This is a genomic window from Thiohalobacter thiocyanaticus (assembly GCF_003932505.1).
Lineage (GTDB): Bacteria > Pseudomonadota > Gammaproteobacteria > Thiohalobacterales > Thiohalobacteraceae > Thiohalobacter > Thiohalobacter thiocyanaticus.
The window spans coordinates 2,421,706-2,478,327 of the sequence record NZ_QZMU01000001.1 but is presented as its reverse complement, the minus strand read 5'-3'; the positions used below and the strand labels follow the sequence as shown (position 1 = coordinate 2,478,327).

The 56,622-nt window shown below is 63.5% G+C and carries 56 protein-coding genes and 3 pseudogenes (2 of these 59 cut by a window edge); 16 read left to right on the top strand and 43 right to left on the bottom strand.

Annotation, left to right across the window (positions count from 1 at the left end; genetic code table 11):
- The 7 genes and pseudogenes from D6C00_RS11700 to D6C00_RS11670 all read left to right on the top strand — a co-directional run.
- Window positions 1-55, top strand: partial view of a sensor histidine kinase gene (locus D6C00_RS11700; RefSeq protein WP_125181875.1) — the 3' end only. Its footprint begins 1,568 nt before the window's first position; only the last 55 of its 1,623 coding nucleotides appear in the window; its start codon lies off the left edge, out of view; the stop codon is at window positions 53-55.
- A 165-nt stretch (window positions 56-220) separates the two neighbouring features.
- Window positions 221-1,571 (top strand): annotated as a pseudogene (locus D6C00_RS11695) (sigma-54-dependent transcriptional regulator).
- A gap of 388 nt (window positions 1,572-1,959) precedes the next feature.
- A complete protein-coding gene (locus D6C00_RS11690) occupies window positions 1,960-2,367 on the top strand; it encodes a pilin (RefSeq protein ID WP_125181874.1) in 408 nt (135 codons plus the stop codon).
- Window positions 2,368-2,439: 72 nt separating this feature from the next.
- Entirely contained in the window at window positions 2,440-4,467 is a 2,028-nt protein-coding gene (locus D6C00_RS11685) for a hypothetical protein (protein WP_125181873.1), read from the top strand.
- A 32-nt stretch (window positions 4,468-4,499) separates the two neighbouring features.
- A complete protein-coding gene (locus D6C00_RS11680; RefSeq protein ID WP_125181872.1) occupies window positions 4,500-5,366 on the top strand; it encodes a glycosyltransferase family 2 protein in 867 nt (288 codons plus the stop codon).
- A 5-nt stretch (window positions 5,367-5,371) separates the two neighbouring features.
- Entirely contained in the window at window positions 5,372-6,529 is a 1,158-nt protein-coding gene (locus D6C00_RS11675; protein ID WP_125181871.1) for a glycosyltransferase family 4 protein, read from the top strand.
- Between the two features lie 41 nt (window positions 6,530-6,570).
- Complete coding sequence (locus tag D6C00_RS11670; RefSeq protein ID WP_125181870.1) at window positions 6,571-7,548, top strand: lysylphosphatidylglycerol synthase domain-containing protein; 978 nt, start codon at window positions 6,571-6,573, stop codon at window positions 7,546-7,548.
- 72 nt (window positions 7,549-7,620) lie between these two features.
- Here D6C00_RS11670 and D6C00_RS11665 read toward each other — a convergent pair whose 3' ends face one another.
- A complete protein-coding gene (locus D6C00_RS11665; RefSeq protein ID WP_125181869.1) occupies window positions 7,621-8,433 on the bottom strand; it encodes a hypothetical protein in 813 nt (270 codons plus the stop codon).
- A 247-nt stretch (window positions 8,434-8,680) separates the two neighbouring features.
- Here D6C00_RS11665 and pilB point away from each other — a divergent pair, with 247 nt between their 5' ends.
- From pilB to yacG, 6 genes are all read left to right on the top strand, one after another.
- On the top strand, window positions 8,681-10,402 hold the full coding sequence (pilB, locus tag D6C00_RS11660) for a type IV-A pilus assembly ATPase PilB (protein WP_125181868.1): 1,722 nt from the start codon (window positions 8,681-8,683) through the stop codon (window positions 10,400-10,402).
- 28 nt (window positions 10,403-10,430) lie between these two features.
- The gene (locus tag D6C00_RS11655; protein ID WP_125181867.1) at window positions 10,431-11,651 is read left to right on the top strand and encodes a type II secretion system F family protein; all 1,221 of its coding nucleotides are present in this window, start codon (window positions 10,431-10,433) and stop codon (window positions 11,649-11,651) included.
- 10 nt (window positions 11,652-11,661) lie between these two features.
- Window positions 11,662-12,537 (top strand): prepilin peptidase, encoded by an 876-nt coding sequence (locus tag D6C00_RS11650; protein WP_125181866.1) that lies wholly within the window; start codon window positions 11,662-11,664, stop codon window positions 12,535-12,537.
- A 213-nt stretch (window positions 12,538-12,750) separates the two neighbouring features.
- Window positions 12,751-13,359, top strand: coding sequence for a dephospho-CoA kinase (gene coaE / locus D6C00_RS11645; RefSeq protein WP_125181865.1), 609 nt, complete (start codon window positions 12,751-12,753; stop codon window positions 13,357-13,359).
- 197 nt (window positions 13,360-13,556) lie between these two features.
- Entirely contained in the window at window positions 13,557-14,327 is a 771-nt protein-coding gene (gene zapD, locus D6C00_RS11640; RefSeq protein ID WP_125181864.1) for a cell division protein ZapD, read from the top strand.
- 67 nt (window positions 14,328-14,394) lie between these two features.
- A complete protein-coding gene (yacG, locus tag D6C00_RS11635) occupies window positions 14,395-14,595 on the top strand; it encodes a DNA gyrase inhibitor YacG (RefSeq protein ID WP_125181863.1) in 201 nt (66 codons plus the stop codon).
- A 124-nt stretch (window positions 14,596-14,719) separates the two neighbouring features.
- Here yacG and D6C00_RS11630 read toward each other — a convergent pair whose 3' ends face one another.
- The 5 genes from D6C00_RS11630 to D6C00_RS11610 form a co-directional block, all read right to left on the bottom strand.
- Window positions 14,720-15,211 carry a hypothetical protein gene (locus tag D6C00_RS11630; RefSeq protein WP_125181862.1) on the bottom strand — a complete coding sequence of 164 codons (492 nt, stop codon included), beginning with the start codon at window positions 15,209-15,211 and terminating at the stop codon, window positions 14,720-14,722.
- Entirely contained in the window at window positions 15,208-16,146 is a 939-nt protein-coding gene (locus D6C00_RS11625) for a Nudix family hydrolase (protein ID WP_241546858.1), read from the bottom strand. The genes D6C00_RS11630 and D6C00_RS11625 overlap by 4 nt, the downstream gene beginning before the upstream one ends.
- A 10-nt stretch (window positions 16,147-16,156) precedes the next feature.
- On the bottom strand, window positions 16,157-17,371 hold the full coding sequence (gene argJ, locus D6C00_RS11620; protein ID WP_125181860.1) for a bifunctional glutamate N-acetyltransferase/amino-acid acetyltransferase ArgJ: 1,215 nt from the start codon (window positions 17,369-17,371) through the stop codon (window positions 16,157-16,159).
- Between the two features lie 271 nt (window positions 17,372-17,642).
- Window positions 17,643-20,369: a preprotein translocase subunit SecA gene (secA, locus tag D6C00_RS11615; RefSeq protein WP_125181859.1), complete on the bottom strand. Its 2,727-nt coding sequence runs from the start codon at window positions 20,367-20,369 to the stop codon at window positions 17,643-17,645.
- Between the two features lie 160 nt (window positions 20,370-20,529).
- The gene (locus tag D6C00_RS11610; RefSeq protein WP_125181858.1) at window positions 20,530-21,456 is read right to left on the bottom strand and encodes a M23 family metallopeptidase; all 927 of its coding nucleotides are present in this window, start codon (window positions 21,454-21,456) and stop codon (window positions 20,530-20,532) included.
- Between the two features lie 59 nt (window positions 21,457-21,515).
- Here D6C00_RS11610 and D6C00_RS11605 point away from each other — a divergent pair, with 59 nt between their 5' ends.
- Window positions 21,516-21,983, top strand: a complete 468-nt coding sequence (locus tag D6C00_RS11605; protein ID WP_125181857.1) for a DUF721 domain-containing protein — start codon at window positions 21,516-21,518, stop codon at window positions 21,981-21,983.
- A gap of 56 nt (window positions 21,984-22,039) precedes the next feature.
- Here the strand turns inward: D6C00_RS11605 and lpxC are convergent, their stop codons facing one another.
- The 17 genes from lpxC to mraZ all read right to left on the bottom strand — a co-directional run bounded on the left by lpxC (window position 22,040) and on the right by mraZ (window position 41,430).
- Window positions 22,040-22,954 (bottom strand): UDP-3-O-acyl-N-acetylglucosamine deacetylase, encoded by a 915-nt coding sequence (lpxC, locus tag D6C00_RS11600; RefSeq protein WP_241546857.1) that lies wholly within the window; start codon window positions 22,952-22,954, stop codon window positions 22,040-22,042.
- A gap of 349 nt (window positions 22,955-23,303) precedes the next feature.
- On the bottom strand, window positions 23,304-24,467 hold the full coding sequence (gene ftsZ / locus D6C00_RS11595; RefSeq protein ID WP_125181855.1) for a cell division protein FtsZ: 1,164 nt from the start codon (window positions 24,465-24,467) through the stop codon (window positions 23,304-23,306).
- 77 nt (window positions 24,468-24,544) lie between these two features.
- A complete protein-coding gene (gene ftsA / locus D6C00_RS11590; protein WP_125181854.1) occupies window positions 24,545-25,777 on the bottom strand; it encodes a cell division protein FtsA in 1,233 nt (410 codons plus the stop codon).
- Window position 25,778: 1 nt separating this feature from the next.
- The gene (locus D6C00_RS11585; RefSeq protein ID WP_125181853.1) at window positions 25,779-26,564 is read right to left on the bottom strand and encodes a cell division protein FtsQ/DivIB; all 786 of its coding nucleotides are present in this window, start codon (window positions 26,562-26,564) and stop codon (window positions 25,779-25,781) included.
- Window positions 26,561-27,514 carry a D-alanine--D-alanine ligase gene (locus D6C00_RS11580; RefSeq protein WP_241546856.1) on the bottom strand — a complete coding sequence of 318 codons (954 nt, stop codon included), beginning with the start codon at window positions 27,512-27,514 and terminating at the stop codon, window positions 26,561-26,563. The genes D6C00_RS11585 and D6C00_RS11580 overlap by 4 nt, the downstream gene beginning before the upstream one ends.
- Window positions 27,511-28,425 (bottom strand): UDP-N-acetylmuramate dehydrogenase, encoded by a 915-nt coding sequence (gene murB / locus D6C00_RS11575; RefSeq protein WP_125181852.1) that lies wholly within the window; start codon window positions 28,423-28,425, stop codon window positions 27,511-27,513. The genes D6C00_RS11580 and murB overlap by 4 nt, the downstream gene beginning before the upstream one ends.
- Window positions 28,426-28,608: 183 nt before the next feature.
- Window positions 28,609-30,063: a UDP-N-acetylmuramate--L-alanine ligase gene (murC, locus tag D6C00_RS11570; protein WP_241546855.1), complete on the bottom strand. Its 1,455-nt coding sequence runs from the start codon at window positions 30,061-30,063 to the stop codon at window positions 28,609-28,611.
- Window positions 30,060-31,166: an undecaprenyldiphospho-muramoylpentapeptide beta-N-acetylglucosaminyltransferase gene (murG, locus tag D6C00_RS11565; protein WP_125181851.1), complete on the bottom strand. Its 1,107-nt coding sequence runs from the start codon at window positions 31,164-31,166 to the stop codon at window positions 30,060-30,062. The genes murC and murG overlap by 4 nt, the downstream gene beginning before the upstream one ends.
- Window positions 31,163-32,377 (bottom strand): putative lipid II flippase FtsW, encoded by a 1,215-nt coding sequence (gene ftsW, locus D6C00_RS11560; protein ID WP_125181850.1) that lies wholly within the window; start codon window positions 32,375-32,377, stop codon window positions 31,163-31,165. Before ftsW ends, murG begins: the two co-directional genes overlap by 4 nt.
- Entirely contained in the window at window positions 32,374-33,717 is a 1,344-nt protein-coding gene (murD, locus tag D6C00_RS11555) for a UDP-N-acetylmuramoyl-L-alanine--D-glutamate ligase (protein WP_125181849.1), read from the bottom strand. The genes ftsW and murD overlap by 4 nt, the downstream gene beginning before the upstream one ends.
- Before the next feature lie 118 nt (window positions 33,718-33,835).
- Window positions 33,836-34,918 (bottom strand): phospho-N-acetylmuramoyl-pentapeptide-transferase, encoded by a 1,083-nt coding sequence (mraY, locus tag D6C00_RS11550; protein WP_125181848.1) that lies wholly within the window; start codon window positions 34,916-34,918, stop codon window positions 33,836-33,838.
- Complete coding sequence (locus D6C00_RS11545) at window positions 34,918-36,321, bottom strand: UDP-N-acetylmuramoyl-tripeptide--D-alanyl-D-alanine ligase (RefSeq protein ID WP_241546854.1); 1,404 nt, start codon at window positions 36,319-36,321, stop codon at window positions 34,918-34,920. The genes mraY and D6C00_RS11545 overlap by 1 nt, the downstream gene beginning before the upstream one ends.
- Entirely contained in the window at window positions 36,294-37,829 is a 1,536-nt protein-coding gene (locus D6C00_RS11540; protein ID WP_125181847.1) for a UDP-N-acetylmuramoyl-L-alanyl-D-glutamate--2,6-diaminopimelate ligase, read from the bottom strand. Before D6C00_RS11540 ends, D6C00_RS11545 begins: the two co-directional genes overlap by 28 nt.
- The gene (locus tag D6C00_RS11535) at window positions 37,826-39,559 is read right to left on the bottom strand and encodes a peptidoglycan D,D-transpeptidase FtsI family protein (protein ID WP_125181846.1); all 1,734 of its coding nucleotides are present in this window, start codon (window positions 39,557-39,559) and stop codon (window positions 37,826-37,828) included. Before D6C00_RS11535 ends, D6C00_RS11540 begins: the two co-directional genes overlap by 4 nt.
- Window positions 39,556-39,807: a cell division protein FtsL gene (gene ftsL, locus D6C00_RS11530; RefSeq protein WP_399361257.1), complete on the bottom strand. Its 252-nt coding sequence runs from the start codon at window positions 39,805-39,807 to the stop codon at window positions 39,556-39,558. Before ftsL ends, D6C00_RS11535 begins: the two co-directional genes overlap by 4 nt.
- A gap of 5 nt (window positions 39,808-39,812) precedes the next feature.
- Entirely contained in the window at window positions 39,813-40,739 is a 927-nt protein-coding gene (gene rsmH, locus D6C00_RS11525; protein ID WP_125181845.1) for a 16S rRNA (cytosine(1402)-N(4))-methyltransferase RsmH, read from the bottom strand.
- Between the two features lie 286 nt (window positions 40,740-41,025).
- Window positions 41,026-41,430 (bottom strand): division/cell wall cluster transcriptional repressor MraZ, encoded by a 405-nt coding sequence (mraZ, locus tag D6C00_RS11520; RefSeq protein ID WP_170165462.1) that lies wholly within the window; start codon window positions 41,428-41,430, stop codon window positions 41,026-41,028.
- Between the two features lie 424 nt (window positions 41,431-41,854).
- Here mraZ and D6C00_RS11515 point away from each other — a divergent pair, with 424 nt between their 5' ends.
- Complete coding sequence (locus tag D6C00_RS11515; protein WP_125181843.1) at window positions 41,855-42,055, top strand: hypothetical protein; 201 nt, start codon at window positions 41,855-41,857, stop codon at window positions 42,053-42,055.
- 101 nt (window positions 42,056-42,156) lie between these two features.
- Here the strand turns inward: D6C00_RS11515 and ssb are convergent, their stop codons facing one another.
- Window positions 42,157-42,615, bottom strand: a complete 459-nt coding sequence (gene ssb, locus D6C00_RS11510) for a single-stranded DNA-binding protein (protein WP_125181842.1) — start codon at window positions 42,613-42,615, stop codon at window positions 42,157-42,159.
- Between the two features lie 175 nt (window positions 42,616-42,790).
- Window positions 42,791-44,165, bottom strand: a pseudogene (locus tag D6C00_RS11505) (MFS transporter).
- A 104-nt stretch (window positions 44,166-44,269) separates the two neighbouring features.
- Between D6C00_RS11505 and uvrA the strand changes: the two are divergent.
- Window positions 44,270-47,113 (top strand): excinuclease ABC subunit UvrA, encoded by a 2,844-nt coding sequence (uvrA, locus tag D6C00_RS11500; RefSeq protein WP_125181841.1) that lies wholly within the window; start codon window positions 44,270-44,272, stop codon window positions 47,111-47,113.
- Window positions 47,114-47,309: 196 nt separating this feature from the next.
- Here uvrA and D6C00_RS11495 read toward each other — a convergent pair whose 3' ends face one another.
- The 18 genes and pseudogenes from D6C00_RS11495 to rplN all read right to left on the bottom strand — a co-directional run.
- The gene (locus tag D6C00_RS11495; protein WP_125181840.1) at window positions 47,310-48,044 is read right to left on the bottom strand and encodes an SAM hydrolase/SAM-dependent halogenase family protein; all 735 of its coding nucleotides are present in this window, start codon (window positions 48,042-48,044) and stop codon (window positions 47,310-47,312) included.
- Window positions 48,045-48,258: 214 nt separating this feature from the next.
- Complete coding sequence (rplQ, locus tag D6C00_RS11490; protein WP_125181839.1) at window positions 48,259-48,654, bottom strand: 50S ribosomal protein L17; 396 nt, start codon at window positions 48,652-48,654, stop codon at window positions 48,259-48,261.
- Window positions 48,655-48,723: 69 nt separating this feature from the next.
- Entirely contained in the window at window positions 48,724-49,722 is a 999-nt protein-coding gene (locus D6C00_RS11485; protein ID WP_125181838.1) for a DNA-directed RNA polymerase subunit alpha, read from the bottom strand.
- Window positions 49,723-49,744: 22 nt separating this feature from the next.
- Window positions 49,745-50,371 (bottom strand): 30S ribosomal protein S4, encoded by a 627-nt coding sequence (rpsD, locus tag D6C00_RS11480; RefSeq protein WP_125181837.1) that lies wholly within the window; start codon window positions 50,369-50,371, stop codon window positions 49,745-49,747.
- 12 nt (window positions 50,372-50,383) lie between these two features.
- Entirely contained in the window at window positions 50,384-50,773 is a 390-nt protein-coding gene (gene rpsK, locus D6C00_RS11475; RefSeq protein ID WP_096367079.1) for a 30S ribosomal protein S11, read from the bottom strand.
- 38 nt (window positions 50,774-50,811) lie between these two features.
- Complete coding sequence (gene rpsM, locus D6C00_RS11470) at window positions 50,812-51,168, bottom strand: 30S ribosomal protein S13 (RefSeq protein WP_125181836.1); 357 nt, start codon at window positions 51,166-51,168, stop codon at window positions 50,812-50,814.
- A 125-nt stretch (window positions 51,169-51,293) separates the two neighbouring features.
- On the bottom strand, window positions 51,294-51,407 hold the full coding sequence (gene rpmJ / locus D6C00_RS11465) for a 50S ribosomal protein L36 (protein WP_096367081.1): 114 nt from the start codon (window positions 51,405-51,407) through the stop codon (window positions 51,294-51,296).
- A gap of 50 nt (window positions 51,408-51,457) precedes the next feature.
- Window positions 51,458-52,804, bottom strand: a complete 1,347-nt coding sequence (gene secY, locus D6C00_RS11460) for a preprotein translocase subunit SecY (RefSeq protein ID WP_125181835.1) — start codon at window positions 52,802-52,804, stop codon at window positions 51,458-51,460.
- Window positions 52,805-53,239 carry a 50S ribosomal protein L15 gene (rplO, locus tag D6C00_RS11455; RefSeq protein WP_125181834.1) on the bottom strand — a complete coding sequence of 145 codons (435 nt, stop codon included), beginning with the start codon at window positions 53,237-53,239 and terminating at the stop codon, window positions 52,805-52,807.
- 1 nt (window position 53,240) lies between these two features.
- Window positions 53,241-53,426, bottom strand: a complete 186-nt coding sequence (gene rpmD / locus D6C00_RS11450; protein WP_125181833.1) for a 50S ribosomal protein L30 — start codon at window positions 53,424-53,426, stop codon at window positions 53,241-53,243.
- Window positions 53,427-53,429: 3 nt separating this feature from the next.
- Window positions 53,430-53,936 carry a 30S ribosomal protein S5 gene (gene rpsE, locus D6C00_RS11445; protein ID WP_125181832.1) on the bottom strand — a complete coding sequence of 169 codons (507 nt, stop codon included), beginning with the start codon at window positions 53,934-53,936 and terminating at the stop codon, window positions 53,430-53,432.
- A gap of 9 nt (window positions 53,937-53,945) precedes the next feature.
- Window positions 53,946-54,299: a 50S ribosomal protein L18 gene (gene rplR / locus D6C00_RS11440; protein WP_177433226.1), complete on the bottom strand. Its 354-nt coding sequence runs from the start codon at window positions 54,297-54,299 to the stop codon at window positions 53,946-53,948.
- Between the two features lie 70 nt (window positions 54,300-54,369).
- Entirely contained in the window at window positions 54,370-54,903 is a 534-nt protein-coding gene (gene rplF / locus D6C00_RS11435) for a 50S ribosomal protein L6 (protein ID WP_125181830.1), read from the bottom strand.
- A 14-nt stretch (window positions 54,904-54,917) separates the two neighbouring features.
- Window positions 54,918-55,310, bottom strand: a complete 393-nt coding sequence (rpsH, locus tag D6C00_RS11430; RefSeq protein ID WP_125181829.1) for a 30S ribosomal protein S8 — start codon at window positions 55,308-55,310, stop codon at window positions 54,918-54,920.
- 26 nt (window positions 55,311-55,336) lie between these two features.
- The gene (gene rpsN, locus D6C00_RS11425) at window positions 55,337-55,642 is read right to left on the bottom strand and encodes a 30S ribosomal protein S14 (protein ID WP_125181828.1); all 306 of its coding nucleotides are present in this window, start codon (window positions 55,640-55,642) and stop codon (window positions 55,337-55,339) included.
- 11 nt (window positions 55,643-55,653) lie between these two features.
- Window positions 55,654-56,193, bottom strand: coding sequence for a 50S ribosomal protein L5 (rplE, locus tag D6C00_RS11420; RefSeq protein ID WP_125181827.1), 540 nt, complete (start codon window positions 56,191-56,193; stop codon window positions 55,654-55,656).
- A gap of 23 nt (window positions 56,194-56,216) precedes the next feature.
- Window positions 56,217-56,533: pseudogene (gene rplX, locus D6C00_RS11415) on the bottom strand (50S ribosomal protein L24).
- Window positions 56,534-56,551: 18 nt separating this feature from the next.
- Window positions 56,552-56,622, bottom strand: partial view of a 50S ribosomal protein L14 gene (rplN, locus tag D6C00_RS11410; RefSeq protein ID WP_125181826.1) — the 3' end only. It continues 298 nt past the right edge of the window; the window shows 71 of its 369 coding nt (coding positions 299-369); its start codon lies off the right edge, out of view; its stop codon occupies window positions 56,552-56,554.

Sequence of the window (56,622 nt, the reverse complement as noted above, 5' to 3'; positions counted from 1 at the left end):
CGAACGCGAGGGGGGCGGCAGCTGTTTCCGCATCACCTTCGCCCGGGTGGATTAGGTTTCATAAAGAGCGCCACGGAATACACGGAAAACACGGACAAATCCATTATCAACGCCGGCGCTGCGCGCCCGGCGGGATGGCCTTCATGCTTCCGTGTTTTCCGTGTATTCCGTGGCGCTCCTTGATATGATTTTGCAGCGCATTGATTACACAGGAAACCGCATGGCCAGTTACCGCGCACTCGTTGTCGATGACGAGCCCGACATCCTCGAGCTGATCGAGATCACGCTCGGTCGCATGGGCATCGACACCACCGCCGCCGCCGATCTGGCCGCGGCGCGCGCGCAGCTCGGCAACGGTGAACGCTTCGACCTGTGTCTGACCGACATGCGCCTGCCCGACGGTTCCGGCCTGGACCTGGTCGCCGAGATCCAGGCCAGCCGGCCCGACCTGCCGGTCGCCGTGATCACCGCCTACGGCAGCATGGACACCGCCGTGCAGGCGCTCAAGGCCGGCGCCTTCGACTTCGTGTCCAAGCCGGTGGACCTGCAGGTGCTGCGCAATCTGGTGGGCACCGCGCTGAAACTCTCCGATACCCGCAGCTTTCCCGCCCGCGACCGGCGCTCGCGCGACGAGCTGATCGGAGATTCCGAACCGATGCAGCGCATCCGCGCCCTGATCGCCAAACTGGCCCGCAGCCAGGCGCCGGTCTACATCAGCGGCGAGTCCGGCACCGGCAAGGAGCTGGTCGCCCGGCTGATCCATGACAAGGGTCCGCGCGCCGAGCAGCCCTTCATCGCCGTGAACTGCGGCGCCATCCCGGCCGAGCTGATGGAGAGCGAGTTCTTCGGCCACAGGAAGGGCAGCTTCACCGGCGCGGCCGGCGACAAGGAGGGCCTGTTCCAGGCCGCCAGCGGCGGCACCCTGTTCCTGGACGAGATCGCCGAGCTGCCCCTGCACATGCAGGTCAAGCTGCTGCGCGCCATCCAGGAGAAGGCTGTGCGCCCGGTGGGCGAACAACGCGAGGCGTCGGTGGACGTGCGGGTGCTGACCGCCACCCACAAGAACCTGGAGCAGCTGGTCCGCGACGGCCACTTCCGCCAGGACCTGTATTTCCGCATCAATGTGATCGAGCTGAAGGTCCCGCCCCTGCGCGAGCGATGCGAGGACATCCCGCGCCTGGTCGAGCACCTGCTGGACAAGCTCGGCCACGGCACCCGGCACCGCCTGAGCGGGAGCGCCCTGCAGGCCCTACAGAGCTACGACTTCGCCGGCAATGTGCGCGAGCTGGAAAACATCCTGGAACGCGCCGTCACCATGGCCGAGGACGAAATCATCGAAGCCGATGACCTGCATCTGCAGCCGAATACGGCAAGTGGTGAGCCGACCACGACCGGCAATCCTCCGCCCCCCGGGCAACGTCCCGCTGGAGGACTACCTGGGCGAGATCGAGAAACAGGCGATACTGGACGCCCTGGAGCAGACCAATCAAAACAAGACCGCCGCCGCCGAACTGCTGGGCCTGAGCTTCCGCGCCCTGCGCTACCGATTGAAGAAGCTGGGGCTGGACTGAACTTCCTACCCGTCATCCCGGCCTACCCGTCATCCCGGCGAAGGCCGGGATCCAGCCCCGTAGGTCGGGTTAGCGCAGCTAACCCGACGATTACCGCTGTAGCGGATTACGCCCGTTCGGACTCCCGTTCAACGACACACTACGTCACCCAGGTGACAAAATTTGTCACCCGAAACGCCGAAATTTTGCGATCTCGGTCACATCCGTAATCTAAGAGAGTGGCAATGAATCGCTCTGAATATTTATTATCTATCTGTTTTTATTAAACATTATTACCCATCTAGTAGAAACACCAGCCGCATGGCACAGCTCCTGCTTTCACCAGACCACGACCGGCGCCCAGCCTGGTTCCGCCGTCGCCACCAACACAATATTTGGGAGATTCACCATGAAGAAGACACAACAGGGTTTTACCCTTATCGAACTCATGATCGTGGTCGCGATCATCGGCATCCTGGCCGCCATCGCGATCCCGGCCTATCAGGATTACACCAAGCGCGCCAAGGCCTCTGAGCTACTGAGTATTGCCTCGGGAGCAAAAGCATCTGTTGCTGATTACATCGTCACGACAGGTAACTTGCCGACTAATGCAACCCAGGCCGGCTTCCAGGATCAAACTACTGCCATTGTTTCCGGCATGGCTTGGGCAAACAACCGTATCGAAATCACCGGCACGGCTGAGGTAGATAACCTTGTATTGCGGCTTACACCGAGTACCACTACCGCTGGCGCAGTAACTTGGACGTGCACAGCCAGTGGCGCACCGAAACTTGCTCCGGCAAGCTGCCGTCAATAATTCGACCGTATTCTCAAGGATGGGACATCTCAACCGGGCCGCCATTATGGCGGCCCTTCTTGTTCAGCCACAATGACGATTCGGGATCACCTATTTCTTGGAGTACTCCTGGCGACGAGTATAATCGCGTGTGTCGCCGCATACTGGATCGGCATAGACGGGCCGTTCCTGCTGGATGATTCTTCGAACATCAACCAGGCTGTCATTACCGAATCGAGCTACAAATCATGGATGCAGGCAGCATTCAGCAATGACTCAGGACGGCTTGGCCGCCCGGTCGCCGCTGCCAGCTTCGCCTTTACCAGTCTTTTCCATGGACTGGACCCCGCTGCATTTAAATATCATAACCTGATGATTCATTTGCTGGTCGGGATACTGCTCTGGCCGCTAGGCGCCATCCTGCTGCGTCATATGCCCTCACCGCAGCCCGAAGCGCGAGCGTGGTATATCTCAGGCGCTGCGGCAACTCTGTGGTTGCTCCATCCGTTGCTGGTCAGCACCACGCTCTATGCCGTACAGAGAATGACGCAGCTGGCAATTTTGTTCCTGATTATCGCGCTTCTTGCGTATGTTTTTTTCCGTATTCGCCTCCACCAGCGGCCATTAAAATATGGGACAGGAATGGCCGGCACGGTTGCAATAGCTGGACTGATTGGAATTTTCAGTAAGGAAAATGCGGCGCTATTACCCTGCTATCTACTGATGATCGAGATTATCGTCTTCCGCTGGCGGCCTACCGGAACAGGCAACGCCCACATCAGCCCCGCAAATTCAACAGCCAGCCCAAACTGGCGAGTCGGCCGTCGAGTGCTTTTAACGTTTCACGTCCTGTTTGTACTACTACCATTAAACGTCGCCGTAGCTTACGTCATATTGAAATGGCCCGATTTTATGCATGGCTACAATAATCGCAACTTTACTCTAGAAGAACGCTTGCTCACAGAATCACATGTACTGTGGTTTTACATAAAAGGTATTTTACTTCCGCGCGCTGCTGAGTTGAGCCTTCTGCATGATGCATATCCTGTGCAGCCAACTATTGACATCAGGACCGCGGCGGCACTCGTCGGCCATACCGCACTAATAGGAGCGGCCACCGCCTTGATTCGCCGGGCACCGGTTCTATCACTGGGTGTCGCAATCTTCTACATATCACACCTGCTCGAATCGAGCTTTATACCTCTAGAACTGGTATTCGAGCATCGCAATTACTTTGCAGCCTGGGGCCTACTATTCGCACTGACCTATTATCTGTACCTTGGCATCGATTCGTTTAATCGTGCACAATGGGCCAAACTCCTGGCACTTACTGGCTTAGCAGCAACATTTGCAGTCACTACACATACCCGCGCCTTGACATGGCAAAGCGCTGAGCATATCAATTTGTCAGCACTGGAACTGTATCCTGACTCAGTACGCTCACTTTCGAATCTGGCAAATATAAGCCTTCGATACAGAGAAATTGATCGCGCACGCGCTTACCTAATGCGCGCGATCGAGAATTCGCCAAACGAAGCCGGCCCGGCCATACATCTTCTGTTTACATACTGCAAATCAGAAACCTATCCAGATGAGCTATACGAGTCAATCCGGCTAAGACTTCGTACAGGATACGTCACTGCCTATACAGAAAGCAGCGTATACAGCCTCGGGGCATTAGCAAGGCAAGGGGAATGCCCTGCACTGAGCACCAAGGAGGCAACCACTCTCCTGACCGCCTTCCTCGAAAATCCGCGCATAAAGGAAAAATCGCGCTATTATACAATGATAGAGATTGGCCGCGCCCATCTTGCAGACGGTCGAACTGAAATAGCACGATCGACATTCATGGATGCTGACAGGTTACGTAATAATGTGCAGCACTTACATCGTCTGTTTGCGCTGGAGGGAATAGTATTCAGCAGCCTAGCAGGAGATGATATTGAATCAGCACAAAATGCGGTCGAGAAAATCAACGCACTGCTGAAAGATCCCCGATTCAAATCCGTATTTGATACAAAATCGATGTTGGATTCCATAAACGAAGTCGAGCCTAAAATGCTAAATATGGGTGACAGGCGCAACGAAATACTTGTTGACGACAATCCCCTGACGCATTGACTACTAAACTACATAACCGTCTACAAGGTACAATGGAAAACAAAAATACATTTCACACTGTCACCGTGGTCATCCCGGCAAAGAACGAAGCAGATACCGTAGGTCATCTGATTCACCGACTTCTTGAGCATTACGGCGACGCGGAAATTGTTCTGGTGGACGATGGCTCAAGCGACAACACTTCAAATGTGGCAGCGGAAGCAGGCGCCAAGGTTATTCGGCACAGCTACAGCATGGGCAATGGCGCCGCGATAAAAAGTGGGGCCCGCGCCGCTCAGGGTGAGATAATTGTTTTCATGGATGGCGACGGCCAGCACAATCCCGCCGACATCACCCGCCTGATTCACGAAGTGGAATCCGGAATGGATATGGTCATTGGTGCACGCGGCGACGTCTCTCAGGCCAGCATCGGCCGCGGTATTGCCAATACCTTCTATAATTGGCTTGCGAGTTACATGACCGGTCACCGCATCGAGGACCTCACGTCCGGGTTCCGCGCCGTTCGCGCAGATAAATTCCGTGAATTTATGCACTTACTACCAAATGGTTTCTCCTATCCAACCACAATAACCATGGCTTTCTTCCGCGCCGGATACTCCGTTGGCTATATCCCTATTACTGTGGCCAAACGTAGCGGCAAGAGTCATATCCGCCCTATACGTGATGGACTACGGTTCCTGATCATCATCTTCAAGGTCGCCACGCTGTATTCACCATTAAAGATATTCGTACCCGCGAGCGCCTGCATGTTCTGTCTGGGTCTCGGCTATTATGCATACACTTTTATTGCCTACAGCCGCTTCACCAACATGTCGGCGTTGCTGATCACAACCGCAATACTGATTTTTCTAATCGGGTTGATATCGGAGCAGATCACCCAGCTGATGTACAAGGATTGAGCTTCATGGCTACACAGAAAGCCAAGCCACGCCTGCTTCTCTTGACTCGCAATCTGCCGCCTCTGATCGGCGGCATGGAACGTCTTATCTGGCATATAGCAGATGAATTGAAAATATCATTCGATCTGCACGTCGTTGGACCCACAGGCGCTGCCGAGCTCGCGCCTGCTGGTGTGGGCGTGACCGAAATACCCTTTCGATCGCTTTGGTTATTTTTGCTGCGCATGAAAATGGCTGTATTTCTACAGACATTGAAGCTTCGACCACAAATCGTTTTCGCGGGCAGCGGCTTGACCGCCCCTTTCGCCTGGCTCGGCGCCCGTATTGTCGGGGCTCGGGCGATAGTCTATTTGCACGGCCTTGATATAGATACGCAGCACAGGATTTATCGTCTTCTCTGGCTGCCATTTATCCGCCGCTGCGATCACGTGCTGGCCAACAGCCACCACACCAGACAACTTGCCATAAATGCCGGTGTAGCTGAAAATCGGCTGACAACACTTCATCCCGGCGTTGACCTGCCCGATCTTTCAGACTCTGAAGCTTCTCGCTACCGGTTCCGCGAACGATACAATCTAGGGAACGCTCCTGTCATGCTCTATGTAGGCCGCATCACTGCGCGCAAAGGCCTCCTGCCTTTTGTTGAGGAAATCCTTCCAAAGGTATGCAGGGAAATCCCAGATGCCCGCTTAGTTGTCATTGGTGATGAACCCAATCTCGCCTTACTTAAGGGAGAATCGCTGTTGAATCGCATACACCACGCCCTGCATTCAAACCGCCTTACCGAAAACGTTATTTTTCTTGGTAGCAGGGCTCACGACGACCCCGAAATAAATGAGGCATACTTCGCTGCTGATACGCATGTGTTTCCGGTACAGGAGCGCCCTGGAGACAATGAGGGATTTGGCATGGTGGCAATCGAAGCGGCGGCGCATGGACTACCAACCGTCGCGTTCTCAGCAGGCGGTGTAGCCGACTCAGTCTGCAATGCTTTATCAGGCCAAGTGGTTGCTGCTGGTGACAATGATAGTTTCACCAATTCTCTGATAGAGTTTCTGACACAGTCGAGACAAAAGCCAAACTCTTCTTGCGTTGAATTTGCGCAACAATTTTCCTGGCCGGAATTCGGACGTCACCTGCTCGAGATCTGCGCACGTGCTTAATCCCTCCCACAAGGTAATTCTTTAAAAATAGCTGCAACAGCATGCCTGGGCGAATTCACAAAAAAAGATTATTATCGGTTTCTGTACTAACCCTGTTTCTTGCTTTTGCCGCAACCCACCTTACATATCACCTACCGGAACTGAACAAGGTTACACATATAGCGGCGCCTTTTTTTGCAGCCATGGCCTTCATTTCCCTGGTAACGTTTTTCTTGCTCGGGCAAGCTCAGCGAATCATTTTTGGAATATTCAATACGAAAGTTGGACGAGTGGAATCCTTCAGCCTAGCTATCAGCAACAATTTCCTGAATTATCTGCCGGCGAAGGCCGGCCTTGTGGCACGCGGCGCCTATTTCCGAGCACTTCACGCGATGCCAGTGCAACGTTACGTGGCTGCGACCGCATATGGACAATTGCTTTACGTTACCCTGGCAGGTTTTCTAGGGGGAGGATTAGGCATTCTGATTTACCTTCAGGATGCATACCCTAATTCGCTATGGGTAATAACTGTAGCTCTTATCATCACTGGGCTCAGCGCTTCTGTCATTCTAGGGTTCGCTCCCAGAGCGAGTACATGGATACGGAAAACAGCAATTCGCAATCGCCTGCAATATTTTTCAACTTCACTTGCGCCATGGAGAAACTTCAAGCCTATGGCAGTTTATATGGCGCTGATATTTGTCATTCTTAACCTGATGGCGACACGCCTGTGGCTCAGCTTTTATCTTACAGATGTGAGAATATCGGCTCAGGAAGTACTGTTTCTTCAGACAGCCGCGGCAGCGAGTGTTGCTTTCTCTTTCCTGCCAGGAAATCTGGGACTACGTGAAGGTGTAATCGTAGGGATTGGTCATGTACTGGGTCTTCCCCTTGACCTCACAGTGACCGCAGCAGTGCTTGACCGATTATCCGCGCTGGTGGTCACATTCTCGCTTGGCCCTTGGCTCGCCCATCAATTATCACGAAAAATGGTCAGGCAGCAAAGCACCAGCCCACGTGGTTATGACCCCAAGGGGTAACCCCAGCGTCTGCGCAGCGGATCACACCAACGCTCAGCGGCACGAGCCACATCTTCATTGCTCGCACCTGTCTCACGGGGGGGGGGCAGCATTTTCGATCTGATCAAGTAGATTTGCCTGTAGCTGCGGGTGAAATTTCATCTCCAGGAAATCACCCAGGAATCGGGCCATATCGAGGAACGAGGATTCTCGCTCTTCACCGTAAAACAGATCCTCAAATCGAAATACCCGAATATTCGGATCAGTATCCGATGCATCAGCGATCCGCTGGTAAACCAGTCTCCAGAACCAAGCCAACCTCTCTTCTGTCTTCATTCCCTGCCACTCTGCATCTATATCCTTATCACCAACCGATTTTGGACTAATTCTAAGCCCAAGCTTGTCCAGATAATCCTTACTGCCGTAACGATCGTCTTTATTCAGGTAAGAACGTATCCAGGTTTCAGGGTCTCGTACAATAGCAACAACCTTGTAGTTTTCAAATACACGTGGAAGTACCGGCAACAAAGCATAAAATGCATAATTGGACTCGATAACCAGTTTTGCTGTCTGCCGCGCATAAAAGCGCGACCTGTGGGCAACTATCTCTCTAGCTGCCTCTTCATCGTTGAGCTTACCGGCAATGTAACTTTCTCCAATTGTGCGCAGCCCCGTTCGACCCAGCAGCTTCCCCAACCCGCCTCGATAGAAACCAAATCTGGGAACAACCTGCTTGATGTCACTGATAATGCGTCCATGATGTACAGCATCAGGCTCATGAAATGCTGCGGCATCTGCAAACACCTGGCTCAAATTCTTACCCAGGAACGCTGTGGCAGTTCTTCCGCCCGAAACCACAATACCAATCGGGCGTTCGATTTTTTTAATCTCGAGCTCGAAAGACAATGCATTACTCCAGTTGATTCCAACTTATCGACCAACACAATCAGGAAAAGTCTTGGTATTATGCCTACATACATTTTGTCTGCATCTATAGTTATTAATATTATCTATTCATCATAAATTATATTTATCATAAAGGAACTCCTACCAGCTGCCGACAAACTAATGGTATTTTGGCCAGTATCGGCTGAGCCGCTTTTCCAAAAAGTTTCATTGAGTTGCACAGTTTCAGGGAGTGTAGACGGAACTCATGGTATCACCGAATCCCAAAATCCAGCTAAGCGGCCTCGCGCGCCGCCTGGTGCTGGACGAAATCATCTCCGAATCCGACATGCTCCAGGCGCTGGAGACGGCCAACCGGGACAAGCAGCCGCTGGTCAAGTATCTGGTCGGCAACAAGATCTGCACCAGCAGGCAGGTCGCGAACGCCGCCTGCACAGAGTTCGGAGTGCCGCTGTTCGACCTGTCGGTCATGGACATGGAATCGGCACCGCTCAAGCTGGTCGATGAAAAGCTGATCCGGCAGCACAACGCCCTGCCTCTGTTCAAGCGCGGCAACCGGCTGTTCGTGGCCGTCTCCGATCCCACCAACCTAGCTGCGCTGGACGAGATCAAGTTCCACACCGGCATCACCACCGAGCCCATCCTGGTCGAGGAGGACAAGCTCACCAAGGTGTTGGACTCGGCCATGGATGCCATGGACAGCACCATGTCCGATCTCATGGACGACGATCTGGACAACCTGGACATCCAGTCCGGCGACGAGGATGACGCCGGACAGGACGTCGATTCCTCCGAGGTCGACGATACCCCGGTAGTGCGCTTCGTCAACAAGATCCTGCTGGACGCCATCAATAAGGGGGCTTCGGATATCCATATCGAGCCCTATGAAAAGACCTTGCGGGTGCGCACCCGGCAGGATGGCGTACTGCACGAGGTCGCCAACCCACCGGTGAACCTGGCCAACAAGATCGCCGCCCGCGTCAAGGTCATGAGCCGCATGGACATTGCCGAGCGGCGCGTGCCCCAGGACGGACGCATCAAGATGCAGCTGTCCAGGAACCGGGCCATCGACTTTCGTGTCAACACCTGCCCGACCCTGTTCGGCGAGAAGATCGTGCTGCGTATCCTGGATCCGACCAGCGCCAAGCTGGGCATCGACGCCCTGGGCTATGAGGAACACCAGAAGCAGCTCTACATGGAGAACCTCAACAAGCCCTACGGCATGATTCTGGTTACCGGCCCGACCGGTTCAGGTAAAACGGTCTCGCTCTACACCGGTCTGAATATCCTCAACACACCTGATCGCAACATCTCCACCTGCGAGGACCCGGTGGAAATCAATCTGCCCGGCATCAACCAGTGCAACATGAACTCCAGAACCGGATTCACCTTCGCCGAGGCCCTGCGCGCCTTTCTGCGCCAGGACCCGGACATCATCATGGTGGGTGAGATCCGCGATCTGGAAACCGCCGAGATCGCCATCAAGGCAGCCCAGACCGGTCACATGGTCATGTCCACCCTGCACACCAACGATGCGCCCCAGACCCTGGCCCGTCTGATGAACATGGGGGTACCCCCCTACAACATCGCCTCGGCCGTCAACCTGATCATCGCCCAGCGCCTGGCCCGGCGGCTGTGCACCAACTGCAAGCAGGTCGATGACGTCCCCGAAAGCGTCCTGCGGGATGAGGGCTTCAAGGAGGAGGACATCTCCGGCCTCAAACTCTACAAGGCCAATCCTGAAGGTTGTGACCAGTGCACGGGCGGTTACAAGGGCCGTGTTGGTATATATCAGGTTATGGAAGTCTCCGAGGAGATGTCCCGGATCATCATGGACGGAGGCAACGCCATCCAGCTTGCCGACCAGGCCAAAAAGGAAGGTATCATGGACCTGCGCGAGTGCGGGCTGGCCAAGATCAAGCAGGGCATCACCAGCCTGGAAGAGATCAACCGTGTCACCAAAGACTAGGACTGGAACCCAATAAAGGACTACCCGCATGGCAGAAAAAGCGCTCAAACAGGATATGTTCGTCTGGGAAGGGACAGACAAACGAGGCAATAAGGTCAAGGGCCAGACCCGCGGCAACAACCAGAACCTGATCAAGGCGGATCTGCGCCGTCAGGGCATCACGCCCCTCAAGGTGAAGAAAAAATCCGCCCTGGCCTCGGGCCGCAGGAAGAAAAAGATCGAGGCCAAGGATATCGCCATCTTCACCCGCCAGCTGGCCACCATGATGTCGGCGGGCGTTCCCCTGGTGCAGGCCTTCGACATCATCGGGCGCGGTCATGAGAACCCCTCCATGCAGGAGCTGGTCATGACCATCAAGACCGATGTCGAGGGCGGCAGCAACCTGCGCGACGCCCTGGCCAAGCACCCGCTGTATTTCGACGAACTGGTGTGCAACCTGGTCGAGGCGGGCGAGGCCGCGGGCGTGCTCGACACCCTGCTGGACAAGATCGCCACCTACAAGGAAAAGACCGAGGCGCTCAAGAGCAAGATCAAGAAGGCCCTGTTCTACCCCACCGCCGTGGTGGTGGTGGCCTTCATCGTTACCGCCATCCTGCTGATCTTCGTGGTGCCCCAGTTCGAGGAGCTGTTCTCCGGTTTCGGCGCCGATCTGCCGGCCTTCACGCGTATGGTGATCGACCTGTCCGAGTTCATGCAATCCTATTGGTGGGCGGTATTCGGCATAATCGGTGGTGTGATCTACGGCTTCATGCAGGCCAAGAAACGCTCGCCGGCCTTCAATCACACCCTGGACAGATATGTCCTCAAGCTGCCCATCGTCGGCGACATCCTGACCAAGGCCGCCATCGCCCGCTACGCCCGTACCCTGTCGACCATGTTCGCCGCCGGCGTGCCGCTGGTCGAAGCGCTGGATTCCGTCTCCGGTGCCACCGGCAACAGCGTCTATGCCAACGCCGTGCTGCGCATGCGCGACCAGGTCTCGACCGGCCTGCAGCTGCAGCTGGCCATGAACCAGACCGGCCTGTTCCCCAACATGGTGGTACAGATGGTGGCAATCGGCGAGGAGGCCGGCTCCCTCGACGCCATGCTCAGCAAGGTCGCCGATTTCTACGAGCAGGAGGTCGACGACGCCGTGGACGGCCTGAGCAGCCTGCTGGAGCCGCTGATCATGGCCGTCCTGGGTGTGCTGGTCGGCGGACTGGTCATCGCCATGTATCTGCCGATCTTCAAGATGGGTCAGGTCGTATAAACCTGCACCCATGGAGCTGCTGGAACTCATCCGGACCAGCCCCGGCTGGCTGATCGGCGTCTGCCTGCTGCTGGGCCTGGTGGTCGGCAGCTTCCTCAATGTGGTCGCCCACCGTCTGCCGCTGATGATGCAGCGCGAGTGGGAGTCACAGTGCCGGGAACTGCTTGAAGCACCGGCCGCGGACGATACAACTCCGGAACGGTTCAATCTGCTCACCCCGGCTTCGCGCTGCCCGCACTGCGGCCACCGCATCCGTGCCATCGAGAACATCCCGGTCCTGAGCTGGCTGCTCCTGCGCGGCCGCTGCCGCGAATGCCGGACAGCCATCTCGGTCAAATACCCTCTGGTCGAGGCCTTCACCGGCCTGACCGCCGGCATCCTGGCCTGGCACTTCGGCTTCGGCTGGCCGCTGGCCGCGGCCCTGGTGTTCACCTGGACACTGATCGCGCTGAGCGTGATCGACATCGAGCACCAGCTGCTGCCCGACTCGCTCACCCTGGCCCTGCTCTGGCTGGGCCTGCTGCTGAGCCTGGGCCATGTGTTCGTCAGCCCCGAACAGGCCATTATCGGCGCCGCCGCCGGCTATCTCTCCCTGTGGATCGTCTACCAGCTGTTCCGCCTGCTCACAGGCAAGGAGGGCATGGGCTTCGGCGACTTCAAGCTGCTCGCCGCCTGCGGCGCCTGGATGGGCTGGAAGCTGCTGCCGCTGATCATCCTGCTCTCATCGCTCGTCGGCGCCGTGGTCGGTGTAGCGATGATCCTGATCCTCGGCCGCGACCGCCAGTTGCCCATCCCGTTCGGCCCCTACATCGCCGCCGCCGGCTGGATCGCGCTGCTGTGGGGCGCGGATCTCATCCAGGGTTATCTCCGTTTTGCCGGGTTATAATCGATCAATCGATAGCCACGGAAAACACGGAAAGCACGGACATGAGATGTAGGTCGGGTTAGCCCGACGGGCGTAACCCGATATGGCCCCTGGATGCTGTCGGGTTACGCTGCGCTAACCCGACCTACGCACTTTGCTCAATCCAACCGACCAGATAATCGTCCGTGCTTTCCGTGTTTTCCGTGGCGCTCTTGATCTTTTGGTGGTATCTCCATGTTAAAAATCGGACTCACAGGCGGCATTGCCTGCGGCAAGTCGACAGTGGCGGCGGTCTTTGCCGGGCTCGGCGTGCCGGTCATCGATGCCGATGCACTTGCCCGCGAGCTGGTCGAACCGGGCCAGCCCGCGCTGGAAGCGATCGCCCGGGAGCTGGGCGGGGAATTCATCGCCGCCGACGGCCGGCTGGATCGCGCCCGGTTGCGGACTTATATATTCCAGCACCCGGAGGCCCGCCGGCGGCTGGAGGCCATCCTGCACCCGCGCATCGCCGCCGGGATGCAGGCGCGCGCGGCACGCCTGGACAGTCCCTACTGCCTGCTCGTGATTCCCCTGCTGATCGAGGCCGGCCAGCAGTCGCTGGTCGATCGCATCCTGGTGGTCGACTGTCCGGAAGCGGTACAGCGGGCGCGCCTGGCCGAACGCGACGACGCCGACCCCGAACAGATCTCCGCCATTCTCGCCAGTCAGCTCGACCGCGAATCGCGGCTGGCCGCGGCCGATGACATCCTCTGCAATGACGGCACGCCGGAACAGCTGCGGGAACGCATCGCCGGGCTGCATGCCCGGTATCTGGCACTGGCGGAACAAGCAGGAAACCAATAGGCCGGAATAAGGGCCGTAAGGCCAGTTTCCGGTGGCATGTCACGAGGCACACAACCGTCCGCATCCGCAAATACCGGGAACGCTGCGCTTATCCGGGGCTGACCCCTGACCCCTCAGGCAGACATTTGCGGCAACCGGGTCAGTGAGTGACAATAGGGCGATTGTAATCACCGACAGCCGGACGCAAGTCTTCCCCAGTGGACCATAAAATCATTTACGAACAACCGCTTAATGAGCGAACCCGCTCTTTTCTGCGGCTCGAGTTCCTGTTCCAGCAGATGCGTCATCAGCTGGGGGGGACCTCACCCTGGGACAGCCGCGCGGCCGTCAACACCCTGCTCGAAATCCTGAGCATCTTCGGCCGCAGCGACCTCAAGACCGAGGTGATGAAGGAGCTGGAGCGGCACACGGCCAACCTGGCGCGGCTGGAGCAGAGCCCGGACGTGGACCGCGGCCAGCTGGCCGGCCTGCTGGACGAGATCGACACCCTGATCGACGAGCTGCACGCCATCAAGGGCCAGGTCGGGGCGCACCTCAAGGGCAACGAGCTGATCGCCAGCATCCAGCAGCGCAGCGCCATCCCCGGCGGTACCTGCGACTTCGACCTGCCGGCCTACCATTTCTGGCTGCAGCTGCCGGCCGAGAACCGTCTGCACGATCTGGCCGGCTGGCTGGATGCCTTCGACGTCATCGGCCGGGCCATCCGCCTGATCCTGCGCCTGATCCGCAGCAGTCAGCTGTTCCAGCCCGCTACCGCCGATGCCGGTTTCTACCAGAAATCGCTGGATCCGCATCATCCCTGTCAGCTGGTGCGGGTGGCGGTGCCGGCCGGTTCAATCTTCTATGCCGAGATCAGCGGCGGCAAGCACCGCTTCACCGTGCGCTTCATGGAACAGCCCTCGATCAACGACAAGGCGGTGCAGACCGGCCGGGATATCGAGTTCGAACTCGCCTGCTGTACCATCTGAGCTGACAGACCGGCCCGATGGGTTGCGCTGCGCTCCATCCATCCTACGCCAATGCAATTGATTGTTTATGTCGGAAGCAAAGAAACACACCACCGTGCCCTGCCCCACCTGCGGCAAACCCAGCCGCTGGGCAAAGGACAACCCATGGCGGCCCTTCTGCTGCGAACGCTGCAAGCTGATCGACCTGGGGGAATGGGTAGCGGAGGAAAAACGCATCCCCGGTCCGCCGCTGGAGGATATCCCCAGCAATGATGACGGACAGGATTGAAAGAGCGCCACGGAATACACGGAAAGCACGGACATGTCTATTGCTACTACCGTGGCGCTGCGCGCCCGGCAGTAGCACATAACATTTATATTTGCATTTCCGTGTATTCCGTGGCGCTCTTGTATCACTCAGTCTCGAACGAAAACACCGCCCGGTAACGCCGGCCGCTGTCGGCCTCGATGTCCACCACCGCCTGCCAGTCGCTGCGCCCGCTCGTGCACACGGGCAGCGTGGCCACTCCCTGCCAGACGTGATCCGCATCCTGCGCCAGCCGGTAGCGGTTGCGGCCCATGTCCATGCCGATCATCTCGAAGTCCACCTCGACCTGCTCCGGCTGCTCGCCCGCGGGCAGGCTGGCCGTGACGCGGATGGCGAAGGGACGCATGACCGGCACACCCGGCCCCAGTTCCAGGCTGATGCGGGCGCCGTCGGCACCGGCGGTGCAGACGCCGCGATCCACCCGACAGTCAGTCTCCAGCAGCTGAAGGTCAACCGGCTGCAGTTGCAGTGCGGGCGGCTGCGGGCGGCCAAGATAATGATAGGCCAGCAGGGCACCGACCAGCAGCACCAGCAGCCAGCCGGCCCAGGCCAGGGCTTTCAGGCGCGCGGATTTCATTGCAGTTCCTCGTCCACCGGCTCCGGCCACAGGCCGCGGATGGCGGCTACCCCCTGGCCACCGTGGCTGCGCGCGGTCCCGACATCAGCCGGCGTCATGCCGCCCAGGGCATAGACCGGGAGAACGGCCGACTCACAGGCTGCGGCAAAACCGTCCCAGCCCAGGGGGGCGGCATCCGGGTGAGTGCGCGTGGTCTGCACCGGTCCGAGCACGGCGAAGTCCAGACCGAGTTCACCGGCGCGCGCCAGCTCGGCGGGCGTATGGCAGGACACGCCCACCCACCTGTCCGCCGGCAGCGGCCGCTGTTTCAGTGTCAGCAACTGGGCCGCGGTCAGGTGGATACCGTCCGCGTCCGGCGGCGGTGTGAGGGATCCCGTATTCAACAGTATGCGCGCTCCATGGCGATGAACCAGTTCAATGGCGGCTTCGATCAATGCCGCCGGCCGGGCCTGTTTCATCCGCAGCTGTACCAGTGTGACACCCTGGGCCAGCGCCCGTTCCAGGGCCGCCAGAAAGCTTTCCGCCGACGCCGGCTCGGGGGTGATCAGATAGCGGGCGGGCAGCTGCAGGGCACGCAGGATGGGACCGTTGGCCGCGGGAAAATCCAGACCATCCAGCTCATTCACACTCACCCAGCGCAGCGGCTGGCCCTCGCAGCCCTGCGGCTCGCCCGACCAGTCCCGCACCTCGTACACCTCCAGCCGCACTTCGCGATCGGGATAGCGGTAGGGGATGCGGATCAGGGGCTCGGCCCGTGCGACCCGGATACCGAGTTCTTCCCGGATCTCGCGCCGCAATGCGTCCAGTGCCGGTTCGCCCGGCTCGCATTTGCCGCCGGGCAGTTCCCACAGGCCGCCCTGGTGGGCCTGGTCATGGCGCCGGCTGACGAGGATGCGGTCCTGCGCGTCCCGGATAACGGCCAGGGCAACCGCCACCCGGGACCTTTCAGGTTCGGTATTCGGCGTTGATGCGCACATAGTCGTAGGACAGATCCGTGGTCCAGACGCTTTCGCTTGCCTCGCCCCGCCCCAGGTCGATGCGAATGGCGAACTCCTCCTGCGCCAGCACCCGCTGGCCCGCGGCCTCGGTATAGTCTTCTGCCCGGCCGCCGCCGCGCACGATACAGACATCGTCCAGATGGATCTCCACCCGCTCCAGCGCCAGGTCCTCGAGCCCGGCGCGGCCCACCGCGGCCAGGATGCGGCCCCAGTTGGGGTCGCTGGCGAACAGGGCCGTCTTCACCAGGGGGGAATGGGCCACGGTGTAGCCCACCTGCAGGCACTCGGCGCTGCCGGCCCCGCCACTGACCTCCACCCGCACGAACTTGGTCGCCCCCTCGCCGTCACGCACGATGGACTGGGCCAGAAACCGGAAGACCTCGGTCAGCGCTTCGGCAAAGGCCGTCCAGTCCGGTGTGCCGCGCTCGAGCCGCACGCCGCTGGCGCCGCTCGCCATCAGCATCAGGGCGTCATTGGTGGAGGTGTCGCCATCGACCGTGATGCGGTTGAAGGAACGCTCGGCGGCCTGCACCAGCAGGCCATGCAGGTCGGGCGCCTCGATGCCGGCATCGGTGCCGATGAAGGCCAGCATGGTAGCCATATCGGGACGGATCATGCCCGCGCCCTTGGCGATGCCGGTGAGGGTCACTTCGCGCCCGCCCAGGCTCAGCTTGCGCGAGATGCCCTTGGGCACGGTGTCGGTGGTCATAATGCCGGCGGCGGCATCGAGCCAGCCGTTCGCGTCCAATCCGGACAGGGCTGCGGGCAGGCCGGCCAGGAGGCGGTCCAGCGGCAGCGGCTCGCCGATCACGCCGGTGGAAAAGGGCAGCACCTCGGCCGGCGTGACCCCGGCCTGCACCGCCAGCTCGCGGCAGGTATCGGCGGCGGCATCGAGCCCACGCTGGCCGGTGCCGGCATTGGCGTTGCCGGTGTTGATGACTAGGTAGCGCGGCGCGGCTTCCAGCAGGTGGTTGCGCGCGACCACCACCGGGGCGGCACAGAAGGCGTTGCGGGTGAACAGGCCCGCACAGTGGCTGCCTGGGGCCAGCTCGATCACCACCAGGTCGCGGCGACCGGGCTTCTTGATGCCGGCCTCGGCCGTGCCCAGGCGGATACCGGGCACCGGGAGCAGGGATTCGGGAGGGGTCAATCCAACAGCCATGATCAATCACTCAAAAGCAAGAGCGCCACGGAATACACGGAAAACACGGACAAGTAAAAATTGCCCCAGCATATGCTGGTCGGGTCAGCCCATCGGGTGTAACCCGACCTACAACCCACAACCTGGCCGTCATTCCCGCGAAGGCGGGAATCCAGTGCCAGGGAGGGCCGACAACCGCTGGATCCTCGCCTTCGCGAGGATGACGCAGCTTAATGGTTGGATGCTTGTCCGTGCTTTCCGTGTTTTCCGTAGCTATCGAGGGGTTTGAAATTCAGGACAGTTTGCCGTGGCACTGCTTGTACTTCTTCCCTGAGCCGCAGGGACAGGGTTCGTTGCGTCCGACCTTACGGCCGTCGCGTACGAAGGGCGTGTGCTCCTCGTCAGCGCCTTCGCCCGTGGGCGGTGCAGCGGGATCCGGCTCCTGGCCCTGCAGGGCATCGGCCTCGGCGTGCTGGAACTGCATGGGCGCGGTCTGCTTGCGCTGTTCGTCGACCGCCTGCACGTCGCTTTCCTCACGCACCTGCACCTTGCTGAGGATACCGACCACCTCGTGCTTGATACGCTCGAGCATGGCGGTGAACATCTCGAAGGCCTCGCGCTTGTATTCCTGCTTGGGATTCTTCTGCGCGTATCCACGCAGGCCGATGCCCTGGCGCAGATAGTCCATGGCGGCCAGGTGCTCCTTCCAGGCCTGGTCCAGTACCTGCAGCATCACCGACTTCTCGAAGTGACGCATCACCTGGGCGCCGGCCAGCTGTTCCTTGTGCCGGTAGGCCGCGACCAGCTCGTCGAGAATTTTCTGGCGCAGGCTCTCCTCGTGCAGGGTATCGTCCTCGTCCAGCCACTGCTGCACCGGCATCTTCTGGCCGAACTCGTCCTCCAGTGCCCGCTCCAGGCCGGGGATATCCCACTGCTCGTCCAGGCTGTCCGGCGGGATGTAGCCGTCGATGAGCTGGTTGACCACGTCGGTGCGGATCTGGTCGATGGTTTCGCTGACATCGTCCGAACCCATCAGCTCGCTGCGCTGCTCGTAGACCACCTTACGCTGGTCGTTGGCGACGTCGTCATATTCCAGCAGCTGCTTGCGGATGTTGAAGTTGTGCGCCTCGACCTTGCGCTGGGCGTTCTCGATGGCCTTGCTCACCCAGGGATGTTCGATGGCCTCGCCTTCCTTCATGCCCAGCTTCTGCATCAGGCCGGAGACCCGCTCGGAGGCGAAGATGCGCATCAGGTTGTCTTCCAGCGACAGGTAGAAACGGCTGGAACCGGGATCGCCCTGACGCCCGGCGCGGCCGCGCAGCTGGTTGTCGATGCGCCGTGACTCGTGCCGCTCGGTACCGACGATGTGCAGGCCGCCGGCATCCAGCACCTGCTGATGGCGGGCCTCCCATTCCTTCCTGGCACGCGCCAGGGCGGTCTCGTCGGGGGTCTCGCCCAGTGCCTCCAGGTCGGCGTCCAGGCTGCCGCCGAGCACGATGTCGGTGCCGCGGCCGGCCATGTTGGTGGCGATGGTGACCATGCCGGGGCGGCCGGCCTGGGTGATGATGTGGGCCTCGCGCTCGTGCTGCTTGGCGTTGAGCACCTCGTGGTCGATGCCCTGTTTTTTCAGCAGCTCGTGCAGGTGTTCCGAGGCCTCGACCGAGGCCGTGCCCACCAGCACCGGCTGGCCGCGCTGCTGGCAGTCGCGGATATCCTCGATGATGGCGTCGAACTTCTCCTGCGTGGTCAGGAAGACCAGATCGCCCATGTCGTTGCGGACCATGGGCCGGTGGGTGGGGATGACCATCACCTCGAGCCCGTAGATCTGCTGGAACTCGAAGGCCTCGGTGTCAGCGGTGCCGGTCATGCCCGAGAGCTTGTCGTAGAGGCGGAAATAGTTCTGGAAGGTGATGGAGGCGTAGGTCTGGCTCTCGTTCTGGATCGGCACCCCTTCCTTGGCCTCCACCGCCTGGTGCAGGCCCTCGGACCAGCGCCGGCCGGACATGGTACGGCCGGTGAACTCGTCGACGATGATGATCTCGTTGTCACGCACGATGTAGTCCACGTCGCGCTGGTACAGGGCGTGGGCGCGCAGGCCGGCATTGAGATGATGCATCAGGGTCAGGTTGCCCGCGTCGTACAGGCTCTCGCCCTCCTTGAGCAGGCCCTGCTTGATCAGCAGTTCCTCGACATGCTGGTGACCGCTCTCGCTCAGGTGCACCTGCTTGTTCTTTTCATCGACGCTGTAGTCGCCCTCGCCTTCCTCGTCTTCCTGCCTGACCAGTTCCGGGATCAGCTTGTTGATCGTGACATAGAGATCGGTGTTGTCATTGGTCGGGCCGGAGATGATCAACGGCGTGCGCGCCTCGTCGATCAGGATGGAGTCCACCTCGTCGACAATGGCGAAATTCAGTTCGCGCTGCATGCGGTCTTCCATGCGGAAGGCCATATTGTCGCGCAGGTAATCGAAGCCGAATTCGTTGTTGGTGCCGTAGACGATGTCGCTGGCATAGGCCGCGCGCTTGTCCTCCTGCGACAGGCCCGGCACCACCACACCGGTGCTCAGGCCGAGAAAAGCGTAGAGTTTGCCCATCCACTGGGCGTCGCGCCGGGCCAGGTAGTCGTTGACCGTAACGATGTGAACACCCTTGCCGGGCAGGGCGTTGAGATAGGCCGCGAGTGTCGCCACCAGGGTCTTGCCCTCACCGGTGCGCATCTCGGCGATCTTGCCCTGGTGCAGCACCATGCCGCCGATCAGCTGGACGTCGAAGTGGCGCATCTCCAGTACCCGCCGGCCGGCCTCGCGTACCACGGCGAAGGCCTCGGGCAGCAGGTCGTCCAGCTTCTCCCCCGCCTCCAGCCGCTGCCGGAACTCGTCGGTCTTGGCGCCGAGCTGCTCATCGGACAGGGCCTGGATATCATCCTCAAGGGCATTGATGCGGGCAACCACCTTGGACATGCGTTTGACCATGCGGTCATTGCGGCTGCCGAAGATTTTCTTGATCAGATTGCTGGCCATGGATCTACTTTGAACGGGTCCGGTTCCGGGCAGAATGGGCCATGATACCGCATGTCGGGGGAAAGGTCAGGGGGGGAGGAGGGATGGGAGTAAGGAGTGAGGAGTGAGGAAAACCGGAAGAGAGGTTTTACTCCTCACCCCCTCACTCCTCACTGGAGAATCACGACCGTTTGGCCCAGACGAACCGGGCCGGATCGACGGACTTGCCGTGCTTGAGCACCTCGAAATGGACATGCGGACCGGTGGAGCGGCCGCTGGAGCCCATCCTGGCAATCGCCTGGCCGGGCCTGACGTGCTGGCCAACCTCGACCAGCAGGTCCCGGTTGTGGCCGTAGCGGGTGACATAGCCGTTGCCATGATTGATCTCGACCAGGTTGCCGTAGCCGTAGCGGCTGCCGGACCAGGTCACCACGCCGGCGCCCACGGCCACCACCTCGGTGCCGGCCTTGCCGGCGAAATCCACGCCGTCGTGCCAGGCCTGCTTGCCGGTGAAGGGGTCGGTGCGCTTGCCGTAGGCCGAGGACATCCAACCGCTGGTCACGGGGCGACCGGTAGGCACACCCTGTTCCCTGAGCGAGCGGGTACGAACCACGGATTCCAGCGCCAGCAGCTGCTGTTCACGGTCATTCAGCACCCGGGAGAGCTTGTCCAGCTGCTCGATGAAGTCCGGCACGGCATAACCGGCCGCGGCCTCGGCGGCGGGGCCGCCCTGCGGCGGGATCTGCTCGAAGTCGAATTCGCCCTGATCGATGTCGGCCATCTCCACCAGCCGCTGGCCCAGGCCTTCCAGACGCAGCACCTGGCCCTGCAGCTGGCCCAGGCGCATGGCCAGCGCATCCAGGTGCGCCTGCGACTCCTGCCTGGCCTGTTCGATGGCCCGCTGCTGCTCTTGGGCCACCTCGAGCCGCCAGTGGGGGCCGGCCGCCAGCCGCTCCTGCGGCTGGATCTGCGCCAGCTGGAACCCCAGATAGACCAGGCTCGCCGCCAGGAACAGACCCAGGCTCAGCAGCGGGACATAGATCCGGGGGCGGCTGAGATTGAGACTGCCAGGACGTCCGTGTAGATTGGTGAAGAGAATGATGTTCATGCGCGTGCGCTACTCTAAGGTTTTTGAGACCTGTTTACAAATTCGATGCCAGTCCTTCCATGAAAACACCCGGCACCCAGTCTATCGGCCGTTACCTGCGAGGTATTGAGACCTCCGGAGGGGTGTCCCTGCGCCAGGCCCTGACCGCGCACGCCGCGCTCGAGCAACGCCTCCTGGCCCAGCTCCCCGCGCCCCTGCAGGCGCACTGCAGGCTGGGGCAAATCCGGAATAATACTTTGATTTTAATAGTAGATTCTGCTGCCTGGGCAACTCGTCTGAGGTTCCTGACGCCGCAGCTGATCAAGCAGTTCGCAGGCGATGATTCCGTGACGGTGGACAAACTGGAAGTGCGAATCCGGCCACAGAACCAGCCTGCCGCACCCCCGCCTGCGGCCCGCTCACCCGCCCGGCTGTCTCCCGAAAATGCGGCCCTGATCACATCTCTGGCCCGAAGTATCGGCGACAAAAAATTGTCGCAGGCCCTGCAGCGGCTCGCCGGCCGCGGCAGTGGAACCAACCGGCGCTGACAAACGCAAAAGGCCCGCAGCTGCGGGCCTTTTGCCGTGGACAGGGAGCCGCGGCGTCAGGCCGAGGGCACCGGCCGCAGGTAGGCAACCGGGGCGGCGGCGGCCTCGTCCTCGAAACTCACCGTCTCCCAGGCCTCGGCGTCGGCCAACAGCGCCCGCAGCAGCCGGTTGTTCAGGGCGTGGCCGGACTTGTGACCATGGAAGGCACCGATCAGGCTGTGGCCGAGCAGATACAGATCGCCGACCGCGTCCAGGATCTTGTGCTTGACGAACTCGTCCTCGTAACGCAGCCCGTCCTCGTTCAGTACCCGGTAGTCATCCACCACGATGGCATTGTCCAGGCTGCCCCCCAGCGCCAGCCGGCGCTCGCGCAACTGCTCGATCTCGCGCATGAAGCCGAAGGTGCGGGCCCGGCTGACCTCGCGCACGAAGGAGGTGGTGGAGAAGTCGATCTCCACGCACTGGGCATGGCCGTGAAAGACGGGATGGTCGAAATCGATGGTAAAACCCACCTTGAAGCCATCGAAGGGCTCGAGGCTGGCCCACTTGTCACCCTCTTCGACCCGCACCGGCCGTTTGATGCGCACAAAGCGCTTGGGCGCGTTCTGCTCCTCGATGCCGGCCGACTGCACCAGGAAGACGAACGGCCCGGCGCTGCCGTCCATGATCGGCACCTCGGGCGCGCTCAGGTCCACCCAGGCATTGTCGATGCCCAGGCCGGCAAAGGCCGACAGCAGGTGTTCCACCGTGGAGATGCGCGCCCCGTCCCGCACCAGCGAGGTCGACAGGCGGGTATCGCCCACATTGTCCGGGCTGGCCTTGATCTCGACCGGCGGCTCCAGGTCGGTACGCCGGAACACGATGCCGGTGTCGGGTGCGGCCGGGCGCAGGGTAAGGAACACCTTCTCGCCCGTATGCAGGCCCACGCCGGTGGCCCGGATGATATTCTTGAGAGTGCGCTGTCGGATCATGGACGTTTCATTACCTTGACTGATGGGTGGCGGTACAGTTACGCCACGAATGAATCGGCGTGATGCTAACACAGCCTGAATGCGGCCGGACGTGACTTTGGTCAAGTCGGTCACAGCAGCAGGAGGATACCCCGCTGACAGGTCCGATACAGGCAATATCCAGGCCAGCACCACCAGCTTTCCCGCCATCGCACCGGGATTTCCGAATAAACGACCGCGACGAGCAGCCCCGGCTCGAGGAGACGAAGCCAAGGCCGGCGCCATCCGCCGCGGCCCAACCCTTCGGGATCCACCGACCCCGCAGCCCTCAGCCGCCCCGGCGTCCGGTCCGCCGGAGCCGACGGACGGCTCAGTCCGCCTGGCGGCGCAGAAATGCCGGAATATCCAGGTACTCCAGGTCGTTGTCGTAGTTCTGAGCGGCCGAGCCGTGGTCTGCACCGGCGGCCCGCTTGCGCATCACGGTGGGCCGGTTCAGCTGCTCGTAGTCCACTTCGCCGTTGTTCTTCTTCTCCACCAGCTTGACCGTGGGCTGCTCATCCGGCCGGTTGGCCTGGGCCGGCCGGCCCAGGCCCGTGGCCACCACGGTCACCCGCAGTTCATCGCTCATCTCCGGATCGATGACGGTGCCGACCACGACGGTGGCGTTCTCGGAGGCGAACTCCTTGACCGTGTTGCCGACCTCCTCGAACTCGCCGATGGACAGATCCATGCCGGCGGTGACATTGACCAGGATGCCGGCCGCGCCCAGCAGGTTGATATCCTCCAGCAACGGACTGTTGACCGCGGCCTCGGCAGCCTCGCGCGCGCGGTCCTCGCCGCGGCCCACGCCGGTGCCCATCATGGCCATACCCATCTCGGACATGACGGTGCGCACATCGGCGAAGTCCACGTTGATCAGGCCCGGCCGGGTGATCAGCTCGGCGATACCCTGCACCGCGCCCAGCAGCACGTCATTGGCGGCCTTGAAGGCGTCCAGCAGGCTCATGTTCTTGCCCAGCACGCTCAGCAGCTTCTCATTGGGAATGGTAATGAGCGAGTCCACGTACTGGCCCAGTTCCTCCATGCCCTTGTGCGCGACATCCATGCGCTTGCGCCCCTCGAACGGGAACGGCTTGGTCACCACGGCCACGGTCAGAATGCCCATGTCGCGCGCCACCTGGGCCACGATGGGGGCCGCCCCGGTGCCGGTGCCGCCGCCCATACCGGCGGTGATGAACAGCATATCCGAACCCTCGATGGCCTCGGCGATGCGATCGCGGTCCTCCATCGCGGCCTGGCGGCCGACTTCCGGGTTGGCGCCGGCGCCCAGCCCCTTGGTGATGCTGGAACCCAGCTGCAGGGTGACCGGCGCCGAAACATTCTGCAGCGCCTGGGCGTCGGTGTTGGCGCAGATGAAATCCACACCCTCGATACAGGCCTCGACCATGTGCTGCAGCGCGTTGCCGCCGCCGCCGCCGACGCCCATTACCTTGATTACAGCGTTCTGGCTGTATGCATCCATCAGTTCAAACATTGCTCGTCTCCTCGATTACACTTGATGGTTAAGTGACACTTCGCCCCGGACCGACCGGGGATCCCGTGACTGCGTAACTAGAAATTTCCCTGGAACCAGCTCTTCATCCGGTCCAGGACCCCGCGAAATCCCCGCCCCTGGATGTCCAGGTTGCGATGGGACTGATTCTGATTACCGAACAGCAACAGACCCACACCGGTGGCATAGATCGGATTGCGCACCACGTCGGCCAGGCCCGCGATGTACTGCGGCATGCCCAGACGCACCGGCATGTGGAACACCTCCTCGGCCAGGTCCACCAGGCCTTCCATCTTGGAGCTGCCGCCGGTCAGCACGATGCCGGCGGCGACCAGGTCCTCGAAGCCGCTGCGGCGCAGCTCCGACTGCACCAGGGTGAGCAGCTCCTCGTAGCGTGGCTCCACCACCTCGGCCAGGGTGTGGCGTGCCAGACGTCGCGCCGGGCGGTCACCGACGCTGGGCACCTCGATGGTGTCGTCGGCGGTGGCCAGCTGGGTCAGGGCGCAGGCGTACTTGATCTTGATCTCCTCGGCATGCTGGGTCGGCGTGCGCAGGGCCACGGCGATGTCGTTGGTCACCTGATCGCCCGCGATCGGGATCACCGAGGTATGCCGGATGGAGCCTTCCGTGAACACGGCCATGTCGGTGGTGCCGCCGCCGATATCGACCAGGCACACGCCCAGCTCCTTCTCGTCCTCGGTCAGCACCGAGTAGCTCGAAGCCAGCTGCTCGAGGATGATGTCGTCAACCTCCAGCCCGCAGCGGCGCACGCACTTGATGATGTTCTGGGCCGCGCTCACCGCACCGGTAACCAGGTGCACCTTGGCCTCCAGGCGCACGCCGGACATGCCCACGGGTTCCTTGATGCCTTCCTGGTTATCGATGATGAATTCCTGGGGCAGGATGTGCAGGATCTTCTGGTCGGCGGGAATCGCCACCGCGCGGGCGGCGTCGATGACCCGCTCCACGTCGCCCGGCGTGACCTCCTTGTCGCGGATGGCCACAATGCCATGCGAGTTCAGGCTGCGGATGTGACTGCCGGCGATGCCGGCATAGACCGAGTGGATCTGGCAGCCGGCCATCAGCTCGGCTTCCTCGATGGCCCGCTGGATGGAATGCACCGTGGACTCGATGTTGACCACCACGCCCTTCTTCATCCCGCGCGAGGGATGCGAGCCGATGCCGATGATCTCGATGCTGCCCTCGGGCAGCACCTCGCCGACGATGGCGACCACCTTGGAGGTGCCGATATCCAGCCCCACGATCATGTTCTTTTCCGACCTTTTCGTCATATCAACCCTCATGCCGTCGCGGTGTCCCGGCTGTCTTCCAGTGCACGGCAAAGCCATTGCTGTAACGCATGTCCACGCCGCGCGCCGGCTGCGGCGCGGCGGCGAAGACCCGCGGATAGATATCGATGAACAGCGCCATCCGCCGCGCCTCCTCCTGGCGGCCGAGCCGGATCTGCATGCCGTTGTCCAGTTCCACCCGCCAGGCCCGCCGTGCATCCAGTTCAATCGCCGCCGGGTGGCGGCCGATCTGCTGCAGGGCCTGACGGAACTCGATATAGCGCCGGATCACCCGCTCACGCAGGCTGATCGGACCGGCCAGCCTCGGCAGGGCGGCGAACTCCGCCACATTCTCCGGCTGGAACAGCTCGCCCCGGGCATTGAGCAGACCGTCCTCACCCCAACGCGCCACCGGCACCTGCTCCTGGATGCGCAACTGCATGCCGTCCGGCCAGACTCGCCGCACCGCGGCCTCGGCCACCCAGGGCAGTTTGGCCAGGCGCTGCTGGACCGTGCCGACCTCGACCCCGAAAAAACCATGGCGAAGCATGTCCCGGGTCGCCTCGGCAATCTGCTCATGACGCAGATGCCGGAACTCGCCCTCGATCTGCACCTCGCGCACCGGCCAGGCATGCGGATCTCGCAGCCAGTCGAGCAGCTGATAAACCCCGGTCAGCGCCAGCACCAGCACCACCGCGGCCAGACCGTTGCCGAGCAGCGCCAGCCAGCGTCGGGAGGGCGCCTGTTCCGCTTCGCGCCTGATCGCCTGTCCGGGTTTCTTCCTGCTCATCGCTTCGCATCCTCGCTGGTCTGCAGTATCCGCAGCACCAACCGGGTGAAATCGATACCCGCCTCGCGTGCCGCCATCGGCACCAGGCTGTGATCCGTCATACCGGGCACGGTGTTGACCTCGATGAACCAGGGCTGGCCCTGGCCGTCCAGCATCAGATCCACCCGGCCCCAGCCGCTGGCCGCCACTGCCGCGAAGGCCGCCCGGGACTGCACCTGCAGTTCGGTTTCCCGCGCCGCCGGCAGGCCGCAGGGACACAGGTAGCGGGTGTCGCCCGCGCTGTACTTGGCGGCGTAGTCATAGAAACTGTGCGGTGTCTCCAGCTTGATCAGGGGCAGCGCTGCAGCGCCCAGCAGGGCAGCCGTGTATTCCTCGCCCTCGATCCAGCGCTCGACCAGAACGTCGGTGTCAAAGCGCGCGGCCTCCTGCCAGGCCGCCAGCAGGCTGTCCGCTGTCTCCGCCCGGGTCATGCCCAGGCTGGAGCCTTCGTGCGCCGGCTTGACGATGACCGGAAACGTCAGACCTGCCTGCGCCTGCTGCAGTTCAGCTTCCGTGCGCACCACGGCGAACTCCGGCGTGGGGATGCCGGCCGAGCGCCAGATCTGCTTGGTGCGGATCTTGTCCATCCCCAGCGCCGAGCCCAGTACGCCGCTGCCGGTATAAGGCAGGCCCAGCGTTTCCAGCGCACCCTGCATGACGCCGTCCTCGCCGCCGCGACCGTGCAGGGCGATGAAAACGCGTTCGAAACCCTCGCCCTCCAGGCGCCGCAACACCCCCGGCTCGGCCGGATCCAGCGCCTGCGCATCGACCCCTGCCTCGATCAGCGCGGCCTGCACAGCGCGGCCGCTTTTCAGCGATATCTCGCGCTCGGCCGAGGTGCCGCCCAGCAGCACCGCCACCTTGCCGAAGGCGGTCGGATCGATATCGGTGGCGGTCTGCGCCGGGCTCACGCGTCTGCCTCCGTCGCCGCGATACCGATGATGCGCACTTCGGTATGCAGCTCAATGCCGAACTGTTCGGCCACCCGCTGCTGTACATGGCCGATCAGTTGTTCGATCTCGGCCGCCGTCGCCCCGCCGGTGTTGATAATGAAGTTCGCATGCTTGTCCGACACACAGGCCGCGCCGATGCAGTAGCCTTTCAGTCCGCAGGCCTCGATCAGACGTGCGGCGTGATCGTTCTCCGGATTGCGGAACACCGAGCCGCAGCTGGGCTGGCTGGTCGGCTGGGTTTCGTTACGCCGGGCCAGAAGCTGTCTGACATCTGCCTGCGCGGCCGAAGCTTCGCCCTGGTCGAACTGCATGTGCGCCGCCACGAACCACTCGCCGGCCGTCCCCTGTACCGTGCGGTAACCGACCGCGAATTCAGCGGCCTCACGCCGCCGGATGCAGCCGTGACGGTCGATGGTCTCCACCGCCACGACCCGCGTCCAGGTCTCGCCGCCGAAGGCCCCGGCATTCATCGCCAGGGCGCCGCCGACGGTGCCGGGGATGCCGGCCAGGAACTCGCCGCCGGCCAGATCATTGCGGCCGCAGAAGCGGGCGAGCCGGGCGCAGCTCACACCCGCCTCGACCCGCACCCCGCCGTCTTCCAGCAGCTCCATCCGGTTCAGGCCGCTGAAGGGAGCGATCACCACGCCCGGGATACCGCCGTCGCGGACCAGCAGGTTGCTGCCGAGCCCCACCCAGACGATCTCCTCGCCCTCCGGCAATCCGGACAGGAAGTCCGCCAGGTCCTCGAGATCGGCCGGCTGATACCAGACCCGGGCCGGGCCGCCGACACGCCAGGTGGTATGACGCGACATCGGCTCGTCGTGTCGCAGCACGCCGCGCGGTTCCGGTCTATGTGTACTCGCCGCCATCATGAATGCTTGTTGCCGCTCCGAATCCGGCCCGCATAGCGCGAGGTCAGGGCGCGGGTGCCGCGACCCGACCCGGTCTGTACGTCCTCTTCCCTGCGGCGCTCGCACAACACGGCCAAGCGGCTTCTGAGCGCCTCGCCGCACCCCATGTGCAAACGCAGATGTGTCCGCTGTCCCATTGGCTTACCTCCCCGTCTCCGTCGCCCCGGCCGGCCACAGCGCTTCCAGCCGTGCCGGCACCGTACCGATATCCCCCGCCCCCAGGGTGAGCACCACATCCCCCGCCTCCAGCACCCCGCCCAGAACCTCGGGCACCTCGTCCACGCCTTCGACAAACACCGGATCCACCTTGCCGCGGGCCCGCACGGCGCGGCACAGGGCACGGCCGTCGGCGCCGGCGATGGGTGTCTCGCCGGCGGCATAGACCTCGCACAGCAACAGCACGTCCGCCTGCGCCAGGGCCTGACTGAAGTCCTCGAACAGATCGCGGGTACGGGTGTAACGGTGCGGCTGAAACACCACCACCAGGCGCCGCTCGGGCCAGCCGGCCTTGATGGCCGCGAGCGTGGCGCTGATCTCGCTGGGGTGATGGCCATAGTCGTCGACCAGCAGCATCGGTCCGGCCGGACTCTGCAGCTCGCCGTGGAACTGGCTGCGCCGGGCGATGCCGCTGAAGTTGCTCAGGCCCGCCCGGATGGCGGCGTCCGGAATGCCCAGTTCGTCGGCAACCACCACCGCCGCCAGGGCGTTGAGCACGTTGTGCCGGCCCGGCAGGTTCAGCACCACCGGGATGCTGTCCCCGCGTCCCTTGCGGTGCAGGTTGAAATGCATCTGCAGGCCGCGCTGTTCCAGCCCCGTGGTGTAGAGATCCGCCTCGGCCGAGTCGATCGAATAGGTGCGGAAAGGCCGGGTAACCTCCGGCAGGATGGCGCGTACGCCGGCATCATCCAGACACAGCACCGCCAGCCCGTAGAAGGGCAGGTGGTGCAGGAACTCGACGAAGGTCTGGCGCAGCCGGCCGAAATCGCCGCCGTAGGTCTCTAGATGATCGGCGTCGATGTTGGTGACGATGCCGATCATGGGCTGGAGGTAGAGGAAGGAGGCATCGGATTCATCCGCCTCGGCCACCAGGTAGCGACCGGTGCCGAGCCGGGCATGGCCGTCGGCGCTGTTGAGCTTGCCGCCTATCACATAAGTGGGATCCATATCCGCCTCGGCCAGCAGGCTGGCCACCAGGCTGGTGGTGGTGGTCTTGCCGTGGGTGCCCGCCACGGCGATGCCGTAGCGGAAGCGCATCAGTTCAGCCAGCATCTCCGCGCGCGGCACCACCGGGATACGCTGCCCGCGCGCAGCACTCACCTCGGGGTTGGCCTCGGTCACCGCGCTGGAGACCACCACCACGTCCACGTCGGCAACCTGCCGTGGATCGTGGCCGGGAAAGACGGTCGCGCCCAGTGCCTGCAGCCGCTGCGTGACCGCATTGCTGCGCAGGTCCGAGCCCTGCACCTGGTAGCCCAGGTTGAGCATCACCTCGGCGATGCCGCTCATGCCGGCGCCGCCGATGCCGACGAAGTGCACCCGGCGCACCCGGCCCATGCCCTGGGGCTGTCCCGCGGTCAGGCTGTGCGCATCGATCATGCCGCCCTCCCCGCCGCCAGTTCCAGGCAGCTGTCGGCGACCCGGCGGGCCGCGTCCGGCAGGGCCAGGTCGCGCGCCGCACGGGCCATGGCCAGCAGCCGCCGGCGGTCGTTCAGCAGTTCTGCCAGCAGGGCATGCAGACGCTCGACGCTCAGCTCGGTCTGCTGGACCAGCACGCCGGCACCGGCCTCGCTGAGGTAACGGGCGTTGCCGGTCTGGTGATCGTCGACCGCATGCGGATAAGGCACCAGGATCGCCCCCACGCCGGCGGCGGCCAGCTCGGCCACGGTCAGTGCCCCGGCCCGGCAGATCACCAGATCGGCCCAGGCGTAGGCCTGCGCCATGTCCTCGATGAAGGCCTGTACCTCGGCCGCGACACCGGCCTCGGCATAGGCCTGGCGGGCAGCTTCAATATCGCGGCTGCCCGCCTGATGCCGGATCATCGGCCGGGCGTCAGCGGCCATTTCGGCAATCGCGGCGGGCACTGTACGGTTGAGCGCGGCCGCGCCCAGGCTGCCGCCGAGCACCAGCAGATGCAGCGCCTCGGAGCCACGCGCTGCGAAGCGGGCCTCCGGCGCCTCCAGGGAGGCGATGGTCTCGCGCACCGGATTGCCCACCTGCCGAACCGGACCCCTGGCGCCGAAACTGCCGGGGAAGGCCACCAGCACCCGTGCCGCCAGCGGTGCCAGCAGCCGATTGGTCAGCCCGGCCACGGAATTCTGTTCATGGATGATCAACGGACGGCGGCTGAGCCAGGCCATGATCCCGCCCGGACCCGTAACAAAACCGCCCATGCCCAACACGGCGCGCGGCCGCACCCGGCGCATCACCCGCCAGGCCTGGTACAGGGCATGCGCCAGCATCAGCGGCGCGAGCAGCAGTTTGAGCACCCCCTTGCCGCGCAGACCGCTGACCTCGATCCACTCCACCGGATAACCGGCCGCCGGCACTACCCGCGCCTCCAATCCCTTGCGCGTACCCAGCCACACCACCGGCACCTCGCGGCGCGTCAGCTCGTCGGCCACCGCCAGTGCCGGGTAGACGTGCCCACCGGTGCCGCCGGCCATGACCAGCACGGGTGCCTGTGCCGTCACGGCGTTCATGCGCGTCGCTCCCGGCCGCGCCGGCGCGGCCGCCGGCGGTCGCCATTGAGGTTGTGCACCGAACAGCGGGTCTCGTAGTCGATGCGCAGCAACAGCCCGATGGCGATGCACATCACCAGCAGGCTGCTGCCGCCGTAGCTCATCAGCGGCAGGGTCAGTCCCTTGGTCGGCAGCAGCCCCATGTTCACGCCCATGTTGATCAGCGCCTGCAACCCGATCAGGGTCCCGATGCCATAGGCGAGGTAGGCGGCGAAGGGCTCGTCGGCCTGCCGGGCCACAGCGGCGATGGCGAAGGCGCGCCAGACCAGGAAGGCGAACCCGGCCAGCACCAGCACCACGCCGAACATGCCCAGTTCCTCGGCCAGGATGGCGAACAGGAAGTCGGTGTGCGCCTCGGGCAGGTAGAACAGCTTCTGCACGCTGGCACCCAGGCCGACACCGAACCATTCGCCGCGGCCGATGGCGATCAGCGACTGGGTCAGCTGATAGCCGCTGTTGAAGGGATCGGCGAAGGGATCGAGGAAGGCGGTCAGACGCGCCATGCGATAGGGCGAAGAGACCGCCAGCAGGGCGAAGGCGCCACCGGCCAGGGCCACCAGGGCACCGAACTGCCACAGCCGCACCCCGGCCAGGAACATCATGATCAATGCCGTGGTGACCAGCACCACCATGGCGCCGAAATCCGGCTGCGCCAGCAGCAGCGCGGCCACCAGCACCAGCATCAGCATGGGCTTGAAGAAGCCGCTGAACTGTTCGCGCACCTCCTCGGCCCGGCGCACCAGGTAGCTGGCCAGGTAGATCAGCATCAGCAGCTTGACCGGCTCGGAGACCTGCAGGTTGACCGGCCCGACACCGATCCAGCGGGTACTGCCATTGACCGTCTTGCCCACGCCGGGAATCAGGACCAGCGCCAGCAGACCCAGGGCCAGGAACAGGGCAATCATGCCGAAGCGCGACCACAGGCTCAGGCGGATGCCGAAGACGGCCGCCGCCGCGAGCAGGCCCACGCCCATGTAGGCCGCCTGGCGCAGGACATAATAGAAGGGCTGCTGCAGCTCCCGGTCGGCCGGCGTGATGGAAGCAGAGGCCACCATCACCAGCCCCAGCCCCATCAGGGCCGCGGTCACCAGCAACAGGCCGGTATCCAGCCGCGGGCAGCGCAGTCCCTGCCCGGTGCCGCTCCAGCCCAGACGTGCCAGCAGCGCGTTCATTCCAGCCGCTCCCGGACCGCGGCGCTGAAACGCTCGCCCCGGTCCTGGTAGTCGATGAACATGTCCTGGCTGGCGCAGGCCGGCGAGAGCAGGACGGCGTCTCCCGGCAGGACAAACTCCGCGGCGGCGGCCACGGCCGCCTCCATGGAATCGACCCGCCGTACCGGCACACAGCCGCCCATGGCCGCCTCGATCCCGGCGGCCGCCTCGCCCAGCAGCACCAGGGCGCGGGCGTGCGCACACAAGACCGGGCGCAGCAGACCGAAATCCGCCCCCTTGCCCTGGCCGCCGGCGATCAGCACCAGCGGCCGGTTGAAACCGGCGATGGCGGCCAGGGTGGCGCCGATGTTGGTGGCCTTGGAATCGTTGTACCAGTCCACGCCGTCGCGGCCGCCCACCCACTGGGTGCGGTGCGCCAGCCCGCCGAAATCGCGCAGGGCCTCCAGCATCGCTGCCCGGGGCAGACCGATGGCCGTGCCCAGCGCCAGCGCGGCCAGGGCATTGGCCAGATTGTGGCGACCCACCAGCCTGAGTTCGCCGGCCGCCAGCAGCGGCTCCTCGCCCCGGCACAGCCAGAGCTGCCCGTCACGCTCGCGCAGCCCGAAATCCTCCGGCCCGGGCGCCTCCAGGGTAAACCCCAGCGTGGGCCGGTCGCTGTCGGCCAGCGAACAGGCCACCGGATCGTCCAGATTGACCACCCGGGCGCCCGCATTCCGATAGATACGGGCCTTGGCCGCGGCATAGGCGTCCAGGCCCGAGTAGCGGTCCAGGTGATCGGGACTGATGTTCAGCACCACCGCCGCGGCGGGCGAGAGGCTTTCCACGGATTCGAGCTGGAAGCTGGACAGTTCCAGCACGTACAGGTCCGGCTCCGGATCCTCGATCAGCTCCAGCGCCGGCGTGCCCAGGTTGGCGCCGGCACGCACCCGGTGGCCGGCCGCCCGCGCCATCTCGTGCACCAGGGTGGTGACCGTGCTCTTGCCGTTGGAGCCGGTGATGGCGATCACCGGCGCGTGCGCGGCGCGGGCGAACAGCTCGATGTCGCCGATGACTTCCACGCCACGGCTGCGTGCCTCGGCGATCAGCGGATGCGCGAGGGACACACCCGGGCTGACCACGATCTGCTCGGCATGGGCGAAGGCCTCCGCGTCGAAACCGCCGAGGAACAGGGCAACATCCGGCAGCTCCTCGCGCAGTGCCTGCAGGCAGGGCGGCTCGGTCCGGGTGTCGGTCACCGCCACCTGCAGCCCCTGGCGCGCCAGATAACGCGCACAGGACAGCCCGGTGCGGCCACAGCCGACCACCAGTACCTTGGTTGCGAGGTTCGGTTCAGCGTCCATTGTCGTCAGCGCCAGCGTCATCACCCGTTCGCGTCAGAGCACCAGCCACAGCAGGGACATGAACAGGAACGTCAGGACCACGATCTTCATCTGTATGCGCAAATCCATAACCTTCTCCTCAGCGGATCTTCAGTGTGGCCAGACCGATCAGGACCAGGATCACGGTCACGATCCAGAAGCGCACGATCACGCGCGGCTCCGGCCAGCCCTTCAATTCAAAGTGATGGTGCAGCGGCGCCATGCGGAAGATGCGCCGTCCGGTAAGCTTGAACGAGGCGACCTGCAGGATGACGGAGACGGTCTCCATCACGAACACGCCCGCCATGACCAGGTACACCAGTTCCTGGCGCACCACGATGGCCATCAGGCCCAGTGCCGCACCCAGCGCCAGCGCGCCCACATCGCCCATGAACACCTGGGCGGGATAGGCGTTGAACCAGAGAAAGCCCAGCCCGGCACCGACGATGGCGCCGGCGAAGATGATGATCTCGCCCACGTCACGCACATAGGGGATACCGAGATATTCGGAAAAGCGCACGTTGCCGGTGGTGTAGGCGAACACTGCCAGGGCGCCTGCGATCATCACCGTGGGCAGGATGGCCAGCCCGTCCAGGCCGTCGGTGAGATTCACGGCATTGCTGGAACCGACCACAACGAAATAGACCAGCACGAAGTACAGCCAGCCGAGGTCGAGGGCCACGTCCTTGAAGAAGGGCAGGATCAGCTGGGTCTCGACCGGTGCCTGGGCGGTGAAATAGAGCACTGCGGCGATGATCAGGGCGAACAGCGACTGCCAGAAATACTTCCAGCGCGCCGGCAGACCGCGGGAGTTCTTCAGCACCAGCTTCTTGTAATCGTCCACCCAGCCGATGGCGCCGAAGGCGAGCGTGCCCAGCAGCACCACCCAGACATAACGGTTGGCCAGATCCGCCCACAGCAGAGTGGCGAAGCTGACGGCGAACAGGATCAGGGCCCCGCCCATGGTCGGCGTGCCGGCCTTGCTGAGATGCGACTGCGGACCGTCGTCGCGCACCTGCTGTCCGATCTGGTACTGGCCCAGGCGGCGGATCATCCAGGGTCCGACCACGAAACAGAACAGCAGCGCGGTCAGCACACCCAGGATGGCCCGCAGAGTCAGGTACTGGAATACATTGAACCCGGTGTGATACCGGGTCAGGAATTCGGCCAGCCAGAGCAGCATCAGTGACACCCTCCCGGTCGTAACTGGGAGTGCGGCTGCAGCCGCGCCAGCAGGGTCTGCACCACCCGCTCCATGCGCATGCTGCGCGAACCCTTGACCAGCAGCTGCACATCGGGGTGCAGCTGCGTATTCAGCTCGGCCTGCAGTGCCTCGATATCATCGAAGTGCGCGGCTGGCCCGGAGAAGGCCAGCGCGGCGGCCGCGGCCTGACCGCCCAGGGTGAACAGCCGGTCGCAGCCGGCCGCCGCGGCCTGGGCACCGATCTCCCGGTGCAGCGCCTCGCTGTCACCGCCCAGCTCGCCCATGTCACCCAGCACCAGCCAGTGTTCGCCGGGCAGTTGCTGCAGGACCTCCAGGGCCGCGCGCACCGAGCCGGGATTGGCATTGTAGGTATCGTCGATCACGCCGATGCCGTCGGCGCAGCGGTGCAGCTGCAGCCGGCCGCCGACCGGGCGGATACGCTCCAGCCCGGTCTGCACGGCCGGCAGGGAGGCGCCCGCGCCCAGGGCAGCCGCCGTGGCGGCCAGGGCATTCATGGCGTTGTGCCGGCCCGGCAGGGCCAGTTCAACGTCGATGCTGCCGGCCGGAGTGCGCAGCGCCAGCCGCTGGCCCGATGCGAGCGGTGTCACGCCGGCGCTGATATCGGATTCAACCTCAAGCCCGAAGGTCATGATCCGACGCCCCTGCAGCCGTTCCAGCCAGTAGCCGGCAAAGGCGTCGTCGCGATTGACCACGGCCAGGCCCTCAGCATCCAGGCCGTCATATATCTCGGCCTTGGCCCGGGCCACGCCCTCGAGACTGCCGAAACCTTCCAGATGCGCGGGCCCGGCATTGGTGATCAGGGCCACCGTGGGACGCGCCAGATCGGTGAGCCAGGCGATCTCGCCGGGATGGTTGGCACCCATCTCGATCACGGCCGCCGTGTGCTCTTCGCCCAGCCGGGCCAGGGTCAGGGGCACGCCGATGTCATTGTTCAGATTCCCGCGGGTGGCCAGCACCCGGTGTTCCTCACCCAGGATGGCCGCCAGCATCTCCTTGACCGTGGTCTTGCCGTTGCTGCCGGTCACGGCGACCAGCGGGATGTCGAAGCGCGTGCGCCAGGCAGCAGCCAGGCCGCCCAGGGCCCGGCGGGTATCACTCACCCGGATACAGGGCAGGCTGCCAGCCACTGCCGTGCTCACCAGTGCACCGGCCGCCCCCGCCGCCGCGACCTGGTCGAGATAGTCATGACCATCGAAGCGCTCGCCGGTCAGGGCCACGAACAGGTTGCCCCGCTCCAGACTGCGGCTGTCGGTGCTCAAACCGGCGAAGCGGGCATCCACCCCCTGCAGCCGGCCTGCCACGGTGCGGGCCGCTTCGGACAACGCCATGGCGATCATGACGCCCTCCCGGAGGCGAACCATGTCTGTACCACCTCACGATCGCTGAAGTGCAGCCGCCGCTCGCCAATGAGCTGATAGTCCTCATGACCCTTACCGGCAACCAGCACCACATCCTCGGGACGGGCCAGTTCCAGCACATGTTCGATGGCGCGTGCCCGGTCGGGCTGGATGTAGCAGGCGTCCGGATCGGCGGCACCGCCGAGGATGTCCACGATGATCTGGGTCGGGTCCTCGTGGCGCGGATTGTCAGTGGTCAGCATGACGAAGTCGGCCAGGCGCCCGGCCGCCGCGCCCATCAGCGGCCGCTTGCCCGGATCGCGTTCGCCGCCGGCGCCGAAGACGCACCACAGGCGACCGCGGCAGTGTTCGCGCAACGCCAGCAGCACCTGTTCCAGGGCGCGCGGGGTGTGGGCATAGTCGATCACCACCAGCGGCCGGCCATCACTGCCGCCCAGCGCCTCCATCCGGCCCGGCACGGTGGTCACGCCCTCCAGCCGCTGCACGGCCTGCGCCAGACTCAGGCCCCGATCGAGCAGCACGGCCAGGGCGGCCAGCAGGTTGGCCGCGTTGAAGCGACCGAGCAGGCCGGAGCGCAGTTCGGCCCGGCCCTGGTGGGTCACGAGTTCCAGGTGCAGGCCGGTACGCGCCGTCTCCACCTGCTCGGCGATCACGAAGCGATCGCTGCGGCGCGCCAGCCCGGTCGCCTCCAGCGCGTAGGCACAGACCGGGCAGGCCAGCGCATCGGCGGCCAGCAGTTCCCGGCCCAGATCGTCATCGGCATTGAGCACGGCCAGGCGCAGCGAGGGGAAACGGAACAGCCGGCGCTTGGCGTCGCGGTAGGCCGCTTCACTGCCGTGATAATCCAGATGATCACGGCTGACGTGGGTGAGCACGGCCACATCGAAATGCACGCCGCCGGCGCGGGCCTGGTCCAGGGCGTGGGAGGAGACCTCCATCACCACCGCCCGCGCACCCTGATCACGCATCCCGGCCAGGATGGCCTGCAGGCTGATCGGGTCCGGCGTGGTGTGGGTGGCCGGATCCAGGGCGTCATACAGACCGGCCCCCAGGGTACCGATCAGGCCGCAGGCGCGGTCCGGGTTGTGCAGGGCCTGGGCGATGAAATGGGTGCAGGAAGTCTTGCCGTCGGTACCGGTCACGCCCACGGTGTAGAGGTCGCGCGAGGGGTGACCGTAGAAGCGGTCGGCAATGATCGAGACCTGAGCGCCCAGACCGGGCACGGCCAGTACCGGCAGGTTCAGGCCCTGCAGCTCGGGGATGCTTTCGTCGATTTCGTCATCCGGCTCCCAGCACACGGCCGCCGCACCGTGGCGGCAGGCCTCGGCTACATGGCGCAGCCCGTGCTGGTGCACACCGGCCAGGGCGAAGAACAGATCCCCGGGCCGGACCCGGCGGCTGTCCAGCGCCAACCCGGTCACGGTCAGGTCCTGGGCCGGAGTGACCGGGGCGATGCCCGCCAGCAGGCGGGACAGCGGCAGGCCCGGATGCAGTGCTTCGGCCACCATCATGCCGGGCCTCCCGCCGCGGCCTGGCGCAGCAGGGGTGCCGGGACGTCCTGCCGCGGCGCGGATTCGCCATCCGGCGCCAGGTTCAGCAATCGCAGGGCGCCGGACATGACCCGGGAGAACACCGGCCCGGCAACCTTGCCGCCGAAATAGTCCTCGCCGCGCGGATCATTGATCACCACCGCCACGACCAGGCGCGGATCAGAGGCCGGCGCCATGCCGACAAACAGGGCATTGTAGCGGTCCTCGGCATAACCGCCGGCGGTGGCCTTGTGCACGGTGCCGGTCTTGCCGGCGACCCGGTAACCGGGCACGCGGGCCAGCGGCGCGGTGCCGCGGTCACTGACGACATCCTCCATCATGCGCCGCACCGAGCGCACCGCGGCCGGATCCAGCACGGGCCTGCCCCGGGGCGCCTCCTCCTGATGCAGGAAGCTCACCGGCATCAGCCGGCCCTCATTGGCCAGCAGCCCATAGGCGCGCGCCAGTTGCAGGGGAGTGACCGAGATGCCGTAACCGAACGCGAGCGTTGCCTGCTCGATCTGCTGCCAACGGTGATGGCTGGCCAGCACGCCGGAGACCTCGCCGGGGAAGCCGGTGCCAACGCTGGTGCCGAAACCGGCACCGCTGTAGACCTGCCACATCTGCTCCGGGGGCAGCGACAGGGCGATCTTACTGGCGCCGACGTTACTGGACTTGCGGATGACACCGGCCAGATCGAGCCGGCCGTTGTCGTGCTCGTCGCGCACCGTGTTGCGTCCCACCCGGTAATAACCGGGCGCGGTATTCACCGTGCTGTCGCGGTCATAACGCCCGCTCTGCAGGGCCGCGGCGATGGTGAAGGGTTTCATGGTGGAGCCCGGCTCGAGGACGTCGGTCACGGCCCGGTTGCGCACCGCACCCGGCTGTATGGCATGGCGGTTGTTGGGATTGAACGAAGGCTGATTGACCATGGCCAGCACCTCGCCGGTGACGGCATCCAGCACCACCACCGAGCCCGAGCTGGCACGGTGGCGCCGCACTGCGCTCTTCAATTCACGATAGGCCTGGTACTGGATGCGCCGGTCGATACTCAGACGCAGGTCCTTGCCCGGGCTGGCCGGACGGATCAGTTCCACGTCGGCGATTACGTGATGGCGGCCGTCCTTGAGCACGCGCTTGGCGCCGTCGGCGCCGCTGAGCCAGTCGTCATAGGCCAGCTCCAGACCTTCCTGACCGCGGTCGTCGATGTCGGTGAAACCGATGACGTGCGCCACCACTTCACCGTCGGGGTAGTAGCGGCGGTATTCACGCTGCAGATAGACGCCGGGGGCGTCCAGCGCCCTGACCTGGGCGGCCGTGGCCGGCGGCACATGACGACGCAGATAGACGAATTCGCGGTCGGCACGTCGGCCCAGCAGTCGCTGCAGATAGTCGATATCGAGTTCCAGGATCCTGGCCAGTGCCTGCAGGTATTCGCGCGCCGGCACCAGTTCCTGCGGATTGGCCCAGACCGAATCCACCGGCGTACTCACTGCCAGCGGCTCGCCATTGCGATCGGTGATCATGCCCCGGTGCGCCGGCAGCGAGACCGTGCGCAGGTGACGGGCATCGGCCTGGCCCTGCAGGAAGCTGCGGTCGAACCATTGCAGATCCACCACCCGCCACAGCAGCACCAGCAGCCCGAAGGCGAAGACCGCCAGCACCAGGAAATGGCGGTACTGCTGCCTGCCTGCAATGTTTGGCGTCGTCATGGCTTCACCAGGATGATTTCGTCATGGGCCGGCACATGCATGTCCAGCCGCTCGGTTGCCAGCCGCTCGATCCGGCCGTGCGTGGCCAGGGTGCTCTGCTCGAGCTGCAACTGGCCCCATTCGATGTTCAGCGCATCACGCTCGCTCAGCAGGGACTGCAACTGCACGAACAGCGCCCGGCTCTGGTGTCGCGCATAGACCACGCCCACACCGGAGGCGATCACCCCGGCCAGCAGCAGTGCCAGCACCAGCTTCAATGCAATCGCTCCGCGACCCGCAACACGGCACTGCGCGCCCGGGGATTGGCCCGGATCTCCGCCTCGCCGGCATGGCGCGCCTTGCCGACCAGGCGCAGGCGGCCCTGGGCCGTGCCGGTGACCGGCAGATCCAGCGGCAGTTCCTCGCCCTTGCACTCCCTGCGCATGAAGCGCTTGACCAGGCGGTCCTCCAGGGAATGAAAGCTGATCACCACCAGCCGCCCGCCCGGAGCGAGCAGATCCACCGCCTGCGGCAGGACTGTCTCCAGCTCTTCCAGCTCGCGGTTCACATGGATGCGGATGGCCTGAAAGCTGCGGGTGGCCGGATGCCTGCCGGGCTCGCGCTTCGGCACCGCGGCGGCAATGATCTCGGCCAGGCGGCCGGTGCGGGTGATGGGCGTCTCCTGGCGCGCGGCCAGGATGGCGCGGGCGATACGCCGGGCGAAGCGCTCCTCGCCATACACCTTCAACACCCGCACGATCTCCTGCTCGGAGGCCTGACCGAGCCAGTCAGCGGCACTCATGCCCTGCTCCGGATCCATACGCATGTCCAGGGGACCGTCGCCGAGGAAGCTGAAGCCGCGCCGGGGGTCGTCGAGCTGCGGCGAGGAGACCCCGAGGTCGAGCAGCACACCGCTGACCCTGCCTTCGATCCCCGCTGCCTGTGCCATCGCGCCCAGCATGGCGAATGATCCTCTGGTGATATGAAACCGCCGGTCCTGTTCGAAACGCTGCGCCGCGGCGATCGCCTCCGGGTCCCGGTCCATGGCATAGAGCCTGCCTTCAGGACCCAGCCGCTCGAGAATGGCCGCGGCATGGCCACCGCGACCGAAGGTGGCATCGACATAGATGCCGTCCGTACGCACGGCCAGCGCCTCCAGCGCTTCCTGCAGCAGCACCGGATGATGAAAATCCTCCGACACCACTAGGGCCTGCTGGCGCCCGCCACACCATGGCGACGGAGGTCCATTTGCTGCGAGTCAAGGCGCGCTGAGTGCGGTGTACTTGCTGTACATAAGCGAGGCGCAACGTAGACTCGCAGCAAATGGACCCCGTCCCTCCGGGTTGCGCACCAAAAGGCGCCATACCGCGTTGCTCGTCGTTCATTTGGAATGACCAAGCTTCACTCCTCGCGCCTTTATGCCCTTTGGGTATTGTCTGGCGCCTTTTGGTGCAGCAACGCCATGGTGTGGCGGGCACCAGCAGGCCCTAGATACTCAGATTGTCGAGTACTTCCGGAACCGATTCCGTCCCGCCCTCGTTGATCCAGCGCTCGCGATCCTTCGCCCAGGCCTCCTCGTTCCAGATTTCAAACTTGTTGACCAGGTTGGCCAGGACTACCCTCTTCTCCAGGTTGGCGAATTCGCGCAGCCGGGACGGCAGGAGGATGCGACCATGACTGTCCATTTCAACTTCGGTGGCATGGCCCAGCAGCATGCGCTGGAGCCGGCGAACGGCGGGGTTCTGGTTGGGGAGACGAATCAGCTTGCGCTCGATCTCCTCCCATTCGGGGGCGGGATACAGCAACAGGCAACCGTCATGGTGGATGGTCAGCACCATCCGCCCTTCACATCTGGCAATCAGGCCCTGGCGATAGCCCGTCGGCAACGCCATGCGACCCTTGGCATCCAGATTGATGGTCTGCCCCCCGGAATCGGACAAGAATCCCCCCGTTATCCTCTTTTTTCCACTTTCTACCACTTCATCCCACTTTTCGACACTATAGGTAGGGAAGCTGAAGGCGTCAAGCGAATTCGGGAAAAAACGCGAGAAATTCCTCAAGAAATTTCAATTGGTTATAGCTGAGCTCGGCATCGGGAGGGTGAAGCCGTTATTGTCAAGGATAATCAGTTGGTTATATATATAACCTCATAAAATAATTAAGGTTAAACGGGAAATAGCCAGAAAAACAAATAGATACAACCGCCCGGCAGTGTCCTGCGGCCGGGAGTAAAATCCCACCCGGTGGCCCCGCCCACCGTCATCCTGCGGTCACATTCGCCGGCTAGTGTGGGGAAAACAATGCATGGAGAAGGAAATGAAAACCATCACAGCCGTCCCGAGCCACCCGTCCTGCCCCCGGGAAATCCGTCAGGAGATCGCGCAACTGGAACGCCGCCTGAGAACCATGGGACTGGACGGTGACTGTGCCTACGAACGGGCGCTCAGCCAGGCCTATGATGCCCTACTGCTGCAGAAGCGCCGCCAGCTGGCGGCGTTACGGGAGGCGGGATTGTGAGACGGGAGCAGTTCGCAGGATGGGTGGAGCATAGCGCAACCCATTCTGTGGCCGGTACGGCGATGGGTTGTGGCGCAAGCGCCTCCACCCATCCTGCCTCGTCAGAACGGGATATCGTCGTCAAAGCCCTCGTCGAAGCCGCCGCCTGAACCGCCGCCGGCCTGGCTCTCGGCCGCGGGGGCCTTGCTGCTGTTGTAGCTGGCACTGCCGCCGCCACCGCCGCCACGACCGCCCAGCATCTGCATCTCGTTGGCGATGATCTCGGTGGTATAGCGGTCGTTGCCGTTCTTGTCCTGCCACTTGCGGGTGCGCAGACTGCCCTCGACATAGACCTGCGAGCCCTTCTTCAGGTACTCGCCGACGATCTCGGCCAGGCGCTGGTAGAACACCACATTGTGCCATTCCGTGCGCTCGCGCTGCTCGCCGGTCTGCTTGTCCTTCCATTGGTCCGAGGTGGCCAGCGTGACGTTGGCCACGGCCCCGCCGCTGGGCATGTACCGGACCTCGGGATCCTTGCCCAGATTGCCGACCAGAATCACCTTGTTGATACCGCGCGCCATGCGTTTCTCCTGACTGTCTGAATTATCCGTCCGGCCCGGACTGTTATTAACGACCTGCTGCGGACGCCGATACGCCCTCGCTACGGCAGGACATGAACAGTCCAGACCAGGGTGCCGCAAGCTGACCATAATAGGGGGATTCGCCCGCCCCGGCAAATGCCCGCGACCGCCCCGCTCAGCCCCCCACCGCCGGGCTCCGGCGCGCGAGCAGCGTTTCCAGGGCGGCCTCGTCCAGGGTCCCGGGATCCAGTTTGAGATAGGCCGTCTCGTCCTCGGCGACGACCACCGCCTCGACCACGCCCGCGACCCCCGCACAACTCATGCGCCAGTTCCCGGGCCTGTGGCGGGCTGATCCGACCGACCCCGACCACGCGGCTGGCCAGGTAGCGCGGACTGCGCATGCCCAGCGCCACGACCAGCCAGACCAGCGCAGCCAGGGCACAGGCCAGAAACACCCCGGTGGCACCGAAGCGCCCGTGTACCGCCCCGCCCAGACCGCCGCCGATGAAGGCCCCGAGGAACTGGGAGCTGGAATAGAAACCCATGGCCGTGCCCTTGCTGTCGGCCGGGGCCGTTTTGGAAATCAGCGAGGGCAGGGTCGCCTCCAGGATATTGAATCCCACATAGAACACGAACAGGGCGACTGCCAGGCCGGCCAGCCGGTCCTGCCACTGCGCCAGCGCCAGTTCGGCGATCAGGACCATGGCGATGGCGGCCAGGAACACCGGCTTCATCCGCTGCTGTTTCTCGGCCTGGATGACGAAGGGAATCATGACCGCAACCGACAGCACCAGCACCGGCAGGTACAGCCAGGCATGCTGGGCCGGGGCCAGGCCGAGGTTGTCCCGCAGCACCAGCGGCAGGCTGACGAAGCTGGCGGTCAGAATCAGGTGCAGCGACAGGATGCCGTAATCCAGCCGCAACAGCCGGCTGTCACGCAGCACGGCCAGGAACTGGGCCGGGATGGGTTCGGCATCCCGGTGCGGCCGGCTCACCACCGGCTGCGGCACGGACCAGCGCAGGATCACCAGGGCCAGCAGGGCCAGGCCCGCGGTCAGCCAGAAGATCCCGGACAGGCCGACCCAGTGCCCCAGCCAGGGCCCGAGCACCAGGGCCAGGGCGAAGGACAGACCGATGCTCATACCGATCACGGCCATGGCCTTGGTGCGGTGCTCCTCCCGGGTGAGGTCAGCGGCCAGGGCCATGACCGCCGCGGCGATCGCCCCCGCGCCCTGCAGGGCCCGGCCCAGGATCACCCCCCAGATGCTGTCGGCCAGCGCGGCCACCACGCTGCCCAGGGCGAACAGGAGCAGCCCGATGGCGATGATGCGCTTGCGCCCGAAGCGGTCCGACAGCAGTCCGAAGGGAATCTGCAGCAGGGCCTGGGTGAAGCCATAGGCGCCGATGGCCAGTCCGATCAGGGTCGGGGTGGCGCCGGCGAAGTCATCGGCGTAGAGGGTGAATACCGGCAGGATCATGAACAGGCCCAGCATGCGCACGGCGAAGATGCCCGCCAGCGAGACCGCCGCACGGCGCTCGCCGCGGGTCATGTTCGGATGCTGCTCGGGGCTGCCTGACACGCCGGGGATAACCTTTTGCCGATGACCGGGAAAGCGACGTATAGTAGCAGGTTCGATTTACGGCGGAAAACGGCATGGACACCATTCGGATACGCGGCGCCCGCACTCACAACCTGGCCAACATCGACCTGGAACTGCCGCGCGACAAGCTGATCGTCATCACCGGCCTGTCCGGCTCGGGCAAGTCCTCGCTGGCCTTCGACACCATCTATGCCGAGGGCCAGCGGCGCTATGTCGAATCGCTGTCGGCCTACGCCCGCCAGTTCCTGTCGATGATGGAAAAGCCCGACATCGATCACATCGAGGGCCTGTCGCCGGCCATTTCCATCGAGCAGAAGACCACCTCGCACAACCCGCGCTCCACAGTCGGCACCATCACCGAGATCTATGACTACCTGCGGCTGCTGTTCGCGCGCGTGGGCATCCCCGAATGCCCCGACCACCGTATCGCCCTGGACGCCCAGACCGTCAGCCAGATGGTGGACCAGGTGATGGCCCTGCCGGAAGGCACGCGGCTGATGCTGCTCGCCCCGGTAGTACAGGCGCGCAAGGGCGAGCATGTGCACATCCTCGAGAGCCTGCGCGCCCAGGGCTTCATCCGTGCCCGGATCGACGGCGGGATCGTCGAACTCGACCAGCTGCCGGAACTCGAACTCAAGCGTCAGCACACCATCGAAGCCGTGGTCGACCGGCTCAAGGTGCGCGCGGATATCCAGGTGCGGCTGGCCGAGTCCTTCGAGACCGCCCTGCGCCTGTCTGACGGCCAGGCAAGGGTGGCCTTCATGGACGAACCCGGGCGCGAGGAACTGTTGTTCTCCGCCAAGTTCGCCTGCCCCCTGTGCGGCTACTCCATCACCGAGCTGGAACCGCGGCTGTTCTCCTTCAACAACCCGGCCGGCGCCTGCCCGGCCTGCGACGGGCTGGGGGTGAAGCAGTTCTTCGATCCCGAACGCATCGTGGCCCATCCCCACCTGGGCCTGGCCGGCGGCGCGGTGCGCGGCTGGGACCGGCGCAACGCCTATTATTTCCAGCTCATCAGCTCGCTGGCCGACCACTACGGCTTCGACATCGACACCCCCTTCGAGGAACTGCCGGAGGCGACCCGGCAGATCATCCTGTACGGTTCGGGCGACGAACTCATCGACTTCGAATACCTGTCCGAGCGCAAGGGCTTCACCGTGCGCCGCCATGCCTTCGAGGGCATCATCCCCAACATGGAACGGCGCTACCGGGAAACCGAATCCAACATCGTGCGCGAGGAACTGGCCCGTTATCTGAGCACCCACGCCTGCCCCGAGTGCGGCGGCTCGCGCCTGAACCGCACGGCCCGGCATGTCTTCATCGAGGGCCATACCCTGTCCGAGTTGACCGCCCTGCCGGTCGGCCGCGCCCGGGAGTTCTTCGAGGGCCTCGAACTCAGCGGCCGCCGCGGCAGGATCGCAGTCAAGATTCTCAAGGAGATCAACGAGCGCCTGAACTTCCTGGTCAATGTGGGGCTGGACTACCTGTCGCTGGAACGCAGCGCCGACACCCTTTCCGGCGGCGAGGCCCAGCGCATCCGTCTGGCCAGCCAGATCGGCGCCGGGCTGGTCGGCGTGATGTACATCCTGGACGAGCCTTCCATCGGCCTGCACCAGCGCGACAACCAGCGGCTGCTGAACACGCTCGATTACCTGCGTGACATCGGCAACACCGTCATCGTGGTCGAGCACGATGAAGAGGCCATCCGCAGCGCCGATCACGTGGTCGACATGGGGCCCGGTGCCGGCATCCATGGTGGCCGGATCGTGGCCCAGGGCACTCCCGCCGACATCATCGCCAGCAGCGGATCGCTGACCGGCCAGTACCTGTCCGGCAGCCGCCGCATCGCAGTGCCCGGGCACCGCACGCCCGTGAACGAGCTGCGCATGCTGCGGATATCGGGTGCCACCGGCAACAACCTCAAGGGTGTGGACATCGATATCCCGGCGGGCCTGATGACCTGCATCACCGGCGTGTCCGGCTCCGGCAAGTCCACCCTGATCAACGACACCCTGTATCCCTTCGCCGCGCGCGAGCTCAACAAGGCCGCCACCAGCCCGGCGCCGCACCGCTCCATCGAGGGCCTGGAGCATTTCGACAAGGTGGTGGACATCGACCAGAGTCCAATCGGGCGCACGCCGCGCTCCAACCCGGCCACCTACACCGGCCTGTTCACCCCCATCCGCGAATTGTTCGCCGGCACCCAGGAGGCACGCTCGCGCGGCTACAAGAGCGGGCGTTTCAGCTTCAACGTCAAGGGCGGACGCTGCGAGGCCTGCCAGGGCGACGGCGTGATCAAGGTGGAGATGCATTTCCTGCCGGACATCTATGTGCCCTGCGACGTCTGTCACGGCAAGCGCTACAACCGCGAGACCCTGGAGATCCGCTACAAGGGCAGGACCATCCACGAGGTGCTGGAGCTGACCGTGGAGGATGCGCTTTCATTCTTCAGCGCAGTACCCACGCTGAAGCGCAAGCTGCAGACTCTGATGGACGTCGGCCTGTCCTATATAAAGCTCGGCCAGAACGCCACCACGCTCTCCGGCGGCGAGGCCCAGCGCGTGAAGCTGGCCCGCGAGCTGTCCAAGCGCGACACCGGCAAGACCCTCTACATCCTGGACGAACCCACCACCGGCCTGCACTTCTACGACATCGAGCAGCTGCTGGCCGTGCTGCACCGGCTGCGTGACCATGGCAACACCGTGATCGTGATCGAGCACAACCTGGACGTGATCAAGACCGCCGACTGGGTCATCGACCTGGGTCCCGAGGGCGGCGACAAGGGCGGCGAGCTGATCGTGGAAGGCACGCCGGAGACGGTGGCGGCGCATGCGGCCTCGCACACGGGACGTTTCCTGCGGCCGCTGCTGGAGGCGGGCTCTGTTGAACGTGCGTGATTTTAACGCGGAGGCGCGGAGGCGCAAAGTAACCACTTCGTCATTGCGAGCGCAGCGAAGCAATCTCGTACTGCAGAATAGTCAGCCAGAGATTGCCGCGGCGCTGCGCGCCTCGCAATGACGAGATAATCTGGAATTTCGCTGGTCTTCGCGTCTCCGCGCCTCTGCGTCCTCTGCGTTAGCGCCACCCCAGTTCCTATAACCGCCCGGAGAAATGCACCCGCTCGCCCAGGCTCAACCCCAGCCGGATCGCGGCATGCCCCTGGTTGACCGCGATCTCGACCAGGCCGTTGGCGTTCTCGTACCAGAAGGCCTCACCCGGCGGCACCGCACTGAAGGTCTCGGCCCGGCGCAGCCGGTGCACACCTACCTCGAGTTCCACATCCCCCTCAAGACTGGCAGCGCGGATGCCGGTCATGGCGTTGCCGTAGTGATCGATATAGATCACCTGCGCCAGTTCCGGCGGCCAGCCGGGCAGGATACGTTCGGCCGGATCTGCGACCACACCCGGCACCGCTTCGCCGCAGGCAATGCGCGCCGCCACCGGAGCGAACAGGTCACGGCCGTGAAAGCTCGCTGACAGCCGCGGCGGGCACCAGTCGATATCCCACCATTCCAGCGTCTGCGCCCGCATGGCGATCACGTTGAACAGGCCGTTGTCAGGGCCCACGAACCAGCGTCCGTCCACCCTCACCACGCAGGGACGACGGGTGCTGCCCACGCCCGGGTCCACAATGGACAGAAACACCGTACCGGCGGGGAATTCCTCACAATAGGCCGCCAGCAGGTAGGCACCGGCATGGGGGTCGAAGTTCGGGGCATGGGCGAACAGGTTGACCTGCGGAACACCGGGCGCGTCGCGATGGAGCACGGCCTGCATCTGGCCGATGTAGGGGTCTTCCAGGCCGAAGTCGGTGAAAAGGACGATCACGGGGATGAAGATACAAGAGTCAGGAGACAGGATACAAGCAGCACCTTCTGCCAGACTGCAGGCCTGGACATGCGCAGTGCTCCCGGCAAATCCGGCCGACGCCGGAAACGGGCCTGTAGCCCTTATTCCGGCCTACACTCCTGTATCCTGCCTCTCCTCCGGACACAAAAAAGCCGGGGCAGGCCCGGCTTTTCTGTATCCGCAGGCAGAAAAACTATTCAGCTGCCTCGGCGCCTTCCTCGACACCGGCCTCGGGACGGTCAACCAGCTCGACCAGGGCCATGGGCGCGGAGTCGCCGGCACGGTAGCCCATCTTGAGGATGCGCAGGTAACCGCCGGGACGGGCCTGATAGCGCGGACCCAGTTCGTCGAACAGCTTGGTAACCGCCTCACGGTCGCGCAGGCGCGAGAAGGCCAGGCGGCGCTGGTGCACGGAATCGTTCTTGGCCATGGTGATCAGCGGCTCGGCCACCCGACGCAGTTCCTTGGCCTTGGGCAGGGTGGTAGTGATCACTTCGTGACGCAGCAGCGACGCCGCCATGTTGCGGAACATGGCCTTGCGGTGCGAGCTGTTGCGGTTTAACTGGCGTCCACTCTTGCGATGTCGCATTGGTCGTTACCTCAAATCCCAGAATACAGACGCGGCTGTCCGCGCCCGGTCAATACAATCCACACCGCATCAGGCGGTCGCGCGATCCTTGTCCCGCAGCCCCGGCGGCGGCCAGTTGTCCAGGCGCATACCCAGAGACAGGCCGTGAGAGGCCAGCACATCCTTGATCTCGGTGAGCGACTTCTTGCCCAGGTTCGGGGCCTTGAGCAGTTCCACCTCGGTCTTCTGGATCAGATCGCCGATGTAGTAGATGCTCTCGGCCTTCAGGCAGTTGGCAGAGCGAACGGTCAGTTCCAGATCGTCCACCGGACGCAGCAGGATGGGGTCGATATCGGGGGTAGCCGATTCCTTCTGCTCCTCTTCCTTGCCCTGCAGGTCAACGAACACCGACAGCTGATCCTGAAGGATGGTCGCAGCCCGGCGGATGGCCTCTTCCGGATCGATGGTGCCGTTGGTCTCGAGATCGATGATCAGTTTGTCCAGGTCGGTGCGCTGCTCGACGCGCGCGCTGTCGACGGTGTAGCTGACCTTGCTCACCGGGCTGAAGCTGGCATCCAGCTGCAGATTGCCGATGGGACGGTCGTCCTCGAGGCCGGCGCGGGCGTTGGCGGGCACATAGCCCCGGCCCTTGCGGACCTTGAGGACCATGTTCAGCTCACCGGACTGGGTCAGGTGGGCAATGACATAGTCCGGATTGACGATCTCGACGTCGTGATCCAGCGCGATATCACCCGCGGTGACCGGACCCGGGCCTTTCTTCTTCAGGCTCAGGTTGGCTTCGTCGCGGTTGTGCAGACGGATGGCCAGGTTCTTCAGGTTCAGCAGGATGTCGATCACATCCTCCTGCACCCCCTCCATGGTGGAGTACTCGTGCAGCACCCCGTCGATCTCTACCTGGGTGACAGCGGCACCCGGCATGGAGGACAACAGGATACGACGCAGGGCGTTACCCAGTGTATGACCAAAGCCACGCTCAAGCGGCTCGATGGTGACTCTGGCGCGAAGATCGTTGACCTGCTGGATGTCAACGATGCGGGGTTTCAGGAATTCTGTAACACTGCCCTGCATGGAATTTCCTCTCTCCTATGGATTACTTGGAGTACAGCTCGACGACCAGCTGTTCCTGGATATCCGACGGCAGTTCGCCGCGTTCCGGTGCGGCCTTGAACACGCCTTCCATCTTCTTGGGATCGACATCGATCCAGTCGGCAAATCCACGCTGCTGCGCCAGCTCGATCGCGGCCTGCACCCGGGACTGCCCGCGCGCCTTCTCCGACAGCCCGATGGTGTCATTGGGGCTGATCTGGGCGGAGGGGATGTTCATCTTCCTGCCGTTGACGGTGATGCCGTTGTGGCGAACCAGCTGACGCGCCTCGCTGCGTGAAGCGGCAAAGCCCATGCGGTAGACGATATTGTCCAGCCGCGATTCCAGCAGTTGCAACAGGTTGTCACCGGTCGAACCCTTGCGGCGGGCGGCTTCCTTGTAATAGCTGCGGAACTGCTTTTCCAGCACCCCGTAGATACGGCGCAGCTTCTGCTTCTCGCGCAGCTGCAGGGCGTAATCCGACAGGCGGGTGCGGCGCTGGCCATGCTGGCCGGGCGGGAACGGACGGTTCTCCACCGGGCACTTGCTGGTGTAGCACTTCTCGCCCTTGAGGAACAGCTTGGTGCCCTCGCGGCGGCACTGGCGGCATTTGGATCCTACGTACTTGGCCATGTCGACTCCCGCTTAGACGCGACGTTTCTTGGGCGGACGGCAGCCGTTGTGCGGAATCGGCGTCACGTCCTGAATATTGGTAATCTTGAATCCCACCCCGTGCAGCGCACGCACGGCGGAATCGCGGCCCGGTCCCGGTCCCTTGACCATCACGTCGAGGTTCTTCATGCCGTACTCCAGGGCCACCTTGCCGGCACGCTCGGCCGCGACCTGGGCTGCGAAGGGCGTGCTCTTGCGCGAACCACGGAAGCCGGAACCGCCGGCCGTGGCCCAGCACAGGGCATTGCCCTGGCGGTCGGAGATGGTCACGATGGTGTTGTTGAACGAAGCCTGGATGTGAGCGACACCGTCGACCACATTCTTCTTCACCTTCTTACGGGGGCGTGCTGCCGGTTTAGCCATAGCTGTATTTAACCCTGGAATTCAGTAACTAACTGATATTAACGACGAATCGGACGCCGCGGACCCTTGCGGGTGCGGGCATTGGTCCGGGTGCGCTGACCACGCAGCGGCAACCCGCGCCGATGGCGCAGGCCGCGATAGCAGCCAAGATCCATCAAGCGTTTGATATTCATAGAAATTTCTCGGCGAAGATCACCCTCGACGGCGTACTTGCCGACCTCGGCGCGCAGGGCCTCGATCTCACCGTCGTCCAGATCCCGGATCTTGCGGTCGGGGGCGACGCCGGCGGCGTCGCAGATCTGCCTGGCCCGTGTCCGGCCCACGCCATAGATCGATGTCAGCGCTATAACCGCATGTTTCTGCACGGGAATGTTTATGCCTGCAATACGGGCCATCAGCCTCTCCTGCTACACGTACTTACGCCCCGGTGACGGGAAACGCGTAAGACTATCTTGCAATGAACAAAAAATCAATCCGGACGCAGGCAACCTGCCCGGGCCCGGCGGTCATACATGCCGCCTCAGCCCTGGCGCTGCTTGTGCCGGGCGTCGGAGCAGATCACCCGCACCACACCGTTGCGGCGGATGATCTTGCAGTTGCGGCAGATCTTTTTCACAGATGCTCTGACTTTCATGACATCACCCAATCAAATGATGGCGAAGCGGTTCGCCGAACCTATCCAAACTAGCGCAGCAATCCGCTGCGTCCATGCCCCTTGAGGTTGGCCTTTTTCATCAGCCCCTCGTACTGGTGCGACATCAGATGCGCCTGGACCTGCGCCATGAAGTCCATCACCACGATCACGATGATCAACAGGGACGTGCCGCCGAAGTAGAAGGGCACGTTCCAGTACAGGATCAGAAACTCCGGCAGCAGACACACCAGCGTGATGTAACCCGCGCCCACCAGCGTCAACCGGGTCATCACATTGTCGATGTAGCGCGCAGTCTGCTCGCCCGGCCGGATGCCCGGAATGAAGGCACCCGACTTCTTCAGGTTATCTGCCGTCTCCCGCGCGTTGAACACCAGCGCGGTGTAGAAGAAGCAGAAGAATATGATCGCAAACGCATACAGCATCACGTACAGCGGCTGGCCAGGCGACAGGGTCGAAGCGATGTCCGACAGCCAGCGCATGCCCTCGCTCTGCCCGAACCAGCTGCCCAGCGTGGCCGGGAACAGGATGATGCTGGAAGCGAAGATGGGCGGTATGACACCGGCCATGTTCAGCTTCAGCGGCAGGTGCGTGCTCTGCGCGGCATACACCTTGCGGCCCTGCTGACGGCGCGCGTAATTGACCGTTATCCGGCGCTGCCCACGTTCCACGAACACGACAAAGGCGGTCACCGCCAGCGCCATGACGAACAGGAACAGGATCGTCAGCACGTTCATCTCGCCGGTGCGCGCCAGCTCCAGCGTGCCGCCGATGGCGGCCGGCAGGCCGGCCACGATGCCGGCGAAGATGATGATTGAAATCCCGTTGCCGATGCCGCGCTCGGTGATCTGCTCACCCAGCCACATCAGGAACATGGTGCCCGTGACCAGGGTGATGACCGAGGTCATCACGAAGGCCGGCCCGGGATTGATCACCAGGCCCTCCTGACTGTTCATCAGGCCGACCGATATGCCGATGGCCTGCACCGTCGCCAGCCCCAGGGTCGCGTAGCGCGTGTACTGGGTGATCTTGCGCCGCCCGGCCTCGCCTTCCTTCTTGATCTTCTCCAGCGCCGGCACCGTGTAGCTCAGCAACTGCATGATGATCGACGCCGAGATGTAGGGCATGATCCCGAGCGCGAAGATGGTAAAGCGCATCAGGGCGCCGCCCGAGAACATGTTGAACATATCCAGGATGGTGCCGCTCTGCTGATCGGCCAGCTGTTTCAGAATGACCGGATCGATGCCGGGCACCGGGATATGGGCGCCCAGGCGGTAGACCACCAGCGCACCGAGCACGAAGAAGATCCGCTGGCGCAGCTCCCTGAGCTTGCCGATGTCCCCCAGCGATCCCGCTAATGTAGCGCCCGGTGCGGCCACTTAATCCTCGACCTTGCCGCCAGCCGCTTCTATCGCAGCCCGCGCACCCTTGGTCACGGCCACGCCCTTCAGCGTCACGGCCTTGTTCAGCTCACCCGACAGGATGACCTTGGCCTTTTCGATCTGCTGGCCGACCACACTGGCTGCCTTGAGCGCGGCCAGATCGATGACATCGGCATCGATCCTGGCCAGCTCGTCCAGGCGCACCTCGGCGCGGCTGCGGCCGATGCGGGACTTGAACCCGACCTTGGGCAGGCGACGCTGCAACGGCATCTGGCCGCCTTCGAAGCCGACCTTCTGATAGCCGCCGGAGCGGGACTTCTGGCCCTTGTGGCCGCGGCCGCAGGTCTTGCCCAGGCCCGAGCCGATGCCGCGACCGACACGCTTGGGGGAGGGCTTGCTGCCCGCGCCGGGCTTGATTGTATTCAGTCGCATCTCAGGCATCCTCGACTTGCAGCAGGTACGAAACCTTGTTGATCATCCCGCGGTTCTCCGGCGTGTCCAGCACTTCGACAGTATGCCGGATGCGGCGCAGGCCAAGGCCTGCCACACAGGCCTTGTGATTCTTCAACCGACCCGCGACACTGCGGACCAGGGTGACTTTCAGCTTCTTATCAGCCATGGTTTACCCCAGGATCTCTTCGACTTTCTTGCCACGTTTGGCGGCGATCTCATCCGGCGAGCTGATGTTGTCCAGGGCGTTCAGCGTGGCGCGCACCACATTGATCGGGTTGCGGCTGCCAACGCACTTGGACAGGACATTGCGCACGCCCACCACTTCCAGCACGGCGCGCATCGCGCCACCGGCAATGATGCCGGTACCGTCGGATGCCGGCTGCATGTACACCTTGGCCGCGCCATGCCGGCCCTTGGCGGCATAGAACAGGGTGCCCTCGTTGAGCGCATAGCCCTTCATGTTCTTGCGGGCGTTTTCCATGGCCTTCTGAATGGCCACCGGCACCTCGCGTGCCTTGCCGGTACCGAAGCCGACCTTGCCGTTGCCGTCGCCGACCACGGTCAATGCGGAGAAACCGAAGATGCGACCGCCTTTGACGACTTTCGCCACGCGGTTGACCGCAATCAGCTTTTCCTGCAGCCCATCACCCTGTACTTGTGCGTCTACACTCGCCATGATTCACCCTTAAAACTCGAGACCGGCTTCTCGCGCGGCATCAGCCAGCGCCTTGACTCGGCCGTGATATTTGTAACCGGAACGGTCGAACGCGACCTTCGTAACGCCCGCTGCCCTGGCCTTCTCTGCGATCGCCTTGCCGACCGCGGTGGCCGCCGTGGCATTGCCGGTTTTTCCCAACTCGGCGCGCAGGGCCTTGTCCAGGGTCGACGTCGCGGCGACGACCTTGTCCCCATTGGGGGCAAAGACCTGTGCGTAGATGTGACGCGGTGTGCGGTAAACGCTCAGACGGTAATCGCCGAGCTCGCGTATCTTGGCGCGCGCGCGACGTGCACGACGCAGCCGCGCTGCCTTCTTGTCCAGTGTTGCCATCTTGCTGACCTCTCTGCACCAGCGACGATTCCGACCGCCGCCTTGCCTCTGTGGTTAAAGCCTACTTCTTCTTGGCTTCCTTGCGGATGATCTTCTCATCCGCGTACTTCACGCCCTTGCCCTTATAGGGCTCGGGCGGCCGGAAACCACGAATCTCTGCCGCGACCTGGCCCACCGCCTGCTTGTCCACACCCCTGACCACGACCTCGGTCTGGCTCGGCGTCTCGATGGTGATACCCTCGGGCACTTCGTAGTTGATCGGATGCGAAAAGCCCAAGGTCAGGTTCAGGACCTTGCCCTGTGCCTGAGCGCGATAACCGACACCGACCAGCTCCAGCTTGCGTTCAAAGCCATCCTTCACGCCAACCAGCATGTTATTGATATTGGCGCGCGTGGTGCCCGCCTGAGCCCAGGCCTTCTTGGATTCCTTGCGCGGCTTGAAGCTCAGCACGTTGTCCTCGTGCGTGACCTCGACATCATCATGGATGTTGTAGTTCAGCTCGCCCTTGGGACCCTTCACCTTCACGGCCTGGCCGCTCATCTCGAAGTCGATCCCGGCGGGAAGCTGGATCGGATATTTTGCAATTCGTGACATGGCTGTGCCCTAACTTAGCTGACGGTGCACAGGACTTCACCGCCCTGGCCGTTCGCGCGCGCCTCACGGTCACTCATCACGCCACGCGAGGTGGAAATGATCGCAACACCGAGACCGCTGTTGACCTGGGGCAGTTCATCCTTGCCCTTGTAGATTCTCAAGCCCGGGCGACTGACACGCTTGATATGCATGATCACGGGCCGCCCCTCGTAGTACTTGAGGCCGATGCGCAGCTGCGGCTTTTTGCCCTCGTCGAGGCTGAAGTCGCTGATATAACCCTCGTCCTGCAGTACCTTGGCGATGGCCGCCTTCTGCTTGGACGCAGGCATGACCACCTCCGCCATCTCGGCGGTCTGGGCGTTGCGGATGCGGGTCAGCATGTCCGCCAGGGGATCCGACATACTCATGTGCAATTATCCTCGCGACTCAATTCTTACCAACTGGCCTTGACCAGACCCGGAACCTCGCCCTTCATGGCGTGTTCACGCAGCTTGTTCCGGCACAGGCCGAACTTGCGGTACACGGCGTGCGGACGGCCGGTCAGCTGGCAGCGGCGCTGGACGCGGGCGGGGCTGGCGTCGCGCGGCAGTTTGTTCAGCCGGCTCACGGCGTCCATGCGCTCTTCCACGCTGGACTCGGGGTTCTTGATAATCGCCTTCAGCTCGGCCCGCTTGGCGGCGTACTTCTTCACCGTCTTCATGCGCTTGGCTTCACGGGCAATCATGGATTTCTTGGCCATAAAACGTATCCTTAGTTGCGGAACGGGAAACTGAAGGCAGACAACAGCGCCTTGGCTTCCTCGTCCGACTTGGCGGTGGTGGTGATGGTGATATCCATACCACGCAGTACATCAACCTTGTCGTAATCGATTTCCGGAAAGATGATCTGTTCCTTCACACCCATGCTGTAGTTGCCGCGGCCGTCGAAGGACCTGCCGCTCACACCACGGAAATCGCGGACACGGGGGATTGCGATATTGATCAACCGATCCAGAAACTCGTACATGCGCTCGCGGCGCAGGGTTACCTTGCAGCCGATGGGCCAGCCTTCGCGCACTTTGAAGCCGGCAACGGATTTGCGCGCCTTGGTCACGATAGCCTTCTGACCGGCGATCTTTTCCATATCGCCGACGGCGTTTTCCATGACCTTGCGATCGGCCACGGCCTCGCCCACACCCATGTTGAGCGTGATTTTCGTAATCTTGGGGACTTCCATGACGTTGGCATAACCAAACCGCTCCTGGAGCTGCTTGATCACGGTGTCCCGATAGTGATCCTGTAACCTTGCCATCGCTGCAACCAACCTGTAATGAATTAAGCGTCTACCACTTCACCAGTGGACTTGAAAACGCGCACCTTGCGCCCGTCTTCCAGCGTCTTGAAGCCACCCGCTCACCCTTGCTGGTCTGGGGATTGAACAGCATCACGTTGGAGGCCTGGATCGGCGCCTCCTTCTGCATGATACCGCCGGCCACGCCCGCGCCCGGGTTGGGCTTCTGGTGCTTCTTGACGACATTGACGTTTTCGACAATCAGCCGATCATCATCCAGCACCCGCAGCACATTGCCGCGCTTGCCTTTGTCCTTACCTGTAGTGACAACAACCTCGTCACCTTTCTTGATCTTACGCATGTCGAAACCCTACCTGGATTAGAGCACTTCCGGAGCCAGTGACACGATCTTCATGAACTTGTCGCCGCGCAGCTCGCGGGTGACGGGAC

Bases quoted from the DNA above. Each gene is read 5' to 3' on its own strand.
- rplO (WP_125181834.1), bottom strand. From the start codon at position 53,239: ATGCGACTGAATACAATCAAGCCCGGCGCGGGCAGCAAGCCCTCCCCC.
- D6C00_RS11655 (WP_125181867.1), top strand. From the start codon at position 10,431: ATGGCAGAAAAAGCGCTCAAACAGGATATGTTCGTCTGGGAAGGGACA.
- D6C00_RS11675 (WP_125181871.1), top strand. From the start codon at position 5,372: ATGGCTACACAGAAAGCCAAGCCACGCCTGCTTCTCTTGACTCGCAAT.
- coaE (WP_125181865.1), top strand. From the start codon at position 12,751: ATGTTAAAAATCGGACTCACAGGCGGCATTGCCTGCGGCAAGTCGACA.
- argJ (WP_125181860.1), bottom strand. From the start codon at position 17,371: ATGGCTGTTGGATTGACCCCTCCCGAATCCCTGCTCCCGGTGCCCGGT.
- murD (WP_125181849.1), bottom strand. From the start codon at position 33,717: ATGGACGCTGAACCGAACCTCGCAACCAAGGTACTGGTGGTCGGCTGT.
- D6C00_RS11650 (WP_125181866.1), top strand. From the start codon at position 11,662: ATGGAGCTGCTGGAACTCATCCGGACCAGCCCCGGCTGGCTGATCGGC.
- D6C00_RS11630 (WP_125181862.1), bottom strand. From the start codon at position 15,211: ATGAAATCCGCGCGCCTGAAAGCCCTGGCCTGGGCCGGCTGGCTGCTG.
- rplF (WP_125181830.1), bottom strand. From the start codon at position 54,903: ATGTCACGAATTGCAAAATATCCGATCCAGCTTCCCGCCGGGATCGAC.
- rpsE (WP_125181832.1), bottom strand. From the start codon at position 53,936: ATGGCGAGTGTAGACGCACAAGTACAGGGTGATGGGCTGCAGGAAAAG.
- D6C00_RS11610 (WP_125181858.1), bottom strand. From the start codon at position 21,456: ATGAACATCATTCTCTTCACCAATCTACACGGACGTCCTGGCAGTCTC.
- D6C00_RS11485 (WP_125181838.1), bottom strand. From the start codon at position 49,722: ATGCAGGGCAGTGTTACAGAATTCCTGAAACCCCGCATCGTTGACATC.
- secA (WP_125181859.1), bottom strand. From the start codon at position 20,369: ATGGCCAGCAATCTGATCAAGAAAATCTTCGGCAGCCGCAATGACCGC.
- D6C00_RS11690 (WP_125181874.1), top strand. From the start codon at position 1,960: ATGAAGAAGACACAACAGGGTTTTACCCTTATCGAACTCATGATCGTG.
- rplQ (WP_125181839.1), bottom strand. From the start codon at position 48,654: ATGCGACATCGCAAGAGTGGACGCCAGTTAAACCGCAACAGCTCGCAC.
- yacG (WP_125181863.1), top strand. From the start codon at position 14,395: ATGTCGGAAGCAAAGAAACACACCACCGTGCCCTGCCCCACCTGCGGC.
- lpxC (WP_241546857.1), bottom strand. From the start codon at position 22,954: ATGATCCGACAGCGCACTCTCAAGAATATCATCCGGGCCACCGGCGTG.
- pilB (WP_125181868.1), top strand. From the start codon at position 8,681: ATGGTATCACCGAATCCCAAAATCCAGCTAAGCGGCCTCGCGCGCCGC.
- rpsN (WP_125181828.1), bottom strand. From the start codon at position 55,642: ATGGCCAAGAAATCCATGATTGCCCGTGAAGCCAAGCGCATGAAGACG.
- murG (WP_125181851.1), bottom strand. From the start codon at position 31,166: ATGAACGCCGTGACGGCACAGGCACCCGTGCTGGTCATGGCCGGCGGC.
- rpmD (WP_125181833.1), bottom strand. From the start codon at position 53,426: ATGGCTGATAAGAAGCTGAAAGTCACCCTGGTCCGCAGTGTCGCGGGT.
- ftsW (WP_125181850.1), bottom strand. From the start codon at position 32,377: ATGAACGCGCTGCTGGCACGTCTGGGCTGGAGCGGCACCGGGCAGGGA.
- rpmJ (WP_096367081.1), bottom strand. From the start codon at position 51,407: ATGAAAGTCAGAGCATCTGTGAAAAAGATCTGCCGCAACTGCAAGATC.
- ftsZ (WP_125181855.1), bottom strand. From the start codon at position 24,467: ATGTTTGAACTGATGGATGCATACAGCCAGAACGCTGTAATCAAGGTA.
- D6C00_RS11685 (WP_125181873.1), top strand. From the start codon at position 2,440: ATGACGATTCGGGATCACCTATTTCTTGGAGTACTCCTGGCGACGAGT.
- ftsA (WP_125181854.1), bottom strand. From the start codon at position 25,777: ATGACGAAAAGGTCGGAAAAGAACATGATCGTGGGGCTGGATATCGGC.
- D6C00_RS11585 (WP_125181853.1), bottom strand. From the start codon at position 26,564: ATGAGCAGGAAGAAACCCGGACAGGCGATCAGGCGCGAAGCGGAACAG.
- rpsD (WP_125181837.1), bottom strand. From the start codon at position 50,371: ATGGCCAAGTACGTAGGATCCAAATGCCGCCAGTGCCGCCGCGAGGGC.
- murC (WP_241546855.1), bottom strand. From the start codon at position 30,063: ATGATCGATGCGCACAGCCTGACCGCGGGACAGCCCCAGGGCATGGGC.
- rpsM (WP_125181836.1), bottom strand. From the start codon at position 51,168: ATGGCCCGTATTGCAGGCATAAACATTCCCGTGCAGAAACATGCGGTT.
- murB (WP_125181852.1), bottom strand. From the start codon at position 28,425: ATGGCGGCGAGTACACATAGACCGGAACCGCGCGGCGTGCTGCGACAC.
- D6C00_RS11670 (WP_125181870.1), top strand. From the start codon at position 6,571: ATGCCTGGGCGAATTCACAAAAAAAGATTATTATCGGTTTCTGTACTA.
- rpsH (WP_125181829.1), bottom strand. From the start codon at position 55,310: ATGAGTATGTCGGATCCCCTGGCGGACATGCTGACCCGCATCCGCAAC.
- D6C00_RS11605 (WP_125181857.1), top strand. From the start codon at position 21,516: ATGAAAACACCCGGCACCCAGTCTATCGGCCGTTACCTGCGAGGTATT.
- D6C00_RS11545 (WP_241546854.1), bottom strand. From the start codon at position 36,321: ATGGTTCGCCTCCGGGAGGGCGTCATGATCGCCATGGCGTTGTCCGAA.
- rplE (WP_125181827.1), bottom strand. From the start codon at position 56,193: ATGGCAAGGTTACAGGATCACTATCGGGACACCGTGATCAAGCAGCTC.
- uvrA (WP_125181841.1), top strand. From the start codon at position 44,270: ATGGACACCATTCGGATACGCGGCGCCCGCACTCACAACCTGGCCAAC.
- D6C00_RS11680 (WP_125181872.1), top strand. From the start codon at position 4,500: ATGGAAAACAAAAATACATTTCACACTGTCACCGTGGTCATCCCGGCA.
- D6C00_RS11515 (WP_125181843.1), top strand. From the start codon at position 41,855: ATGAAAACCATCACAGCCGTCCCGAGCCACCCGTCCTGCCCCCGGGAA.
- mraZ (WP_170165462.1), bottom strand. From the start codon at position 41,430: ATGGCGTTGCCGACGGGCTATCGCCAGGGCCTGATTGCCAGATGTGAA.
- ssb (WP_125181842.1), bottom strand. From the start codon at position 42,615: ATGGCGCGCGGTATCAACAAGGTGATTCTGGTCGGCAATCTGGGCAAG.
- D6C00_RS11535 (WP_125181846.1), bottom strand. From the start codon at position 39,559: ATGACGACGCCAAACATTGCAGGCAGGCAGCAGTACCGCCATTTCCTG.
- rpsK (WP_096367079.1), bottom strand. From the start codon at position 50,773: ATGGCTAAACCGGCAGCACGCCCCCGTAAGAAGGTGAAGAAGAATGTG.
- D6C00_RS11540 (WP_125181847.1), bottom strand. From the start codon at position 37,829: ATGATGGTGGCCGAAGCACTGCATCCGGGCCTGCCGCTGTCCCGCCTG.
- mraY (WP_125181848.1), bottom strand. From the start codon at position 34,918: ATGCTGCTCTGGCTGGCCGAATTCCTGACCCGGTATCACACCGGGTTC.